Annotated in this window: 38 protein-coding genes and 4 pseudogenes; 16 read left to right on the plus strand and 26 right to left on the minus strand. The window is 62.0% G+C overall.

The window, feature by feature from the left end:
* From XAXN_RS01155 to XAXN_RS01215, 13 genes and pseudogenes are all read right to left on the minus strand, one after another.
* Positions 1–263, minus strand: a pseudogene (locus XAXN_RS01155) (transposase); the annotation flags it as partial.
* A 176-nt stretch (positions 264–439) separates the two neighbouring features.
* Positions 440–2,161 carry a hypothetical protein gene (locus tag XAXN_RS01160; protein WP_134980544.1) on the minus strand — a complete coding sequence of 574 codons (1,722 nt, stop codon included), beginning with the start codon at positions 2,159–2,161 and terminating at the stop codon, positions 440–442.
* A complete protein-coding gene (locus XAXN_RS01165) occupies positions 2,158–2,568 on the minus strand; it encodes a GtrA family protein (RefSeq protein WP_054318191.1) in 411 nt (136 codons plus the stop codon). Before XAXN_RS01165 ends, XAXN_RS01160 begins: the two co-directional genes overlap by 4 nt.
* A complete protein-coding gene (locus XAXN_RS01170; protein WP_134980543.1) occupies positions 2,565–4,460 on the minus strand; it encodes a hypothetical protein in 1,896 nt (631 codons plus the stop codon). Before XAXN_RS01170 ends, XAXN_RS01165 begins: the two co-directional genes overlap by 4 nt.
* A 25-nt stretch (positions 4,461–4,485) precedes the next feature.
* A complete protein-coding gene (locus XAXN_RS01175; RefSeq protein ID WP_054318193.1) occupies positions 4,486–5,778 on the minus strand; it encodes an NAD(P)/FAD-dependent oxidoreductase in 1,293 nt (430 codons plus the stop codon).
* Between the two features lie 40 nt (positions 5,779–5,818).
* Positions 5,819–6,763 carry an NAD-dependent epimerase/dehydratase family protein gene (locus XAXN_RS01180; RefSeq protein WP_054318194.1) on the minus strand — a complete coding sequence of 315 codons (945 nt, stop codon included), beginning with the start codon at positions 6,761–6,763 and terminating at the stop codon, positions 5,819–5,821.
* A 31-nt stretch (positions 6,764–6,794) separates the two neighbouring features.
* Positions 6,795–7,466 (minus strand): class I SAM-dependent methyltransferase, encoded by a 672-nt coding sequence (locus XAXN_RS01185; RefSeq protein WP_054318195.1) that lies wholly within the window; start codon positions 7,464–7,466, stop codon positions 6,795–6,797.
* A gap of 29 nt (positions 7,467–7,495) precedes the next feature.
* Entirely contained in the window at positions 7,496–8,224 is a 729-nt protein-coding gene (locus tag XAXN_RS01190; protein WP_054318196.1) for an SDR family oxidoreductase, read from the minus strand.
* A 2-nt stretch (positions 8,225–8,226) separates the two neighbouring features.
* Complete coding sequence (locus tag XAXN_RS01195) at positions 8,227–9,528, minus strand: FAD-binding oxidoreductase (protein ID WP_054318197.1); 1,302 nt, start codon at positions 9,526–9,528, stop codon at positions 8,227–8,229.
* The gene (locus XAXN_RS01200) at positions 9,528–10,916 is read right to left on the minus strand and encodes a UbiA family prenyltransferase (RefSeq protein WP_042824894.1); all 1,389 of its coding nucleotides are present in this window, start codon (positions 10,914–10,916) and stop codon (positions 9,528–9,530) included. Before XAXN_RS01200 ends, XAXN_RS01195 begins: the two co-directional genes overlap by 1 nt.
* Positions 10,917–11,018: 102 nt before the next feature.
* Positions 11,019–12,010: pseudogene (locus XAXN_RS01205) on the minus strand (lysylphosphatidylglycerol synthase transmembrane domain-containing protein).
* 15 nt (positions 12,011–12,025) lie between these two features.
* A complete protein-coding gene (locus XAXN_RS01210) occupies positions 12,026–12,973 on the minus strand; it encodes an electron transfer flavoprotein subunit alpha/FixB family protein (RefSeq protein WP_054318198.1) in 948 nt (315 codons plus the stop codon).
* Positions 12,973–13,719, minus strand: coding sequence for an electron transfer flavoprotein subunit beta/FixA family protein (locus XAXN_RS01215; RefSeq protein ID WP_042823732.1), 747 nt, complete (start codon positions 13,717–13,719; stop codon positions 12,973–12,975). Before XAXN_RS01215 ends, XAXN_RS01210 begins: the two co-directional genes overlap by 1 nt.
* 223 nt (positions 13,720–13,942) lie before the next feature.
* Here XAXN_RS01215 and rfbB point away from each other — a divergent pair, with 223 nt between their 5' ends.
* From rfbB to XAXN_RS01240, 5 genes are all read left to right on the plus strand, one after another.
* Positions 13,943–14,998: a dTDP-glucose 4,6-dehydratase gene (gene rfbB, locus XAXN_RS01220; RefSeq protein WP_042823731.1), complete on the plus strand. Its 1,056-nt coding sequence runs from the start codon at positions 13,943–13,945 to the stop codon at positions 14,996–14,998.
* 55 nt (positions 14,999–15,053) lie between these two features.
* Positions 15,054–15,941, plus strand: coding sequence for a glucose-1-phosphate thymidylyltransferase RfbA (rfbA, locus tag XAXN_RS01225; RefSeq protein WP_042823730.1), 888 nt, complete (start codon positions 15,054–15,056; stop codon positions 15,939–15,941).
* Complete coding sequence (gene rfbC / locus XAXN_RS01230; RefSeq protein ID WP_042823729.1) at positions 15,938–16,495, plus strand: dTDP-4-dehydrorhamnose 3,5-epimerase; 558 nt, start codon at positions 15,938–15,940, stop codon at positions 16,493–16,495. The genes rfbA and rfbC overlap by 4 nt, the downstream gene beginning before the upstream one ends.
* Positions 16,492–17,391: a dTDP-4-dehydrorhamnose reductase gene (gene rfbD / locus XAXN_RS01235; RefSeq protein ID WP_042823728.1), complete on the plus strand. Its 900-nt coding sequence runs from the start codon at positions 16,492–16,494 to the stop codon at positions 17,389–17,391. The genes rfbC and rfbD overlap by 4 nt, the downstream gene beginning before the upstream one ends.
* A 340-nt stretch (positions 17,392–17,731) precedes the next feature.
* The gene (locus XAXN_RS01240; RefSeq protein ID WP_042823727.1) at positions 17,732–18,898 is read left to right on the plus strand and encodes a nucleotide sugar dehydrogenase; all 1,167 of its coding nucleotides are present in this window, start codon (positions 17,732–17,734) and stop codon (positions 18,896–18,898) included.
* A 283-nt stretch (positions 18,899–19,181) separates the two neighbouring features.
* On the opposite strand, the gene XAXN_RS01245 is transcribed toward XAXN_RS01240, so the two are convergent.
* A complete protein-coding gene (locus XAXN_RS01245; protein ID WP_042823726.1) occupies positions 19,182–20,585 on the minus strand; it encodes a mannose-1-phosphate guanylyltransferase/mannose-6-phosphate isomerase in 1,404 nt (467 codons plus the stop codon).
* A 47-nt stretch (positions 20,586–20,632) separates the two neighbouring features.
* Entirely contained in the window at positions 20,633–21,979 is a 1,347-nt protein-coding gene (locus XAXN_RS01250; protein WP_042823725.1) for a phosphohexomutase domain-containing protein, read from the minus strand.
* 134 nt (positions 21,980–22,113) lie between these two features.
* Between XAXN_RS01250 and XAXN_RS01255 the strand changes: the two genes are divergently transcribed.
* Both XAXN_RS01255 and XAXN_RS01260 read left to right on the plus strand, forming a co-directional pair.
* Complete coding sequence (locus XAXN_RS01255) at positions 22,114–22,845, plus strand: CoA transferase subunit A (RefSeq protein ID WP_042823724.1); 732 nt, start codon at positions 22,114–22,116, stop codon at positions 22,843–22,845.
* Positions 22,845–23,474 (plus strand): CoA transferase subunit B, encoded by a 630-nt coding sequence (locus XAXN_RS01260; protein ID WP_042823723.1) that lies wholly within the window; start codon positions 22,845–22,847, stop codon positions 23,472–23,474. Before XAXN_RS01255 ends, XAXN_RS01260 begins: the two co-directional genes overlap by 1 nt.
* A 57-nt stretch (positions 23,475–23,531) precedes the next feature.
* On the opposite strand, the gene XAXN_RS01265 is transcribed toward XAXN_RS01260, so the two are convergent.
* Both XAXN_RS01265 and XAXN_RS01270 read right to left on the minus strand, forming a co-directional pair.
* Positions 23,532–25,619, minus strand: coding sequence for a glycoside hydrolase family 99-like domain-containing protein (locus XAXN_RS01265; RefSeq protein WP_054318199.1), 2,088 nt, complete (start codon positions 25,617–25,619; stop codon positions 23,532–23,534).
* On the minus strand, positions 25,616–27,265 hold the full coding sequence (locus XAXN_RS01270) for an electron transfer flavoprotein-ubiquinone oxidoreductase (protein WP_054318200.1): 1,650 nt from the start codon (positions 27,263–27,265) through the stop codon (positions 25,616–25,618). Before XAXN_RS01270 ends, XAXN_RS01265 begins: the two co-directional genes overlap by 4 nt.
* A gap of 115 nt (positions 27,266–27,380) precedes the next feature.
* Here XAXN_RS01270 and XAXN_RS01275 point away from each other — a divergent pair, with 115 nt between their 5' ends.
* Positions 27,381–27,977, plus strand: coding sequence for an alpha-ketoglutarate-dependent dioxygenase AlkB family protein (locus XAXN_RS01275; protein WP_042823720.1), 597 nt, complete (start codon positions 27,381–27,383; stop codon positions 27,975–27,977).
* A gap of 196 nt (positions 27,978–28,173) precedes the next feature.
* On the opposite strand, the gene XAXN_RS01280 is transcribed toward XAXN_RS01275, so the two are convergent.
* From XAXN_RS01280 to XAXN_RS01295, 4 genes are all read right to left on the minus strand, one after another.
* Positions 28,174–28,818, minus strand: coding sequence for an ABC-type transport auxiliary lipoprotein family protein (locus XAXN_RS01280; RefSeq protein ID WP_042823719.1), 645 nt, complete (start codon positions 28,816–28,818; stop codon positions 28,174–28,176).
* On the minus strand, positions 28,815–29,741 hold the full coding sequence (locus XAXN_RS01285; RefSeq protein ID WP_003484185.1) for an MlaD family protein: 927 nt from the start codon (positions 29,739–29,741) through the stop codon (positions 28,815–28,817). Before XAXN_RS01285 ends, XAXN_RS01280 begins: the two co-directional genes overlap by 4 nt.
* A gap of 2 nt (positions 29,742–29,743) precedes the next feature.
* Complete coding sequence (locus XAXN_RS01290) at positions 29,744–30,577, minus strand: ABC transporter ATP-binding protein (RefSeq protein WP_164514301.1); 834 nt, start codon at positions 30,575–30,577, stop codon at positions 29,744–29,746.
* 67 nt (positions 30,578–30,644) lie between these two features.
* A complete protein-coding gene (locus XAXN_RS01295) occupies positions 30,645–31,874 on the minus strand; it encodes an ABC transporter permease (protein ID WP_174515469.1) in 1,230 nt (409 codons plus the stop codon).
* A gap of 51 nt (positions 31,875–31,925) precedes the next feature.
* On the opposite strand from XAXN_RS01295, the gene XAXN_RS01300 reads away from it, so the two are divergent.
* On the plus strand, positions 31,926–33,185 hold the full coding sequence (locus tag XAXN_RS01300) for a threonine/serine exporter family protein (RefSeq protein WP_054318202.1): 1,260 nt from the start codon (positions 31,926–31,928) through the stop codon (positions 33,183–33,185).
* Between the two features lie 55 nt (positions 33,186–33,240).
* On the opposite strand, the gene XAXN_RS01305 is transcribed toward XAXN_RS01300, so the two are convergent.
* The 3 genes from XAXN_RS01305 to XAXN_RS01315 all read right to left on the minus strand — a co-directional run bounded on the left by XAXN_RS01305 (position 33,241) and on the right by XAXN_RS01315 (position 36,289).
* The gene (locus XAXN_RS01305; protein WP_054318203.1) at positions 33,241–33,702 is read right to left on the minus strand and encodes an H-NS histone family protein; all 462 of its coding nucleotides are present in this window, start codon (positions 33,700–33,702) and stop codon (positions 33,241–33,243) included.
* Between the two features lie 143 nt (positions 33,703–33,845).
* Positions 33,846–35,540, minus strand: coding sequence for a proline--tRNA ligase (locus tag XAXN_RS01310; protein ID WP_054318204.1), 1,695 nt, complete (start codon positions 35,538–35,540; stop codon positions 33,846–33,848).
* Between the two features lie 347 nt (positions 35,541–35,887).
* Positions 35,888–36,289 (minus strand): DUF4124 domain-containing protein, encoded by a 402-nt coding sequence (locus XAXN_RS01315; RefSeq protein ID WP_042823713.1) that lies wholly within the window; start codon positions 36,287–36,289, stop codon positions 35,888–35,890.
* A 131-nt stretch (positions 36,290–36,420) separates the two neighbouring features.
* On the opposite strand from XAXN_RS01315, the gene pssA reads away from it, so the two are divergent.
* The 4 genes and pseudogenes from pssA (at position 36,421) to XAXN_RS01335 (ending at position 39,488) form a co-directional block, all read left to right on the plus strand.
* Positions 36,421–37,194: a CDP-diacylglycerol--serine O-phosphatidyltransferase gene (gene pssA / locus XAXN_RS01320; RefSeq protein ID WP_054318205.1), complete on the plus strand. Its 774-nt coding sequence runs from the start codon at positions 36,421–36,423 to the stop codon at positions 37,192–37,194.
* Between the two features lie 22 nt (positions 37,195–37,216).
* On the plus strand, positions 37,217–37,672 hold the full coding sequence (locus tag XAXN_RS01325) for a hypothetical protein (protein WP_054318206.1): 456 nt from the start codon (positions 37,217–37,219) through the stop codon (positions 37,670–37,672).
* Positions 37,669–38,151 carry a ribosomal protein S18-alanine N-acetyltransferase gene (rimI, locus tag XAXN_RS01330; protein ID WP_042823709.1) on the plus strand — a complete coding sequence of 161 codons (483 nt, stop codon included), beginning with the start codon at positions 37,669–37,671 and terminating at the stop codon, positions 38,149–38,151. Before XAXN_RS01325 ends, rimI begins: the two co-directional genes overlap by 4 nt.
* Before the next feature lie 265 nt (positions 38,152–38,416).
* Positions 38,417–39,488 (plus strand): annotated as a pseudogene (locus XAXN_RS01335) (pectate lyase family protein).
* A gap of 304 nt (positions 39,489–39,792) precedes the next feature.
* On the opposite strand, the gene XAXN_RS01340 reads toward XAXN_RS01335, so the two are convergent.
* Complete coding sequence (locus tag XAXN_RS01340; protein WP_054318208.1) at positions 39,793–41,766, minus strand: lytic murein transglycosylase; 1,974 nt, start codon at positions 41,764–41,766, stop codon at positions 39,793–39,795.
* A 257-nt stretch (positions 41,767–42,023) separates the two neighbouring features.
* Between XAXN_RS01340 and XAXN_RS22850 the strand changes: the two genes are divergently transcribed.
* The 3 genes and pseudogenes from XAXN_RS22850 (at position 42,024) to XAXN_RS01345 (ending at position 44,920) form a co-directional block, all read left to right on the plus strand.
* Positions 42,024–42,230, plus strand: a complete 207-nt coding sequence (locus tag XAXN_RS22850; RefSeq protein ID WP_241148182.1) for a hypothetical protein — start codon at positions 42,024–42,026, stop codon at positions 42,228–42,230.
* Positions 42,231–42,260: 30 nt separating this feature from the next.
* Positions 42,261–42,503: pseudogene (locus XAXN_RS22855) on the plus strand (TonB-dependent receptor plug domain-containing protein); the annotation flags it as partial.
* A gap of 149 nt (positions 42,504–42,652) precedes the next feature.
* Positions 42,653–44,920, plus strand: a complete 2,268-nt coding sequence (locus XAXN_RS01345) for a TonB-dependent receptor domain-containing protein (protein ID WP_241148183.1) — start codon at positions 42,653–42,655, stop codon at positions 44,918–44,920.
* A gap of 135 nt (positions 44,921–45,055) precedes the next feature.
* Here the strand turns inward: XAXN_RS01345 and XAXN_RS01350 are convergent.
* A protein-coding gene (locus XAXN_RS01350; RefSeq protein WP_134984814.1) for an IS5 family transposase occupies positions 45,056–46,034 on the minus strand; the annotation gives its coding sequence in 2 pieces (ribosomal slippage) (positions 45,056–45,563 and positions 45,562–46,034; 981 coding nt in all).
* Positions 46,035–46,198 lie beyond the last annotated feature (164 nt).

Here is a 46,198-nt window from a genome sequence, read left to right on the forward strand (position 1 = left end):
GCAAAGTACGCGGCGGCCTTTTTTAGAATGTCGCGCTCCTCGGTCACTCGGCGCAACTCGGCCTTCAGCCGCCGAACCTCCGCGCTCTGGTCCACCTCGGCGCGCTGCACGACGCCGGGCTTGCCGAACTTGCGCAGCCAGGCGTACAGGCTGTGCGTGGTAACACCCAGGCGCTCGGCGACTTCTGCCACTTTAAACCCGCGATCGGTCACTTGGCGGACCGCCTCGACCTTGAACTCATCTGTATACCGCTTACTGCTCATGGACACCTCCGAATTAGCCATTTTCCATGGCCTTGAGATGTCTAGGAAAGCCTGGGCGTATCAAGCTCCACTTTTGGCGAACGCTAAAAGCGGGGGGATTACCCCACTAACGTGATGGCGGCGCTGAACTGGTGTGCATCACCCCCCAGGAGCCCTGGATGGGTGCAGGATGCAAATTAGTGTTGATAGTTGAAAGCGCCGCTGCAGATACCCGGCACGACGATCTTCATCGGGCTGGATTTCAATCGATCGCTGGGCGCGTACAGTTTGAACGGTGCGCCAACTTTGTCCGAACCTGCCTGGCGTTCTGGAATGGCGAGGATGCCTCGGCCGATGATCGTACCCTGTTCGTCCAAGAGGTACAGCGCGTTCAGGCCATCTCCAAGGTAGGTGTCGACTAGGCCGCCCTGCAGACGCGACCATCCGTCCGACTGCGGCAGCGCTATAGTTGCCGGTGGAACCACCCCGCATCCCTTGGCGGGCGTTGCCACATAGGCATGCCCGATGCTTTCCGATGCCCCCCTGAGCCAAGGACTAGCGAAAATGGAGAGGTTCTGCGCTGAGGCCTCACGGGCAATCTCAAGCGCACGAGTGCTGTCTGGGTAGATCCAGAGAATCTGTTCGTCATCCCGTGCGCCCATCTCCAGTGCCAGCGCTGCAGTGGTCTTCTCGAGATCGGTAAGTGGGTTGTGCTTCATCGCCTGCCATTGCAAGGGCAGGAACGCCAAAGGAATGAGCAGTAGCAGGCCTATGGCCTGGCCGCGTGCCCAGGTGAACCTGGATGACAAGCGGGCAACGCCCAGGATCATCACGCATGCGATGACCAGCAGCGCCGGTGTGGTGTAACGGCTGGCAACAGCGCTTTCCAAACCGAATCGAATGCGGCCAACTGCCACTGCAAGCGCAGAGGCAACGAGGTAGGCCACGAACAGCGCTAGCGCGAGTTCCAAGTCGACCGTTAAGCGTTTGCGCAGCAAGGCCGTACCTGCCAAATAGCTCGCCAGAATCGCAATCATCATGCCGCAAGCAACGGCCACGTAAAGATTGGGCGTAACCCCGCCAATGGCATGCGCAAATGGGCTACCAAGATAAGCAAATAAGAACCACATTACACCGCGTGGGGATTCGCGCAGCCCATAGAAAAACGAGTCATGACCGCCGGGCGAGGCATATCCACTAAAGTAAAGCGTAGTGACAACTATGGCAATCAGCAGTACCGAAACGATCCGTCTGATACTTTGGCGGCCGAGCACACAGCCGATTACCAGTAGCCACGTTGCGAGCACGCCATTGGCCATACTGCCTGCGGACACCACAGCCAATGCAACCGCAACAGCGAGCCAGGCGCGGTGATGCTTGCCATTTTGGTTGGACTGCCACAATGATAATAGGCTGGCCAACGGCAGCAGTTGCGCGAGGAAGAACTGGCTCTGAAAGCCCCAGGTAAGATTGTTTTCCTGGGTCCACAGCAGCGTCAGGCTAAGAACAACTAATGCTACTACTACCATGCATGGGGGGGCGTCTGGGATAATGCGCAGAGAACACCATGCTAGTAAGCTAAAGGTGAAGGCTGCCAGCGCATAATTCATAATGAGCAGGAATACCGCGTTTCCATCGAAATACCTGACATCGATAAAGAAGAGAATCCTGGCAAGGATAATGCGGTGCTCGTTGTGCTGTGCCCACCATGCCGAAATATCGGTCTGCTGGTGCATATAGAAGCCTAGTGTGCCATCCCACATATCCCAGAAGGGCACCGGGCTATAGCCACGCACCCCACCAACAATAGCCAGCAACGCATACAACAGTGTTAAAATTAACCCGATCAAAACAAAAGGTTGCTTTGTCAGGGGGCGCAGTCCCCCAGGCTGGCCACGGGTGGGCGAAACAGAGGTCATTTGTGATACTCCCCGGATTTACTGAATGTAAGATGCTTGTGTCCAAAGTAACTCGCAATAGCAGGCGCAATTATGCCGAGGGCGTGTGCGAATGTTTCGGGATAGAAAATCAGACCTATCCAGAGGAAAACGTAGTGGCTGAGAACAAGGCTAATAACAAGAGTCTGTAGTAAGGCCAGCGCGTTCACTGCAACGAACCAAAATATTTGCTTGGCAAGCTGCTTATTCGCATCTTTGAAAACATAGGAGCGGTTGAGAAGAAAAGCAGTGACCATGCCGACCAAATAAGCCAAGACAATCGCGGGTACATACCCAATGAATTGGTTGAAGGCGATGCGGGAACTGAAGTTCGCCACTGCGGCGACTCCGCTAGCTGCAACGAACAGGACGAAACGGCGCTCGATCATTGTTGATCACGCTCGTGATTGGGACTAGTCATCGAGGTGATTACCCTATGCTGGGGGGGCCTTTCTGAAGTGGAAGGAAGATCCTGGTAGGTCAACTTATTATCGAATAGGCTGTTACGTACAAGTTGGCGACACTGCTCAGCCGTAAGCGGTGCATGCCAGAGGTACGCCATCTGGCCGGTCCAATGCACTGCCGGGCCTTTATCGGTTTGGCCCGATGTGCAGCGCTTGACTTCTTCACGCCAGTCAAGTGGCGCATGTGTACGGTAACCATGCTGTAAAGTTTGCTGAAGCGGAAATAGCAACAGAAGCACGAAGATCAGTCGCGCGGGACCACGCGCCTCGCTGGCTATATGAATTAGAATCCAAGCGAGGAAGATATAGGGATAGAAAAAATAGCGCGGCCCTCCGGTGAATGGATCTAGTAGATCGATGGGGACGCGCGCAGCCGCCGCCGTAACAGAAAGGACGAAGCACGCAATCAGGGTAACCAGCACCCCATCGCTATTGCGTCGCTGAGCCCAGACGGCCACCAATATGACGAGTATCAATGCGAGTCCGAGACCGGCAGCAAGTGCGGGTTGTGCCGCATTGGGCTGCCGGAACAGGAAGTGACCAACGAATCGCTCCAGCAATGCCGAGACGCCCGGAGCAGAAAGACGCTCTTGTGAGGCGACCGGATTGAGAACAACCAGCTTGGCCTGGACAGCGCCGATCGCTCCGGCCGTTAGCAACATCCACCACTCTTCGCGCTGACGAAGAATGATTGCGCGCACGCAGTATAGCGGCGCCATCATCACGACCAATGGAGACGACAACCCCCCGAGCAGCAGCATCGGAAAACGCCACTGCAATCCTGGGGCGCGCCGCTCGTCCCAGAACACTGGAATCACCACTAAGAATGCGCCCCACCACAATGCATAAGCCGAGGTCGAAAAAACCTCTGCATCCGTCGGCACTGCCAGTACCGCAAGTGCGCATGCCCAAGGCGCTCGTAGGCGAGTAGGTAACAGCGCCAGCGCGACCATAACGGCCATAGTCATCAGTGCTGCTAGTGACAGGCTAATTTCAGGCAGCCATCGGAACGACAGCGTGACCGAAATTGAATTGATCAGCTTATTGGGAATCAGGATGTAGCCGGCGACGGGATGCACTAGCGTGCCCCATCCGTACTGTAGAAAATCCGGGAGAAGCTCCTTTCCGTCTTCCACCCAGACGTAAGGGTTAGTCCACTGCGAGGGACGGCGCAGCACCAGCGCAAGCAGTGTTGCGGCAGCAATGCTCAGGCCGATCCAGATCTGCTGGTGGGCTTCGCGCTTAGCCTCGACCGGTACGGTTGTCCCGATCTCCTGTCTCAGCCAGGGGTACAGGACTGCCAAGAGGACTAAGCCGATGCTGACCGGAATCCATCCACCATGGTCAGACACAATGCCCAGCCCGATCCAGCCGAAACCTTCCTGGGTCTGATCACGTACGATAAGGCGGCTATCCTGCGTTTGCAGCGCTGGTGGAATGTCGACGAGCCAGCGCACCCAGCGGTCACCCGCACGGGGTAGCGGCACTACGGCTTGTGTGCCATCTGCACCGACCAGTTTTGCACTGATACCGGGTGCGTCTCCATAACCTGCAACCTCCACGGTCACGGATGAATTTCCGGCGGGAATTGGTTGCAACACCAGATCGGCAATGTCGGCGTTCTGGAAGTTGCAGAAAGTAATTACATGCGAGCCTGACGGCGTAGCTTGTCTCAGGAACGGCGAAAGAGTCTGGGAGCATCCACCGCTTATCCGTCCCTGGTATTGGCGACTGGTCAAACCTAATACAGCAACAATAATAGCGGCCAGCAACAGCATTATGCGAAGCACCAGTGCTCGTTGCAGGATCCAACTCATTGGGGGGCGTTGCACGGTCGCGCGATTATCGGGTGGCAAGATCAGCCAGCGACGCGCCCAAGGCAACACTCTCGTTGATTGAACGATCCTCTGGATAGTAATACGCTGTATCAGCCATAAAGAAGCCTTCCAGCGGCGTCTTCATCGCCGGCAGCATGTCCTGAAACCCTGGGGGGCAGATAGTCTGCGCAAATTCATAACGGTGGCAGTGCGTTGCCAAGACCCACTCTGATTTGAATGCGGGGTTGATTCTAGGTAGATAGCTGATTACTTCATCGATCAGTTGCTGATTGCTCCATTGCCACTTCGGGTGGGTTTTGGGCATGTAGTAGGGCGCGTACAAGATCTTTTGCGTTGGATCCTTGCCCGGGTTGAGATTGCTGTATTCGATGACGCCAGGAATAGCAATCCCGTCATCGCTGATATTCACCCAGAAGTTTTCGCTGATCGGCTGACTAAGCTTGAGAATGACGCATGCGACCGGAATGTTCTCAATTCGGCGTATGGAATCAGCGAATGCCTTAGGCAATTCCGGAACCATCGCCGGCACGTACTGAATCGGTGCGGTTGAGATCACCGCATCGTATGAATGGAATTGATTGCCCGCGCGAATGCCCGTGACCTTGCCGGCTTCTGAAACCACTTCATCGATCGGCTGGCTGAGCAAAATCCGGCCGCCGCGACGCTGGATCTCGGCCACCATCGCATCGAGCAGAATCGCCGAGCCGCCCTCCAGATAACCCAGGCTCTCGTTGAACAGATTGCGCCGGGAAAGTGCGATGCGTTTGATGCGCGTGCCAATCCACGATGCCGACAAATCGTTGGCGTACTCGAAGAACTTCAGTCCGAACGCCTTCTCCCACATGACTTTATAGGCTTTCTTGCCGATCCAGCCTGTGATCCAGTCGCGTGCGTTCTCTTTGTCAAGCGCGGACCAGTCGGAAATGCCTTTGGTGTGCATCACGTGCAGCGCATAGCGCAGCTTGCTGATCGGGCCCAAATGAGGAAAGCTGAGCAGGGCGAATGGCGAGCCCCATTTGTACAGTCGGCCATCGTGGAAATAGCCCATTTTGGTGTCGGTCCACTTCAGTTTGTCGGCCATGCCAAGGCGGTCGAGCAATTTGAACAGTGGATCATCGGTCTTGCAGATGAAATGGTAATAGCGTTCGATGGAAAGGCCTTCGAAGTCGAAAGCTGCTGACATGCCGCCGATACGGTCGTCGCGCTCATAGATATCGACCGCGTGACCACGGTCCAGAAGTTCGAGGGCGGCCATCAGGCCCATAGGGCCACTACCGATGATTGAATAATTGCTCATGTCTACCTTGGATATGATGGATGACAGCCTGGGTGGGGCGTCAACGCTTGAGGACGATGTGACTGTAGCGCGGGTCGCAGTAGCTTTCGCGGATGGCTTCTTCGAACGGAGTCTGGGTCACGCCGAAAATCGCCTGTGTATCTACGCCTTTGAAGTCATCGCCTGCTGAGAGTGCCTTGAGTTGATCGGCGGTGAAGGGCGGCTTGCTGCTGAACAGGCTGTACACCCGGAGCAAGAAGGCAAAGAAGCCAATCGGGATATGCACGATCACAGTGCGCAGTTGTTTTGCGCGCTTGATGGTGCGAATGATATCAACGTAATCCACGCGCGTAGCGCCGACGATATCGTAGATGTCGCCCGCAGGTTCGCGCTCTATGCACTGCACGATGCAGCGACAAAAATCGCGCTCGTACAACGGTTGGCGCATGAACTTGCCGTCGCCGGGAATCGGGAATACCGGAGTGCGAGCCATGAAGCGCGACAACCATCCCAGGTGCTTGGGGTCGAACCAGCCGAACATCAACGTCGGGCGCAACACGCAGTGAGGAATCCCGCTGTTGCGGACTAGCGCCTCCTGTAGCTTCTTGGTCTCCGTGTAGTCATCGGTTGCAACTGAATTCACGACCGAAGAACTGATGTGCACCATGTAGGGGATCTGATGATCCATGCAAGCGTTCAGTACGTTTTCGGTGGCCTGCAGGTTGTTGCGGTCGAACAACGTGCGGAACTTACCGGTGATCTGTGCATGCAGTTGTACTACCAGGCGAGCGCCTGCGAACGCTTCGCTCCAAGCACCAGGTTCCGCGAGGTCGGCCAATATCGTCTTTACGTCCGGGTGCAGTTTGCGCAAGATCTCGAGGTTGTGCTCGTGCTTGTCGATGGCGATCAGCTGCGTATATCCCTGCTGCTTCATCTCGACGATGAGGTTCTGTCCCACCAGGCCTGCGGCACCGGTCAACACGATCTTGTCACTTTTCTGTGCCATGGATGGACTCTGAAACGTATGGATGAATGGATCAGTCGCGCTTGTAGGCAACGACCAGCGCTTGCTTGCCCAAGAGGTGCCAGGCGAGCGGAATGCGCAGGTACAGCGATACCAGCCACGGCGCCTGCGGTAATCGGCTCTTGGTGGTATAGGGCAGGAATTTGGGGATCACCACCTGCGGCTCCAATCCCGCCATCAGTACTCCCTCGACGAGGCTACGGTCGCTTAGCGACGTGTGGTGGTCGAAGTAATCCCAATACTCGTCATATAGGAAGCGAATGTTGGGTTGCAGGATGATGACCCTTCCGCCCGGCTTAAGCATGCGCGCGCTTTCCCGCAGCGTTTGCAATACGAGATCTTTGGTTGGCAGGTGCTCAAGAAAGTTACTCATGAATACCGCATCTACGCTGGCGCTAGGAATCGAGCTGACCGCAATGCATGACTCATTGATCACGCGAATACCGTCGGCGGCGAACTTGCGCACGTCGGGGTTGAGGTCGACGGCAATCTTGTGCGCGGCTGGAATGTTGTTGATGAACTCGCAATATCCCGCTCCGATGTCGACCACAGTCTCATTGGGTTCAACGAACCGACTGAAATACTGCGTGCACAGTACCTGCCAGATCCGGTTCTTGTTGGCGAGTTCTTCCTTCGGGAAACGGTGTTGATAGAGCACGTCGAGATCGTGATCGATATCTGGCATCTCAGCACTTCCTCTGTGGATGGGGTGGTTTATAGCGAGATGCGACGAAAAATGAATTCCGGGATGTTCTTGATCACCAGCATGATTGCCCACCAGAAACTGGGCAGGTAGGCCACAGCGCGACGCTTGTCCACTGCGCTGAGGATCCCCTTGGCAATCTGGTCCGGCTTTGCCCACAGTGCGCCCTTCTTGAAGGCTGCGGTCATGGGGGTGTCGACGAAGCCCGGCTTGATCGTGAGCACGTTGATGCCTTGCGGGCGCAGGCGCTGTCCCAGGCCGCTCAAGTAGGCGGTCACAGCGGCCTTGGCACTGCCATAGAGGTAGTTGCTGGCTCGGCCGCGATCTCCAGCCACTGAAGAAATGACTGCCAGCGTGGCGCCGGACGTCAGTCGCGGCACAATCGCTGCGCACAGCGCAATTGTGGAGGTGCCGTTGGTGGCGAATTCGCGCAGCGACAGTTCGACCGATGCGTCACATGCAGCCTGATCCGGCAGCGTGCCATGTGCGATCAATACGACATCGACACCGCCCAAGGCAGCCCAGGCTGCATCCAGAACTTCGCCATGATGCGCATTGTCGTTGACATCCAGCACGCCGATGCTGCTTCGCGCGCCGCGGGTGGTGAGGTCGGCCGCAATTGTTTCCAGGCGCGCGGCCTGGCGGCCGAGCAGGTGGATGGCCGCACCGCGGGCGGCGTAGCGTCGGGCGGTTGCTTCGGCAATGGCCGAGGTGGCCCCGATAATAAGGACGCGTTGCATGTCTACTCCGTGACCCGGCGCCAGAAGCCGGAAGAAAAACGTGGATCGAGATAGTTGCCGAACTCGCGCCAGCGGCCATAGGCACGCTGAAACGACTGTGCTGTCATACGTGCGTCCTTGGCAGGGTACAGAGCGCCGCCTGCCTCGTCGACGATGCGGTCCAGTCGCTCAAGCAGGCGGAAGACGCCAGGACCGGTATTGGGAAAATCCAATGCCAAGGTCGTGCCTGGCCTTGGGAAAGACAGCATGCCAATGGAAGGTGTGTTGCCGAATTCCTTCAACACCGCCAGGAACGAGCCGCTGCCGCTGCGCGCGATCTCTGCAAGCAGCGCGTCCACTGCGTCCCGCGCGGTTGCGGGCGGCATCACACATTGATACTGGAGAAAGCCGGAGGGGCCGTACATGCGGTTCCAGTCACGGATGCCGTCAAGCGGGTAAAAGAACGGCAAGAGATGGCTGACGAAGCGTTTGCGCGGAGCGGGCTGGCGCCAGTAGTAGAGCGCGTTGAAAGGCCGCAGGGAGAACGTGTTCACCAACGAAATCGGTGGAGTGACAGGCATGGATAAACCTGCGCCTGGCGGTTTCGGTCGCTCTTGCGCAAGCCCGGTGCAGTGATCTGCGCGGGTAAAGTGCCCGCGCCCGCGCGCCTTGCCGCTTGCCAGACAGTCGATCCACGCCACACTGTACTCGTGGCTTTCGGCCGCGGCCGCCGACAACGCAAAGAACTCGTCAAGCGAGCCGAAGCGAATGTTTTCTGCTTCCAGCGTGGAGCTGCCGACCCGACGCAGCTGAATTTCCGCCCAGGTGATCAGGCCGGTCAGCCCGAGTCCACCCACTGTGGCTGCGAACCAGCGATCGGCGTGATCCGGAGTGCACACTCGCCGCTCGCCGTCGCTACGCAGCAGCTCGAATGCGCGCACATGGTGGCCAAAATTGCCGGTCCGATGGTGGTTCTTGCCATGCACGTCGTTGGCAATGGCGCCGGCAACGGTGACGTAGCGCGTGCCGGGCGTCACCGGCAGAAACCAGCCTTGCGGCAATACCAGCTCGATGATCTCGTTAAGAGTGACACCTGCCTCGCAGCGCAGCACGCCACTGGCAGGATCAAAGGCGATGAATCGATCAAGCCCGCGTGCGCACAGCAGTGCGCCATCCGGATTCAGGCAACTATCGCCATAGCTGCGCCCGTTACCACGCGGCAGCGCGAGGCCGTCGAATGCGGGCAGATCCGTTGCACGATCGTTGATCGGTAGCAGCGTCTGCTGCGCGCTGGGATACCGCCCCCAGGATTGCCCCGCGGCCATCAGATGGCGCTCAGGGCGAATAACCCGCACAGCACGACAACGATCTGACTCACACGGTCGGTTGCAGCGAATACGATCGGGTCGTCATGCATCTCTCCGCGATGCGCAATGATCCAGACCCTGCTCACCCAATACAGCAACACTGGGCACACCAGCCAGAGCAGCTTGGGATTGCGGTACAGCTCCACACTCTCGGGGCTGTTGATGTACAGCGCCATCACCATTACCGCGATGTAGCCGGCCGCTGCGCCCATGGATTGCAGCAGCGAGAGATCCTCCACCGAATAGGCTCGGCCACTGGCCCTGGTCTTGCCGCTGCTCAACATGGCATGTAGTTCCGTGTAGCGCTTGAGCAGCGCGAGCGACAGGAACATGAACATCGAAAATGCCAACAGCCAGAACGACAACTCGATGCCGATCGCCACGGCGCCGCCGATGATGCGTACGGTGTAGAGCGCTGCGAGCAGCACCACGTCGATCATCACAATGCGCTTCAAGCGTAGCGAATACGCCAAGGTCATGATGTAGTAGGCAAGCAAGACCAGGGTGAATTCAATATTGCATGCCAGCGACAGCAGGAGCCCGGCAATGGTCAGCGCGGGGGCGACCAGCAGCCCATGCAAAAGCGGGAGCCGACCTGCCGCGAACGGGCGCTTGCGTTTGCGTGGATGCTGACGGTCAGGCGTCAAATCCAGCAGATCGTTGAGCACATAGACGCCGGAAGCGCATAACCCAAATGCGACCAGCGCAATCGTGGATTGCAGGACCGATTCCAGATCCAGGAATCGGTGCGCGGTCAGCAGCGGAACGAACACGAGCAGATTCTTCAGCCATTGGTGCAGGCGCAACGCTTTCAGCCATGCACGGGCGCGCGACGGGGCAGGCCAATGCGCATGCACGGTCGTCCGTTGCGCCGCTGCCTTTGCCAGTGCGGTGCCGTTGTTGACGACCCAGGCGCCACCGGCCTTGTCCCAGACGTGCAAATCCACGCTGCCGTTGCCGGCGTAATCGAAGTTGCCCTGACCAAACGCGTCGACCAGGACATCTGCCTTGTTGCGACCAGACAGATTGCGCTTGCCATCGCTGGCAATGACCTGCTCGAAGAGGCCTAGATGCTCTGCAATAGGCTGCACCAGGAGGGCGTCGGAGGCGGTGCACAACACGCGCGGGCGTTGCGTTGTGGTGCGCAACAGCTCTAGCACCTGGTGGTTGTAGGGCAGGGTCTCTGCAGGCATGACGACGCGGGAGGCAAGTTCGCGCTTCAGTGCGGCCTTCCCACGCAACAGCCACAGTGGCAGCAAGAACACGTACAGCGGGTTACGCGCCAGCAACGCCAGCACCGACTCATAGAGAATGTCCGAATTCAAAAGCGTGCCATCCAGATCCACGCACAAGGCGCGTCCCGACACAACTGGACGAATAGAGTGGATAGGGGGGGCGGACATCGATTGCCTGGCGATCCATTGCGGGGCGCCGATTATACCTGTCGTTCACCGCGCGCTCTTGCGGATAGCGAATTCTGCAGCGAGCATGGACGCCGCCCCGACGAGGATGGCGTACCAAAGCGTCACCAGGCGCGCCGCGACAGCGACCGCAATGGCGTCTGCAGTAGAAATTCCAAGCCGATCGAGCATCAGGACGATGGCCAGTTCGGTCGAGCCGACGCCACCGGGCACAAACGACAGTGCGCCGATCAGCATCGCAAGCGGGTAAATACCGAGCGCGACAATGGGGTCCAGTTGCAGGCCCATGCCGACGCAAAGGCTCACGAACACCGCTGATGTCAGTCCCCAGGCGATGAACCCGGCAAGCATGCTTTGCGCGAACGCAGGCAGATCCAGGCAGATACGCAATTCCAGCGCTGCCGCAAGGAAGAAATGCGTCAATCGCCGCAGCCAGCGGCCGGGAAGGTGCGCGGTCATGCCTTTCAGGTTGTCCAACAACGCGTGCCAGGCGGCTGCGCCGAACAGCACACAGACAAATCCCAGCACGATTGCAGCTAGCGCACCCAAGGTGGGGAATATCGACGCGGCCAGCAGGGACGGCGACAGGATGACCAGCAGGTCGGATGCGCGCTCGAAGACGAAGACACCCAATGTGCGCTGGGCCGGAATGCCGATCCGCGCGAAGTAGCGAATCCGCATCAGTTCGCCTGCCTTGCCAGGCGTAGCGGTCAGTGCGAAGCCCGCCAAATAGCCAGCCAGGCCAGGTAGTAACTGGTACGTGATGCCCCTTGCGGCGGAGGAGCCAGTGCCACCGCCAGTACCGAAACAGATACGTGATGGTGACGGGCACGATGGCGAGCGCCATCTGCTGCCAGACCTCGCTCGCCCAGCCGTGAGAAGGTCCCGTTTCCGTGGTCCAGCCAGACCAAGACGGCGATGTATCCGGCGCACAGCAGGAAAACGAAGCCGACCAGATAATCCAGACGGTGCCGCGATGTCGCGGCACCGTTGATGCGAGAAGACGAAGGCGAATCCATTGCAGCAGACGGGCCTCAGCCCAACGCAGCCTCCAACTCCGGCAGCAGCGTAAACAGATCCCCCACCAGCCCGATATCGGCAATCTCGAAGATCGGCGATTCCGGGTCCTTGTTGATCGCCACGATCGTACCGGCGTCCTTGATGCCGGTCAGATGCTGGATGGCGCCGCTGATGCCGATGGCCACGTACAACTCCGGGGCGATGATCTTGCCGGTCTGACCGACCTGCAGCTCGTTGGGCACATAGCCTGCGTCCACTGCCGCGCGTGAAGCACCGACCGCGGCGCCGAGTTTGTCGGCCAGCCTATAGATGTGCTTGAAGTTCTCCGCCGAGCCGACGCCGCGGCCGCCGGAGACCACACGCTTGGCGCTCTGCAGGTCTGGGCGGTCGGAGTTGCCTGCAGCCAGGTCGATGAAGCGGGTGTGGGTCGGCAGTGCGACTTTGATGCTGACGGACTCGACAGCTGCGCTTCCACCGCTAGCCGCCTCCGGCCACGAGGCACTGCGCACTGTAGCAACCACGATCTGGTCGGCCGGGGCTTTCACAGTAATGATGGCGTTGCCGGCGTAGATCGGGCGCTTGAAGGTGTAGGCATCTTCGACCGCCATCAGGTCGGAGATCTGATTGACGCCGAGCAGTGCAGCCACCACTGGCATCAGATCCTTGCCGAAGGTGGTGGAGGGGCCGAGCACATGGGTATAACTCTGGCCGGCCAGCTGGGCGATCTGCGGCCCCAGCACCTGGGCGATGGCGTGTTCGTTGGCGGCGTTGGCCACGGTCAGCACGCGGGCGACGCCGGCCAGCTGTGCGGCCTGCGCTGCAACGGCTGCAGGATCGGCCGCCGCCAGCACGACCACGTCGATCGACTCGGCCGAGACGGCCAGCGCAGCGCTCAGGGTCTTGGCGGTGGCCGCATTGAGCTGGCCGTTGAGGTGTTCGGCGACGACAAGAATTTTGGCCATTACAGCAACCCCTTCTGCTTGAGTGCGGCCACCAGCCCGGCGGCGTCCTTGACCATCACCCCGCGGCTGCGTTTGGCCGGCGCCGCGTAGTGGGTAGTGGTGAGACTGTCGTGCGATTCAACGCCCAGGTCGGCGAAGGCCAGCGTTTCCATCGGCTTGCTCTTGGCCTTCATGATGTCCGGCAGCTTGATGAAGCGCGGCTCGTTCAGGCGTAGGTCGGTGGTGATCACCGCCGGCAGCTCCACCTCCAGCGTTTCCAGGCCGGCATCGACCTCGCGGGTCACCGTGGCCTTGCCGTCGGCAACAACGAGCTTGCCGGCGAAGGTCGCCTGCGGCCGGCCCCACAACGTGGCCAGCATCTGGCCGGTCTGATTGGCATCGTCGTCGATCGCCTGTTTGCCGAGGATGACCAGATCCGGCTGTTCCTTCTCGACCAATTTGAGCAGCGCGCGTGCGGCGGTCAGCGGCTGAACGGCCGCATCGGTCACCACATGGATTGCGCGATTGGCGCCCATGGCCAAGCCGTTGCGCAGGTGCGCAGCCGTATCGGCCGGCGCCAGGGTGGCGACCACGACGTCCGTGGCGATGCCGGCATCGCGCAGGCGCAATGCTTCTTCCAGGGCGATTTCGTCGAACGGATTAGGCGAGAGCTTGACGCCCTCGGTCACCACGCCGGAGCCATCCGGCTTGACCTGAATGCGGACGTTGTAGTCCACCACGCGCTTGTAGGCGACGAGGATTTTCATCGTGTACGAGATCCTTCAGCTATTGCGGGAAGGCCCGGCCGCGGCGGCAGGCTCGGGAGTGGGGGCATTCTAACCGGGCGTAGCCAACCATGCGATGGCGTATGGATGCTGCGATGCAGCATCTTGTTGTCCTGAATGGGCAATGCTTAGGCCCGGTATTGCTCCAACCGTATATCCTGTGGGGTTGACGCAGCGCGGTCCGCGCGCGACCAGGAGATCAGCAGTGGCAACTTGGCTAGTAACCGGTGGTGCCGGCTTCATCGGTGGCAACTTTGTTCTTGAAGCAGTGGCTCGCGGAGTGCGCGTGGTCAATCTCGACGCGCTGACCTATGCGGGAAATCTGAACACATTGGCTCCTCTAGAGGGCAACCCGGACCATGTTTTCGTCAAGGGCGACATTGGGGACGGCGCGTTGGTATCCAGTCTGCTGCACAAACACCAGCCCGATGCGGTGCTGAATTTCGCGGCCGAGAGCCATGTGGATCGCTCGATCGAGGGCCCGGGCGCATTCATCCAGACCAATGTGGTTGGCACTCTGGCCCTGCTTGAAGCGGTCCGTGACCACTGGAAGGCGCTTTCGAAGGAGCGCCAGGATGCGTTGCGGTTTCTGCACGTGTCCACCGATGAGGTCTACGGCACGTTGGGTGAGACCGGCAAGTTCACCGAAACCACGCCGTATGCGCCCAACTCGCCGTACTCCGCGTCGAAAGCCGCTTCCGATCACCTGGTACGCGCGTTTCACCACACCTACGGTCTGCCGGTGCTGACCACCAATTGTTCGAACAATTATGGTCCTTACCACTTTCCAGAAAAGCTCATTCCGCTGGTAATCGCCAAGGCGCTGGCTGGCGAGCCACTGCCGGTCTACGGCGATGGCAAGCAGGTGCGCGACTGGCTGTTCGTCAGCGATCACTGCGAAGCGATTCGTACCGTGCTGGCGAAGGGCAAGGTCGGCGAGACGTACAATGTTGGCGGCAATTCCGAGCGGCAAAACATCGAGGTCGTACAGGCGATCTGCGCACTGTTGGATCAGCACCGTCCGCGCGACGATGGCAAGCCACGTGCGAGCCAGATCACTTATGTGACGGATCGCCCGGGCCATGATCGCCGTTACGCGATCGACGCCTCCAAGCTGAAGAACGAACTGGGCTGGGAGCCCGCCTACACCTTCGAGCAAGGCATCGCGCAGACGGTGCAGTGGTATTTGACCAACCAGGCGTGGGTGCAGGGTGTGCTGGACGGCAGTTACCGCTTGGAACGGATCGGCGCCTCGGCGTAACGCGCCCCCGCAAGAGCCCGCGCGGTCGTGCGCAGGCCTCACAAGGAACTATCTCATGACACAACGTAAAGGCATCATTTTGGCGGGTGGATCGGGAACGCGCCTGTATCCGATCACCAAGGGCGTCAGCAAGCAGCTGCTGCCGGTGTATGACAAGCCGATGATTTACTACCCGCTGAGCGTCCTGATGCTGGCAGGTATTCGCGATATTTTGATCATCAACACGCCGCATGAGCAGGCGCTGTTTCAGTCTTTGCTCGGCGACGGCGCGCAATGGGGAATCAATATTCAGTACGCCATGCAGCCCAGCCCGGATGGGCTGGCGCAGGCGTATCTGATCGGCCGCGACTTCGTCGATGGCAAGCCGAGTTGCCTGGTGTTGGGCGACAATATTTTTCATGGTCACGGTTTGACCGAAACGCTACGTCGCGCAGACGCGCGCGAGCAGGGTGCGACGGTGTTTGGTTATTGGGTCAACGATCCTGAGCGCTATGGCGTGGCCGAATTCGATCAGCAGGGCAAGGTCATCGATATTGCCGAAAAGCCTGCCAAGCCCCGCTCCAACTATGCGGTCACCGGCCTGTATTTCTACGATGGAAAAGCCAGCGATTATGCGGCTGCCTTGAAACCCTCCCCGCGTGGCGAGCTGGAGATTACCGATCTCAATCGCTGCTATCTCGATGCTGGTGACCTGCATCTTGAGCCGCTGGGACGCGGGTATGCATGGCTGGACACCGGAACGCACCAGTCGCTGCATGAAGCGGCCAATTTCATCGAGACCATCCAGATGCGTCAGGGTCTGCAGGTGTGCTGCCCCGAAGAAATTGCATTCGGTCAGGGCTGGATCGATGCGGAACAACTGGAGCGGCTGGCCGCCCCATTGCTGAAAAACGACTATGGCAAGTATCTGCACGAATTGGCTGTGCGAGGAGTAGTACCGTGAAAATCGTCGAAACCCGTTTACCAGGTTGTGTGGTCATCGAGCCGGCAGTGTTCGGCGATGAACGCGGATATTTTTTTGAAACGTGGAATGCGGAGCGCTTCGGTCAGCATGGTCTGCCGACGAAATTCGTGCAAAGCAATGTGTCCACGTCGGCCAAAGGCGTGCTGCGCGGGCTGCATTACCAGTGGCCGCGTCCCCAGGGCAAGCTGGTCAGCGTGCTTGAGGGTGAGGTCTACGATGTGGCGGTCGATGTCCGTCATGGCTCGCCCAACTTCGGGCGGTGGGCAGCAGTGATGTTGAGCGCGGAAAACAAAAAGCAGTTCTGGATTCCAGAAGGGTTTGCGCACGGCTTTGCAGTGCTGTCGGAGCGAGCGGTGTTCAGCTATCTGTGCACCGACGTCTACGTGAAGGAGGCCGATGCCGGCGTGCGCTGGGATGATGCGGCCATTGGCATCGATTGGCCGATCAGCAATCCCGTGCTTTCGGCCAAGGATGCCGCAGCGCCCTTCCTGGCGGATGTGCCGGGCGAGCGTCTGCCGGTCTTTGCGCCATGACGACGTTGGTATTGGGAGCCAATGGACAGGTCGGCACGGAATTGCTGCGGGCATTGGCAGGCGATGGCCCGATTCTGGCCACGACCCGCAGCGGTCGATTGCCGGATGGTACCGCGTGTGAAGTAGCCGACTTCGACGCACCGCACCGCCTGAGCGAATTGCTGGACCGCTTGCAGCCAAGTTGCGTCGTCAACGCAGCCGCGTACACTGCCGTCGATCGTGCCGAGCAGGAGCGCGATGCGACCTTCCGTGCCAATGCCGAGGCGCCGGCGGTCATTGCCCAATGGTGCGCGCGCGCCGCTGTGCCCCTGGTCCATTATTCGACCGACTATGTCTTCGATGGGCAGGGCACGCGCCCCTATCGGCCCGATGATGCTACCGCGCCGCTCGGCGTGTACGGACAAAGTAAACTGGCCGGCGAGCAGGCAGTGCAGGCGGCCGGCGGCCGTCATCTAATCTTTCGCACTGCCTGGGTCTACGCGGCGCACGGGCACAATTTCCTGCGCACGATGCTGCGCGTGGGAGCCGAGCGCGATGTACTGCGCGTGGTCGCCGACCAGATCGGCACGCCTACGCCAGCGGCGTTAATTGCCGACATCACGGCGCATGCGCTACGCCAGCCGGGCGAACCCTCCGGGTTGTGGCATCTGACCGCCGCCGGGCAGACCACCTGGCACGGTTTCGCCGAAGCCATCTTCGCCCAGGCGCGCGCGCGCAGTCTGCTCGCCCGCACGCCGCGCGTGGAGGCGATCAGCACCGCCGACTATCCCACGCCGGCGACGCGCCCGGCCTATTCGCGACTGGATACCCATAGCCTGCAGGACACCTTCGGCGTCCGCCTGCCGGACTGGCAGGATGGACTGAGCCAGGTGCTGGACACGCTCGCCCAACCGTAAGCGTCGTCAGTGGTGTCATTGATCGGTGCAGCTTCAGCACCGACTCATAGCTTGCACTTCGCTTCGGCTACCATCGAAGGCTGATCCGCGCCGTACCGGCGAGCTGCTCCGCGCAGGTCGCGGCCGACGTGGATGTGCCGCTGAAGCGATGCCACGCAGGATGCATACGCTGGACGTATGCAGTTGTGCGCTGTATCGCATCAGTCGGCATCGTGCAGGTTCTCGCGTATCCCCCAGCGGGCGCGCCAGCCCCATTGCGGGCTCGGCCGCACCGTCATTACGCCATGACCTGCATGCAGCGCGCTGCATCCTCTCCCATCCAAAATCGCAAGGAATTCCAATGAAGATCGCTGTCGCGGGTACCGGCTATGTCGGTCTGTCCAATGGCGTGTTGCTCGCCAAGCACCATGAAGTTGTGGCGCTGGACATCGTCGAGTCCAAGGTCAAGCTGCTCAACGAAGGCCGCTCGCCGATCGTCGACAAGGAACTCGAGGCCGCGCTGGCCGAAGGTGGTTTGAACTTCAAGGCCACCCTCGACGCCAACGAGGCGTTTGCCGGCGCCGAATTCGTGATCATTGCCACACCCACCGACTACGATCCGGACACCAATTACTTCAACACCCGCTCGATCGAGGTAGTGATCGCCAAGGTACTGGAGATCAACCCGCAGGCGACGATGGTGATCAAGTCGACCATTCCGGTCGGTTACGTCGCCAAGCTGCGTGCACAGTTCGGCACCGACAACATCATTTTCTCGCCCGAATTCCTGCGCGAAGGCCGGGCGTTGTACGACAACCTGTACCCGTCCCGGATCATTGTCGGCGAGCGCTCAGCGCGTGCGGAGACCTTCGCGCGGCTGCTGCAGGAAGGCGCGCTCAAGCCCGACGTGCCGGTGCTGTTCACCGAGCCGACCGAGGCGGAGGCGATCAAGCTGTTTGCCAACACCTACCTGGCGATGCGGGTGTCCTATTTCAACGAACTGGACACCTACGCGCTCACCCATGGGTTGGACAGCCGCCAGATCATCGAGGGCATCTGCCTGGACCCGCGTATCGGCAGCCACTACAACAACCCTTCCTTCGGCTATGGCGGTTACTGCCTGCCGAAGGACACCAAGCAGTTGCTGGCCAACTACCAGAGCGTGCCGCAGACCATCATTCGGGCGATCGTCGATTCCAATACCACCCGCAAGGACTTCATTGCCGCCGACGTGCTGCGGCGCAATCCCCAGGTGGTTGGGATCTATCGGCTGATCATGAAGGCCGGGTCGGACAACTTCCGTTCGTCCAGCATCCAGGGGGTGATGAAGCGCCTCAAGGCAAAAGGCGTGGACGTCATCGTGTACGAACCGACGCTGAGCGAACCGGAATTCTTCCGCTCGCGCGTGGTCAACGACCTGGAGACCTTCAAGCGCGAGGCCGATGTCATCATTAGCAACCGCATGGCCGACGCGCTGCAGGACGTGCAGGACAAGGTGTATACGCGCGACCTGTTTGGCGACAACTGAGCCAGAAAGGCGCTGAGTCCTGGTGGGTGGCGATGCCACCCGTCCAGGCCGTCCATGAGGTTCACGGCGATGCGGCGTTATTTGCCGCCTCGCAGGCGGGCGCCAACGGTATCGGCGTGCAGTCGCGTCGCCCGCACGTACAAATATGCGATGGAGCCACGGCAAGCAGGCGACCGCTGAGTTGCCCAGGTGTGGCGTGTCGCACTCGAAAGTGAGTCGCTGATAACGCACGACGGCGGCCAAAGGCCGCCGTCGATATTGCAGTCTACGTTGAGATAGGCGATTAAGCCCGGCCGTAGGTGTCTTCGAAGCGCACGATATCGTCTTCGCCCAGATAGCTGCCGGACTGTACTTCGATCAGTTCCAGCGGCAGCTTGCCCGGATTGCGCAAGCGATGGGTGACGCCCAGCGGGATGTAGGTGCTCTGGTTTTCGGTCAACAGCAGCACTTCTTCGCCACGCGTCACTTCGGCCGTGCCACTCACCACGATCCAGTGTTCGGCGCGGTGATGATGCATCTGCAGGCTCAGCACCGCACCCGGTTTGACGGTGATGCGCTTGACCTGGTGGCGCTGGCCCATGTCGATGGAATCGTAAGCGCCCCATGGACGGTAGACCTTGCGATGCCACGTCGCCTCGGAACGGCCAGCCGTCTTAATCTGGCTGACGACGTCCTTGACCTCCTGAATGCGGTCGCGGTGACCGACCAGTACGGCGTCCGGCGTTTCAACCACCACCACATCCTCGAGCCCCACCATGGCGATCAGGCGCGAGCCGTACGCATAGGTGTTCTGGCAATCGAGCTGGATCACATCGCCGTGGTGCGCATTGCCTTGCGCATCCTGCTTGGAAACATCCAGCAGCGAAGACCACGAACCGACGTCGTTCCAACCCGCATCCAGCGGCACCACGACCGCATCTGCGGTCTTTTCCATCACTGCATAGTCGATTGAATCCGACGGGCTGGCGGCGAAGGCGTCCTTGTCCAGACGGGTGAAATCGGCGTCGCGCTTGCTGTTTTCCCACGCCTTCTGGCACGCATCGGCGATGGCCGGATGGAACTTGCGCAGTTCTTCCAGATAACGCGACGCACGGAACAGGAACATGCCGCTGTTCCAGTAGTACTCGCCGCTTGCCAGGTAGCCCTGTGCGGTGGCCAGGTCAGGTTTTTCGACGAAGCGCTCGACAGCGCTGGCACCGGAGCCGGCGCTAGCCTTGATATAGCCATAGCCGGTTTCGGGCGCGGTGGGCTTGATGCCGAAGGTCACCAACTTGCCCTGCGCCGCCGCTTCTGCGGCAACCTTCACTGCTGCCTGAAATGCAGCTTCGTTGCCGATAACGTGATCGGAAGGCAGCACCAGCAAAAGCGGATCGGCGCCATCGCGGGTTGCTTCCAGCGCGGCAACGGCAATTGCCGGCGCCGTATTGCGTCCCTTCGGCTCCAGCAGGATGGCCGAAGGCTTCACGCCCAACTGTTGCAGCTGCTCGGCGGCCATGAAGCGGTGTTCTTCATTGGCGACCACGATGGGGGCGTGGCCTGCGACGGGAGCCGCGCGCAGCCAGGTGGACTGCAGCATGCTCTTGTCGCCGACCAGCGGCAGGAACTGCTTGGGATAGGACTCGCGCGACAGCGGCCACAGGCGCGTGCCGGAGCCGCCGGACAAGATAATGGGTAGGACGTCGCTCATGGGCGGGGGAAACTCCAAAGTGCGTCTATGGGTGGGAGAGGGGCCAATCAGCCGCGCAGCAGGTTGGAAATTTCCTGCGTACGCGTTTCCAGCAATGCGGCATCGCCGCGCGTTTCCACGTTCAGGCGCAGCAGCGGCTCGGTATTGGAGCTACGCAGGTTGAAACGCCATTGGCCAAAATCGGCACTGATGCCGTCGGTGTAATCCAACTCCGGCGACAACGACGCGTAGTGCTCCATCACGCGGGCAACCGAGGCCTTGGCATCGGCCACCTTGAAGTTGATTTCACCGCTGCAGGGAAATTTCTGCATGCGTGCTTCGACCAGATCGGCCAGCGATCGGCCCGACTGCGACACCAGTTCGGCGATCAGCAGCCACGGAATCATGCCGGAGTCTGCGTAGGCGAACTCGCGGAAATAGTGGTGTGCGCTCATCTCGCCGCCGTAGACGGCATTTTCGCTGCGCATCTTCTCCTTGATGAAGGCGTGGCCGCTCTTGCACAGCACCGGAATGCCGCCGGCTTCTTCCACCTGCTCGACCGTATTCCAGGTTAGGCGCGGGTCGTGCACGACCTTGCCGCCCGGCTGCTTGGCCAGGATGGCTTGTGCCAGCAGTCCGACCAGGTAATAGCCTTCGATGAAGCGGCCGGTGTGGTCGAAGAAGAAACAACGATCGAAGTCGCCATCCCACGCGATGCCGAAATCGGCCCCATTATCCTTGACTGCTTTAGCGGTGGCGTCGCGGTTTTCCGGCAGCAGCGGGTTGGGAATGCCGTTGGGGAAGTTGCCATCGGGCTCATGGAATACGCGCACGAACTCGAACGGCAGGTGCGGTGCAAGCAGATCGACGATCACACCGGCACCACCGTTGCCGGCGTTGACCACCAGCTTGAGCGGCTTGAGCGTGTTGCGGTCCACGTAGCTAAGCAGGTGCTCCAGGTAGGCGGTCTTGTCGGTGCGGCTCTGCTCACTGGCGGTGGGCTCGCCGGGCGCTGCGGTATCGGCCGCGACCGTGTCGCGGATGGCGAACAGGCCGGTGTCCGAGCTGATCGGTCGCGCTTGCTCGCGGACCAGCTTCATCCCGTTGTAGTCCATCGGGTTGTGACTGGCGGTTACCATCACGCCGCCGGCCGCCTTGAGGTAATCGGTCTGGAAATAGACTTCCTCGGTGCCGCACAGGCCGATGTCGATCACTTCACGGCCGCTGGCGCGCAGGCCGGCCGAAAGCGCTTCCTGCAGCGCCGGGCTGGCCAGGCGCACGTCGTGGCCCAGGACCACCGGCCCTTGATCCAGCTGCGCCGCCAGCGCCACGCCGATGCGGCGGGCCAAGTCCTCGTTGAGTTCATCCGGCACACGGCCGCGAATGTCGTAGGCCTTGAAGGCGGGTAGCGTCATGGACAAATCCTGAAGTGGGGGACGCCCGAGTTTAGCGGCTGCGCCGTGTCTTGGGTGTGGCGAAATTGCGACCGGGGACAGGGAACAGTCAGCGGATAGAATGGGCGCTTCACATCAGCGAGGTGAGGGCGGTGATGCGCAGTGAAGGACGTGGTGCGGCAAGCGGCAAACGCTATGCCGATGCCAAGGCAGCACTGGATGGGGTACTGGCCAATGGTCAGACCCTGGCGGTGGGCGGCTTTGGATTGTGTGGAATCCCGGAAGCGTTGATTGCAGCCGTGCGTGACAGTGGGATCGGTGGGTTGACCGTGATCTCGAACAACGCTGGCGTCGACGGATTCGGGCTTGGTCAATTATTGGCCACCCGGCAGATCCGCAAGATGATTTCGTCCTACGTGGGCGAAAACAAGGAATTCGAACGCCAATACCTGGCGGGCGAGCTCGAGCTGGAGTTCAATCCGCAAGGCACCCTGGCCGAGCGTTTGCGCGCCGGTGGCGCGGGCATTCCTGCGTTTTACACCGCCACCGGCTACGGCACGATCGTGGCAGAGAGCAAGGAAACGCGCGAATTCGACGGCAAGCATTACGTGCTGGAAACCGCGTTGCAGGCCGACGTGGCGCTGGTCAAGGCATGGCGCGCCGATACCGCTGGCAACCTGGTATTCCGCAAGACCGCGCGCAATTTCAATCCGGCCTGCGCCATGGCCGGGCGTTTGTGCATCGCCGAGGTCGAGGAAATCGCGGAGCTGGGCGTTATCGATCCGGATCAGGTGCATCTTCCCGGCATTTACGTGGACCGCCTGGTGCTCAACGCCACGCCGGAAAAACGCATCGAACAGCGCACCGTGCGCGAAGGACAGCAGTGATGGCCTGGACCAGAGACCAGATGGCCGCACGCGCGGCACGCGAACTGACCGATGGCGCCTACATCAACCTGGGCATCGGCTTGCCGACGCTCGTCGCCAACCACATCCCCGACGGTGTCGATGTGTGGCTGCAGTCGGAGAACGGCCTGCTCGGGATCGGCCCGTTCCCGACCGAAGACGAAGTGGATGCAGACCTGATCAATGCAGGCAAGCAGACCGTGACCGCCCGCGCCGGTGCCAGCTATTTCGGTAGCCATGATTCGTTCGCGATGATCCGCGGTGGCCACATCGACCTGGCGATTCTCGGCGCAATGCAGGTGACCGACCGTGGCGATCTGGCCAACTGGATGGTGCCCGGCAAGATGGTCAAGGGCATGGGCGGTGCAATGGATCTGGTGGCCGGCGTCAAGCGCGTGGTGGTGTTGATGGAGCACGTCGCCAAGGACGGAAGCCACAAGATCTTGCGCGAATGCGACCTGCCACTGACCGGCCTCGGCGTGGTGGACCGCATCATTACCGATCTGGCGGTGTTCGATGTCACTGCAGATGGATTGGTGCTGGTGGAGGCTGCAGAAGGCGTGGCGCTGGACGAGTTGCGCGACAAGACGGGTGTTGAATTCGCGACCTGACCGAAGGCGATCTACGCAACGGCGAGCTCATGAGCAACTAGCGACACGCAAGGCGCCTCAAGGCGCCTTGCGTGCGTAGCGGTAAGGTCCGGTTGCGGTAGGTTGAGGGATTCCCAACAAATGTTCGATTGTTGCGACATGATGTCCACAGTGGCTCACCGCAACAGCCAGAAAGCGCTCGATCGCATGGGCCAATGTTCCATCGATCTGACCTTGCTCGTTTTCAAATTCACTGGGATGCAGGTGCGCATCCAATAACGGACGTAGCGCTTCCAGCTTGACCCAGAACATACTGCCGGAGGCGAACACGCTGTGTTCGTTTATTGCGTCCGTGCCTGTGCGGACAGCAAGGTAATCGAGTGCATCGGCATTGCCGCCGATAAAGTCGGTCACCGGTAACACGTGCTGCGCGGGCGCCGCCAGGCCGAGCAGCGGGTCCTCGGCGAATCTGCGGACGATTGCATCGGCTTGCTGTGGCGCGAGCAATGCAGAGAACATGTCGCGCCGCCACGTGTCTCCGTCCTGGCGGTGGGTCGATTTTTTCGTATGCAGCTTCAAAACCACCTGCTCGCCTTCGTCGAGCAATCGATTGGCAATCCGCAGGAAAGGAAGAATATCGCGGCCGCGATTTTCGAAGCCTTCCACCTGCGCCTGGATGCCGCGCTGCTGCAGGCGCTGGCGAACCTGCTCGACCATCGCGATATCGGTAGTGACGATAAGCCGCAGCGACAGTCCGCAGTGAGCAATCGTATCTAGCGCTTCGTCCAGTACATCGAGATACCAGGCGTGCAAGACCACGCAGGCATCGCGTTGATCAGATCCGGTGACGGCTCCTGTGGTGTGCAACAGCGCTTGCCTTGTCGCATGCAGCCATGCGTACCCAAGGCGGGTATCGGGTTCGAGTACAGCGCCCTCGGCCCACTCGTTCCAGGCGTTGATGAACACCAAGCGATGTGCGGGCGGTGTACTCGTTAGGCGATCCCGTACGGTACGCATCAGCCAATCGCGATAGCGGCGAGGTGATGCATGCAGATAAATGCGCCCCTTGCCGGAGCGCCGCGGCTCGTTGTCCCAGCCAGGGTTTACGCCCGGGTACAGGGTGTAGTCGCGCAGCGGTCGCTGCTCCATGTCGCGGGCAAGTTCCCGCCAGTCGAGTACATCGCCATTGAAGTCCGGATTGATCAAGCGCTGCCGGGCAGCCACCGAGGGCGGCGTGCTCATGTTCGGCGGGAATTCGACGGCAGCATCGAATCCGATATCGCGCGGATCGGGGCGTTCGAAACCCTGCACATACGCAAGGTGAATCTCGCCGATTCCGTGATCGCGACACCAGCCCCGCCAGCGATCGGCTGTTTGTGCAGGCTCAGGCAGCAAATGTGGTCGATACACCAACAGCACCGGCCGACCCTCGACGCGCAGGTACTTGGGATTTCGCATGTAAGTTGCGACATGCGCGATAAAAGCCAGATCGTCCTCCGCATCATGCGCCTGATCGATCAGGATATCGTCGCCGCGGCCATCCCAGCGGCGTGCCCATTTTTCATTGGCCCAGCAAAGACAGAACGGCAGGGAGATCGTGCCATCCTGATGCCATTGGGTGATCGGCATTTCCAGCAAGGTCTTGCCGGCAAACCAATAGAAATAAAAACAAAAGGCGCCAAGGCCATACTCTTGCGCAAGACGCGCTTGCTCGCGCATGACATGGGGATTGCGAAGGTCGTAGAAGCCCAGATCTGCAGGAAGTCTGGGTTGTTGGTGGCCTTCGAACTGGGGAAGCCCACGGCTGACATTGCGCCATTCGGTGAATCCCTTGCCCCACCATGCATCGTTTTCAGGGATCGGATGAAATTGTGGCAGATAAAACGCGATCAGCTTCGCAGGAAGCGCTTCAGGCAGCGTGGTCTTGCTGTATGGAACATATCCAATCGCTGCTTCGTCGCTGCGGACCGCTGGACGTCGCGAGCTGCCATGGCGTACCCGGCCGCGTGCGGGTTCCGGGACCCAGTCTGCATGTCGATCCAGAAACCAGCCGCGCCAGCGGTCGCGCGTTGCGTCACTCAGCGGTATCGCACGAAATCCTGCGCGCAACAGGCCGAACACCGCTGTGCGCAGGCGCGACTGCAGCGAGCGACCGGGCGCACTCACAGATTCTGGTAGTTCGGACCCGAACCACCCTCCGGTGTGACCCAGGTGATGATTTCGTACGGGTCCTTGATGTCGCAGGTCTTGCAATGCACGCAGTTGGCCGCGTTGATCTGCAGGCGCTTGCCGGAGGGGCTGGCGGTGTCTGCGACCATTTCGTAGACGTTGGCCGGGCAAAAGCGCGTGCAGGGGTTGTCGTATTCCGTCACGCAGCGAGTGGCGCACACATCGGTGTCCAGTACCTTCAGATGCACCGGCTGGTCTTCATCATGCTCGGTGGCGGCGAAGTACACCGCTTGCAGGCGATCGCGCGGGGCCAGGTCGCGGGTGACATAGTCGCGCTTGGGTTGCTCGTACTCGCCGAGCTTGTGCAGCGCCGACCAGTCGGGTTTGTTCTTCAGCGTCCACGGTGAGGCGCCCTTGAGCGCGGTTTCCCAGGCCGCGTTGAGCAGGCCGAACCACAGGCCCTTCTTGAAACCGGGTTTGATGTTGCGGACTTGCTTCAGCTCGGCCATGACGTCGGAGGCGCGCAATTTGGCGTCGAAGCCTTGCGGCGCCAGCTGCGATTGCACCAGATGTTCGGCGGCCAGCATGCCGCTACGAATCGCCTGGTGGGTACCCTTGATCTTGGGAACGTTGAGCAGGCCAGCGGTGTCGCCAATCAGTAAGGCGCCAGGCATGTCCACCTTCGGCAGCGATTGCCAACCGCCACTGACCAGTGCGCGGGCGCCTGCAGACAAAATGCTGCCACCTTCCAGCAGCGGTTTGATCATGGGATGGTTCTTCCATTGCTGGAAGGCTTCCCAGGGCTGGTAAGTCGGGTCGCTGTAGTCCAGCCCGCTCACATAACCGAGCGCGATCTGGTTGTTGTCCAGGTGATAGGCAAAGCTGCCGCCGTATGTGCGGTTGTCGGCTGGCCAGCCAATGGTATGCACGATCTTGCCGGGCGTGACGCGGCCTTCCGGGACCTGCCACAGCTCCTTGATGCCGATCGAATAACCCTGCGGGTCGCTGTCGGCGGTGAGGTCGAAGCGTTTGAGCAGCAGCTTGGTCAGGTGACCACGCGCTCCTTCGGCAAGCACGGTGACCTTGGCGCGGATGTCGATGCCAGCGGTGTAGCCGGGCTTGTGCGTGCCGTCTTTTGCAATGCCCATGTCGCCAATGCGCACGCCCACCACCTGGCCGCTGTCGTCGTGCAGCGTTTCGGCGGCGGCGAAGCCGGGGTAGATCTCCACGCCCAGCGCTTCGGCCTGCGGCGCCAGCCAGGCGCACATCGCGCCCAGGCTGACGATGAAGTTGCCATGGTTACGCATGCCCGGTGGAACCACCGGAAACTTGCGTGCGCTGTCCTTGCCGAGGAACCAGAATTCGTCGTCGGTGGCCGCCACGCAGATCGGCGGCGGATTGTCGCGCCAGCCAGGCAGCAAGGCATCCAGCGGGCCGGGCTCGATCACCGCACCGGACAGGATATGCGCGCCGATGGTGCTGGATTTTTCGATCACGCAGACGCTGATGTTCGGATCGAGCTGCTTGAGCCGGATCGCAAACGACAGCCCGGCCGGACCGGCACCGACGGTGACTACGTCGTATTCCATGACGTCACGCTCGACCGCCTCTGACGCGTGTGCGCCCACTCCCGCTTCCGACATTGTTCCGTTCCCGTTGGCTCGATGGCTGTTGGCCATTTTCCGGGATTGCATGTGACGGCGGCAAATCGCGTCGATTCATCCGCAGTGTGCAGGCCTGCGTGCTAGCGTTTCCGGCATGAGGATTCGGGTGGCATTACCGGGAGCGCAGATCAGTTGGTGGCGGGGCTGGCTGCAGCCCGCGCAGGCCGATGCGCTGATGCAGGCGCTGCTGGCGCAGGCGCACTGGGAGGTGCATCGCATTTGGATGTTCGGGCGCATGGTGGATTCGCCGCGCCTGAGCAGCTGGATCGGCGACGCGCAGGCGAGCTATCGCTACTCGGGCACCCGATTCTCGCCACAGCCTTGGCTGGAGGTGCTGCAGCCAGTGCGCATGCGGCTGGAGGAGGAGACCGGTCACCGGTTCAACAGCGTGCTGATCAATCGCTACCGAAGTGGCAGTGACGCGATGGGCTGGCACAGCGACGACGAGCCTGAGCTGGGCGCGCAGCCGTTGATTGCCTCGGTGAGCCTGGGCGCGACGCGGCGCCTTGCATTCAAGCACCGCCACGATGCGGCGCTGAAGCAGACGCTGGAATTGGGGCACGGCGATTTGCTAGTGATGAGCGGCGATACCCAGCGCTGCTACAAGCATGCCCTGCCACGCACGGCGCGGCCGGTGGGAGAGCGGATCAATCTGACTTTTCGGCAGATTGCGTCGGCTGCGGCAGGTTGAGGCTGGTGCCGCTGCCGGGTGACCGGTCGACGTGCGTTGCGGCAAGCTTGCCGAGGGCGGTGTGTGCCCTTATCCGGCGCTGCGTGCCACCTTCTCTCGCGTGCGGAAGAAGGGAGGTGGGCGGATCGCGTCGATTGCAGGGTGCCGGACCTTGTGCCGGGTGAGATGAGTCCCGGCTGCAGGTCGACATGTCGGCTTACGGTGTGTGCGGCAGCGCCGAACTGTCCTGCTGCCCGGTGCTCAGCGTCCAGCCGACCAGCTCGGTGGTGACCTGGGTCAGCGCCTGCTCGAAAGCCACAGCCACTGCGGCGGTGTCGGTGCCGGTGGACGGGCGTGCGACCAGGAAGGTGCGCGAGGCGACCACGCGTTGATCGGTCGAATGCAGCAGTTTGGCGTTGAGCTCGATCGTGGCCGAGGGCAGCGACTGGCCGGCGTAATCGGACTCGAAGCGGCGCAGGTCGATCGCCAGCTTGTAGTCCGAGCGGATGCCGGTGCCGATATGCGCCACTGCGGCGATCTTGCCGGAGTCTTCGAACGCGCGCACCACGCTGTCTTCCAGCATGTCGGTGGCGGGCTGTGCCCAACCAGCGCCGTGGTAGACCTGCAGTTCGCCAGGGGTCGGGCGCACATTGATGCGCGGGCTGTCGATGACGCGCGCGGCGCTGGGCTTGGCCACCACCAGCTGCCAGTTCACCTGCGGCCACGCAGGATTCGGGGTCACCCGCACCGTGGGCGCGTAGATGGTGGCCGGCTTCTGGTCGCCGCCGGTCAGCACCGAGCAGCCGCCCAGCGCCAGCAACGAGACGCACAGCAAGGGACGCAACAGGCGCATGGCAGTCATTTCGGTTCGAACTCCTTGGGTGCGTCGCGGCCGAGCAGGTAGCGCGCAGGGTTGTTGTCCAGCTTGTCGCTGACCCGGCGCAGGTCGCGGATCAGGCCACGCAATTCGGTCAGGGTGGGGCCGAGCTGGCCCAGCCCATCATTGGCAAAACTATTGATGGCCGCGCGGTTCTCGCCAAGGATGTTGTCGGCGTTGCCGGCCGCCGAATCCAGCTTGACCAGGGTGGCATCGAGCTTTTCCAGGATGCCCGGCAGCTGCTGCACCAGGTTCTGGTCCAGCCGCTTGATGGTGCCGTTGGTGGTGGTCAGGGTGGTGTCCAGATTGCGCGCGGCATCGCGCGCGCTGACGATCAGCGCCTGCATGCCTTCGTCGCGATCGGCAATGCCGCCGCTGATCTTTTCCAGGTTCTGCAGCGTGGCTGAAATGCTGGCCACATTCTTGTCCGAGAGCATCTGGTCCATGCGCTCGACGATGCGGTTGGCAGTGTCGGTGATGTTCTGCAAAGCCGACGGGGTGGTCTGGATGATCGGCGCATCGCTCTTGTCGATGGTGGTCAGCGCCGGCGCTTCGGGCGTGCCGCCGGAGAGCTGAATGATCGACGGGCCGGTGAGGCTGGTGATCGCCAGCTTGGCGCGGGTGTCGCTCTTGATCGGCGTGGTGGAGTTGACGCGCACGTGTGCGACCACCTGGCGGGGATCGTTCGGCGCCAGGGTCAGCTCGGTGATCGAGCCGACCGCGATGCCGTTGTACTGCACCGGGCTGCCGACCGACAGGCCGGTCACCGCCTCGCGGAACACCACCCGGTACTGCTGCCAGGTGCGGTCGGAGGAGTACTTGGCGGCCCACAGCCCGAACAGCAGCAGGGCCAGGCCGGCCACGATGGTGAAGGCGCCGATCAGGACGTAATTGGCTTTGGTTTCCATGCTCAGGCGGTCTCGGTGGAGTCGGTCTTGGCCGCGCGCGCGGCGCGGGCGCGCGGACCGTGAAAATAGTTCTGGATCCAGGGGTGATCGATCTGCTCGACCTCGGCCAGCGGCGCGTTGGCGATCACCTTGCGATCGGCCAGCACCGCGATGCGGTCGCAGATGGCATACAGCGTATCCAGGTCGTGGGTGATCAGGAACACGGTCAGGCCCAGGGCTTGCTGCAAGGTGCGGATCAAACGGTCGAACGCGGCTGCGCCGATCGGGTCCAGCCCGGCGGTGGGTTCGTCCAGGAACAGCAACGGTGGGTCCAGCGCCAGCGCACGTGCCAGGCCGGCACGCTTGCGCATGCCGCCGGACAATTGCGAGGGCAGCTTGTCCAGCGCATCGGCGGGCAGGCCGGCCAGCTTGATCTTCAGCAGCGCCAGTTCGAAATACCAGCGCTCCGGAAACTCGCCATGGTGTTCCTTCAGCGGCACCTGCACGTTTTCGCCCACGGTCATCGACGAAAACAGCGCCCCGTCCTGAAACAGCACGCCGGTGTTGCGGGTGATGTGCTGGCGGTCGGCGAACCGGCCCGAGCGTGCGTCCGCGCCCAGCACCTGGATGCTGCCGGCGTCGGGCTCGCGCAGGCCCAGGATGCTGCGCATCAGCACCGACTTGCCGGTGCCCGAACCGCCGACCACGCCGAGAATTTCACCGCGGCGCACGTCCAGATCCAGGTCTTCGTGCACGGTCTGGCTACCGAAACGGTTGGTGAGCCCGCGCACGGAAATCGCCAGCTGGTCGTCGTCGGCCTCTGGGCCGGGATTGGTCACAGCACCTTCCTCTTGAATACCAGTGCAAGCGCCGCGCTGCGGCTTTGCACGAATCCCCAATCCCGAATGTCGAATCCCGGCTTCATCACCACCCCATCTTCATGAACCACAACGCCGCAATCGCGTCGAGGATGATGACCAAGGAAATCGTCTGCACCACCGAGGACGTGGTGCGTTCGCCCACCGATTGCGCGGTGCCGCTGACCTTGAGCCCTTCCAGGCAGCCGATCAGGCCGATTACCAGCGCAAACAGCGGCGCCTTCGACAGGCCGACCAGGAAATGCCGCAACTGGATGGTCTCGTGCATGCGCGCCAGATACATCTGCGGCGGAATATCCAGGTCGAACGCGCCCACGGTGACGCCGCCGGCCAGGCCGGCGATCATCGCGATGAAGGTCAGCAGCGGCAGGGTGAAGATCAGTGCGAGCAGGCGCGGGATCACCAGCAGGTCGATCGGGTCCAGGCCCAAGGTGCGGATGGCATCGACTTCCTCGCGCGATTTCATCGCACCGATCTGCGCGGTGAAGGCGCTGGCGGTGCGGCCTGCCAACACAATTGCCGTCAGCAGCACCGCGAATTCGCGCAAGAAGGCGATGGACACCAGCTCCACCACATAAATTTCCGCACCGAAGTCGCGCAGGATGGTCGAGCCCAGGAAGGCGATCACCGCGCCCACCAGATACGACAGCAGCACCACCAGCGGCACCGCGTCCAGGCCCACCTGCTCCATGTGATGCACGGTGGAGGTCAGCCGGAAGCGTCGCGGCTCGTGGATCAGCCGCATGATCTTGACCAGGTTTTCGCCCAGAAAACTGTTCAACTCCAGGATGTCCCGGCCGACGCGATGCGTGGCCCGGCCCAGGCGGTCGAGCGCGGCGACGAAGCCGTAATCGCGTTTGGGCTTGGGGCGCTCGTCGTTGAGTTCCTCGATGGTGCACACCAGTGCCTGGTGCTCATCGCGGAAATCGATCGCGTCTTCCTTCAGGCCCATGCGGCCGGCAAAGCGCAGCAGCTGCAGGACGCCGGCCGAATCCAGCTGCTGGATGCCGCGCGCGTCGATACGGCGCACCCCGTCGGGCACGGCCTGCAGCAGTTCTGCCTGGGGCAGGGCGGTCGCCAGGATCCAACTGCCAGCGAGGCGGACCTGTGCCTGATCCTGCGAGTCTTGTTCGATGCGTGGAGGTTGCGGTTTGATCATGGGTGGCCTGTCCGTGCCGCCAGCATACAGTGCCAATGTGAGCGACGGATGGGGACGCCACCGCGGCGGTGTGCCGATGGCCGTCAGTGAGGGCGCCGGCCACGCGCGCTGCGGCATACACTGGCGGCCTCGCCGGACACGGCGTTTCTCCGATCCGACCCGCCACGCATGTCCGCTGCCACCGTTGTCCTCCCGTCCGCCAGCGCCACCTACGCCCAGCGCGTCGCCTTCGTGTCCGAAATCGCCGGGCGCCTGCATTCCTATGGCACCACCGCGCAACGGCTGGAAGCAGCGGTGGTGGGGTTGTCTCAGAAGCTGGGCCTGGACTGCGAGCCTTGGTCCAACCCCACCGGCATCATCCTGAGCTTCAGCGACCCTACCAAGGCGATCGGCTCCAGCGATATCACGCGGGTGATTCGCCTGGCCCCGGGCGAAAACGATCTCTACAAGCTCGGCGTGGCCGATTATGTGGCCGACAGCGTGGCCAACGGCCGCATGAGCATCGCGCAAGGACACACCGCATTGCGCCGGCTGGACCGCGAGGTGGACCGGCGCGGCAAGACCCTGCAGGTGCTGGCGTTCGGGCTGGCCGCCGCCGGGGTGGCCGGGCTGTGGAAGCTGCCGTGGCTGGATATCGCCACGGCCGGGGCGATCGGCATGTCGATCGGCCTGCTCACCCAGTACACCGACAAGCGCGCTGCCACCAAGGAAGCCGGCGAGGCGCTGGCCGGCCTGCTGGCCGGGGTGGTGGCGGCGCTGGTGGCTTCCCTGCTGGGGCCGTTGAACCTCAATACGGTGATCATCGCCTCGCTGGTGGTGCTGCTGCCTGGCATGTCATTGACCAATGCGTTCAACGAGCTGGCCAGCCAGCACTGGGTCTCCGGCACGGCGCGTCTGGCCGGTGCGGTCACCACAGTGCTCAAGCTGACCGTAGGTGCGGTCATTGCGGTCACGCTGACCCAGCTGGTTGGCCTGCATCCCCATGTGGCCGCGTTGCGGCCGCAGGCCGGCTGGGTGGAATGGGCCTCGTTGGTGGTGGCCGCTTATGCGTTTGCGGTGTTGTTCAAAGCCAATCGACGCGATTATTTATGGATCATGGCGGCAGCCATGTCCGGTTATGTCATTGCGCGTCATGCAGGACATGCCTGGGGCGGGCCGGCCGGGGTATTCGCCTCGGCGATGGCATTGACCGCTGCGGGAAATTTATTCGGGCGCGTGGTGCACAAGCCCGGTGCGCTGATCCGGTTGCCCGGCATCATCATGCTGGTTCCGGGAAGCGTCAGTTTGCGGGGCTTTTTGACCTTGGTGCAGCAACAGGATGTCAGTGTCGGACAAGCCGCACTCTTGGCAGTAACAAATATCGTCATGGCATTGATGGCCGGATTGCTGTTTGGCAATCTGCTCATTCCTGCCCGCAAGAATTTATAGGGAGAACACCCCGCAATAAAAACGCCGGCATGGCCGGCGTTTTTATTGGTTTGAATCAAGCGGCTTTGGACTTCTTGGCGGCGCGCTTGGTGACGGCCTTGCGCGGCGAGGCCTTCTTTGCGGTTGCCTTTTTCGCACCGCCGACCTTGCTGATCAGGAAGTCTTCCACCTTCTTGCCGGCGGCAGTCAATTCGGCCAGCCAGCGCGGCTGCTTGCCACGGCCGGTCCAGGTTTCCTGGGCGTTGGCGGGGTTGCGATACTTCGGCGGCACCTTGCCCAGCTTGCGGCCGGCACGCGGACCTGGCTTGCCGGCACCCGCCGGACGGCCCGGGCCGGCACTGGCAGAAGCGCCAAACAATTCTTCGATGGAATAACCCTGGGCTTTTGCAGCGCGGGTCAGCTGCGTGCGGACCTTGGCGATCGGCGCGCGCTTGGCAACCACGGTCTGCTGCTTCTTTGCATTTTTGATCAGGGCGCTCAACTGCTTGGCCGACAGGCCACTAAGATCGATCGACATCACTGCTCCGGAAGATGAGAGAAAAAGAATGCCGGTCCATGGCAGCGGTCGCCATCATAAAGTGAGAAAACCGGTGTGACAAATGCGCCGAAATAATTCGGCGCTTTGTGTTCATCTATTTGAAGCCGATACCCGGGCTTTGATCAATGCCCCAGGCGGGAAAATAACCCGGCTTTATCCAGGTTTTCCGCTGCATCGGCGGTACGGGCGCGATATTCAAATGTGCCAGCCGCCAATCCGCGTTCCGAGACCACCACCCGATGCGGAATGCCCAGCAGTTCCATATCGGCGAACATCGCGCCCGGGCGCAGTCCGCGGTCGTCCAGTGCGGCATCCAGGCCGGCGGCAAGCAATTCGTCCAGCAAGGCCTGGGCGGCAGCGAGCACCTGCGGGTCCTGCTTGGGATTGATCACGCAGACCACCACCTGCCACGGCGCCATCGGCGCGGGCCAGATGATGCCGGCATCGTCATGGTTCTGTTCGATCGCCGCGGCCACAATGCGCGAAATGCCGATGCCGTAGCAGCCCATCTTCATCACTGCCGCCTTGCCGCCTTCGTCGATGACAGTGGCTTGCAGCGCCTGCGCGTACTGGCTGCCGAGCTGGAACACATGGCCCACCTCGATGCCGCGAGCCAGGCGCAGTTCCCCGCCATCGGCCGCGCGTTCGCCCTCGACCACGTTACGCACATCGGCCACGGTCCCCGGTTCGGGCAGATCGCGGCCCCAGTTGACGCCGACCAGGTGCGCGCCGGACACATTCGCGCCGATCACAAAATCGGCCAGTGCGGCGACATCGCGGTCGGCCACCACGCGCACCGGGCGCGCGGTGTTGACCGGGCCCAGGAAGCCCGGCTCGCAGCCGAGGTGCTCGCGGATTTCGCTTTCGTTGGCCAGGCGGTAATCGGCCAGCCCGGGTACCTTGGCCAGCTTGATCTCGTTGACCGCGTGATCGCCACGCACCAGTACCAGCACGAAGCCGGCCTGGGTCATCACCGCCACCGACTTGACCGTGCGCTGCAGCGCGATGCCGAGCAATTGGGCCACGTCCTCGCAGGTCTTCTGGGTGGGCGTTGCCACCTGCTGCATCGCTTCGCTGGCCGCGGCGCGCGGGGCAGGCGGTGCCGTACTGGCGGTTTCCACGTTGGCGGCGTAATCGGAGCCAGTGGAGAACGCCAGCGAGTCTTCGCCGGAGTCGGCGATGACGTGGAATTCCTGCGATGCGTCGCCGCCGATGGCGCCCGAATCGGCCTGCACGGCGCGGAAATCCAGTCCCAGGCGGGTGAAGATGCGCGTGTAGGCGGCGCGCATGTTGTCGTATTCGCGCGCCATGTCCTCGTCGGTGAGATGGAAGGAGTAGGCGTCCTTCATCAGGAACTCGCGCGCACGCATCACCCCGAAGCGCGGGCGGATCTCATCGCGGAATTTGGTCTGGATCTGATAGAAATTCAGCGGCAGCTGCTTGTAGCTGTTGATTTCCTGGCGCGCGAATTCGGCCGCGGCCTCTTCGGCGGTGGGGCTGTAGCAGAACTCCTGTTCCTTGCGGTCCTTGATCTTGAGCAGCTGCCCGCCGAACTTTTCCCAACGCCCGGTGGCGTCCCACAGCTCGCGCGGCTGGATGGTGGGAAACAGCACTTCCACTGCGCCGGCGCTGTTCATCTCTTCGCGCACGATGGCTTCGACCTTGCGCAACACGCGCAGGCCCAGCGGCGACCAGGTGTACAGCCCGGAGGCCAGCTTGCGAATCATGCCCGCGCGCAGCATCAGACGGTGGCTGACCAGCTCGGCGTCGGCCGGGGTTTCCTTGGTGGTGTGCAGGTGGAACTGGGAAAGACGCATCGGGCTTCGCTTGGGCGGAAAGCCGCTAGTTTGCCAGTCTCGCGCCCTGCCGGTCATCGCCGGGCGCGCTTTGCCGGTTGTCGCTGGCCAGGGCGGGCCCGCGTGGGACGGCGCAAGTGGCTGGCTTGCCGGCGCACGTGCGCCGCAGGCTGCGTGGTGGTCCGCATACATCCCTCACCGATACCCGGCGATCGTGCAGCTGTTGGGGCCGCGCTTCTTTTACGACCTACGCACGTGCTGCCATCAGGTTGGTCGCGCTGGCTCGCCCGGTGCTCGCTGCACCAAGGTGCTGTGGCCCTAGCCCGGCGGCGGGACGGCAACTTCCGCCCCTGGCGGCGCTTCCCGGTTCAGGTGGCCGGGCCGCCCGGGGCTGCCGGCTTGCAATAGGCCTTGACGGCGGCGTCGGCCAGGTTCCTCTGGGTTGCACGGGCCTCCTGGTCCAAGACGGCGCCAGGCTTGCCATCGGCGCCGGCCGCCATGGAGACCTCTCCCTTGCCGCTGAGCAGTTCCAGATTGCGGCGCGCGTTGAGACAGTCCGCCGATTCAGGCGCGGCCGTCTCTGCTGCAGCGATCGCCGCGGTGCCGTTGCGCGCATCGATGCGGCGCGCTTCATAGCGCTGGCCGGTCGGTGGCGGGGTTTCGGTGTAGTGGGTCACGCCCTTGGCGTCCTTCCACTTATAAAGATCGGTCGCGCCTGCGGCGGTGCTGACCAGCATCAACAGGGCGCAAAGCCCGGACGACAGCTGCATGTGGCTTCCCCTGGATGATTCCCGCCGCGATTGCAGCATCCGCAGCGGGCGCTGGCAAGTGATGGGCGCGCAGGGTGCTGAACCAGCAAGCGCGCTACCGCCGGACAGACCTCAGGCCCTACACTTGGCGGATGGATGAGATGAGACCGCCCCCGCGCTCGCGCACGATTTACCTGCTGCCGAACCTGTTCACCACCGCCGGGCTGTTTTCCGGTTTCTACGCCATCATCGCCGCCGCCAATGGGCAGTTCGTCCAGGCCGCCATGGCGGTGTTCGTGGCTGCGGTGATGGACGGGCTGGATGGCAGGGTGGCGCGTCTGACCAACACCAGCAGCGAATTCGGGGTGCAGTACGACTCGCTGGCCGATCTGGTCAGCTTCGGCATGGCGCCCGCGCTGGTGATGTACCACTGGTCGCTGTCGGCGCTGAAGTGCGACAGTAGCGTGATGGGCCGGGTGGGTTGGTCGGCTGCCTTTTTGTATGCGGCCTGCGCGGCGTTGCGGCTGGCGCGCTTCAACACCCAGGTCGGGGTGGTAGACAAACGCTGGTTCATCGGCTTGGCCAGCCCGGCGGCGGCTGGCCTGATGATGTCTTTTGTGTGGGCCTTCGCCGACGACAGCCTGGGCTTCGATGGCGAGCAGCTGCGCTACGTGGCGCTGGCGATCACGGTGGTGTCGGCGTTGCTGATGGTCAGCCGGATCCGCTTCTGGAGCTTCAAGGGCGGCGCGCGCGGGCCGCGTGCCGACCGCGTGCCGTTCCTGGCGCTGGCGATTGCCACGGTGGTGATTGCGCTGCTGGTGATCGATCTGGCGCGCTCGTTGCTGGTGATCGGGGTCCTGTACGCCTTGTCCGGCCCGTTGATGTGGCTGTTGCGACGCTGGCGGCGCGTGCCCGAGCTGCCATGAGCCAGTTTTCGTGAGCGACTCGATGAGCGAGCCGATGTGGTCCGATCTGCAGGTGTCGTATCTGCAGGCGTTGGGGCACACCGTGTATCTGGACCGCGATGCGGTCGATGCGTTGCCCGCGCCTGTGGAGGTCGCCGAGCGCGCACCCATCGCCGCACCGGCGCGTGTGGAGCGTGCGCCGCAACCTGTAACGGCCAATGCGCCAGTTGCGCGGCGGAATGCACCGGCGGCACCTGCCGAAGCGCCCCGCGCGCCCAGTACTGCGCCAGCGTCGGCGCCGCAACGGCGGAGCCGGGTCGGCATGCCGGATCGCCTGCAGATGGCCTTGCTGCGCGCGTCCGGCTGCAATCCGGGCGATCCTGCGACCCAGGCCTTGATGGCCTCCTGGCCGCTGGCGGAACTGCGCGGCAATCCGGCCGCCAAGCGTGCGCTGTGGCCGCAGTTGCGCGCGCTGCGTCGGCGCCGGTACCCGGCGTGAGCGCATTGAACGCGCCGCAACCCACCTCGCTGCGCGCAATGCGCGAGAGCGACCTGGATGCGGTGATGGAGATCGAGTTGCGCGCCTATCCGTTTCCGTGGACGCGCAACATCTTCCGCGATTGCCTGCAGGCCGGGTATCCGGGCTGGGTGATGGAACAAACCGGGCAGGTGATCGGCTATGGCGTCATCAGCATCGCCGCCGACGAGGCGCATGTGCTCAACGTCTGCATCGCACCGGAGGCGCAATCGCAAGGCCACGGTCGCGTGTTGTTGCGCGCGCTGATCAAGGGCGCCTCCGATCGCGGTGCGCGGCGCGCGTTTTTGGAAGTGCGCCCCTCTAATCCATCGGCGATTGCGCTGTACCACTCCGAAGGCTTCAACGAAATCGGCCGGCGTCCGCGCTACTACCCATCCCACGCCGGGCGCGAAGACGCGTTGGTGATGGCGATTGAGTTGTTCTTCGAAGGGTTTTCGTAAGTGCACGCACTTGCTGCGTTGCAGTGTCCCTGTGCTGTCTCCGCGTGTCCTGATCGCAGCGTTTTGTCTCTTCTTTTGTGTCTCGCAGGCGTTTGCGTGATTACGCATGCATATCCGAAAAGCAGCTAGATACAAGCATTTGCAATGCTCCTGGTATCGGTTCCGCGGAATGGAATATTCCATAGATGAATAATTCATCCGATTCTGCTGGACCAGGGGTGCGCCGCGGCTCGGCGCATCGAACCCATTTGAGGGAGAGATCAAGATGAAGCCGAAATTTTCGACGGCGGCCGCCGCGTCGCTGTTCGTTGGGTCGTTGCTGCTCACCGACCCAGAACGGCGGCACCAAGGGCGGCTCCAAAGATATCTACACCGTCAAGAACGCCGCCGAGTTGAAAGCTGCATTGAGCGCAAGCGTCGGTAGCAACGGACGCATCATCAAGGTCAGCGGCATCATCGATATCAGCGAAGGCAAGCCGTACACCAAGACCTCGGACATGAAGACGCGCGCGCGTCTGAACGTGCCCACCAAGACCACGCTGATCGGCATCACCAGCAACGCGGAAATTCGCGAGGGCTATCTGTACGTCAAGGCCAACGACGTCATTATTCGCAATATCACGATCGAAGATCCCTGGGACCCGGAGCCGGTCTGGGATCCGGATGATGGCAGTGCCGGCAACTGGAATGCGGAGTACGACGGCCTGACCGTGGAAGGCGCCAGCAACGTGTGGGTGGACCATGTCACCTTCACCGATGGCCGCCGTACCGACGATCAGAACGGCACCGCAAATGGCCGTCCCAAACAGCACCACGACGACGCAATAGACATCAAGAAAGGCGCAAATTTCGTCACCGTCTCGTATTCGGCCTTCAAATCGCACGAGAAGAACAACCTGATCGGCTCCAGCGACAGCGCGTCCAGTACCGACAGCAGCAAGCTCAAGGTCACCATTCACAACACCCTGTTCGAAAACATTTCTGCGCGCGCCCCGCGCGTGCGCTTCGGTCAGGTGCATCTGTACAACAACTATCACGTTGGCAGCACCAGCAATAAGGTCTATCCGTTCTCCTACGCACATGGCGTGGGCAAGGAGTCGAAGATCTTCTCCGAGCGCAACGTGTTCGAGATCAGCGGCGTGAGTAGCTGCGACAAGATCGCTGCCGACTACGGTGGCAGCGTGTATCGCGATCAGGGTTCGCTGCTCAATGGCAAGGCGCTGTCGTGCTCGTGGAATACCAACATCGGCTGGACACCGCCGTATACCTACAATCTGCTATCGGCCGACAAGGTCGCTGCAGACGTCAAGGCGAAAGCAGGCGCAGGCAAGCTGTAACTGCCACTGGTTGTGGCTGTAAAGGCAATGCTGCACGCAGTCGCACAACGCCCGCAGTGATGCGGGCGTTGTGCGTTTCGCGTGGCGATGAATCGGGTCTGGTAGAGGTGGCGGCGCTGCATCATGCAGTTGGGAGCTGCTTGCAGCACCGTTACCTATCCAATGTCTATCCATCACCGCTGCACACGCTGCAGGTCATCCTTGCCGGTACCTGTGCGGCATCTACGCTGCGTCGGATGACGTGCGCAATGACGGCCCCGCGCACTCGCCAAGGCCTGCATCAGTGCAGGCCACCCGACGTCGCTCAATCCTGCGCGGCGTTATTGGCAGCCTGGCCGGGAGTGCAGACCGGCTTCAAACGATTGTCCACCAGCTTGCCCATGAGCCGGTCGCTCAGCGGCAGCATGTCGCCGTTGAGGCGCCAGTCGTAGATCACGCTGAAGGCCAACACGCGCGCGACATAGTCTCGGGTTTCCTTGTAGCTGATGGTTTCGATCCAGAAATCCGGCTCGAAATTCGGCCGCTGCGACTGCCAGCGTCCGGTGGGGCCGGGGCCTGCGTTATAGGCGGCAATGGTGAGGTAGGGCAGCCCGTAGGTGTTGAGCAGCTGGCGCAGATACGCCGTGCCGATGGCGATGTTGGTGCCTGGCTCATAGAGGCTGCTGGCGCCTGCATAGCCGGGTAGAGCGATCCCCTTGGCGACGGCCGCGCCAGTACTAGGCAGGACCTGCATCAGGCCCATTGCGTTGGCCGGCGAGCGCGCGCGCGGATTGAAGATGCTTTCGGCACGAATTTCCGCAGCCACCCAGGCTGGGTCGATCGCATTCTTGGCGGCCTCGCGACGAATGCTGTCGTCGTGGTGCAGCGGGAAACGCAACGAGTAGAGCCGTTGTTCGTCCGGCTGCTTGCCGAGCGCGAATACCGCACGGTCGAACCAGCCGTTATCGCTGGCAACTTCCACTGCCAGACGGCGCTGGGTGTCGTCGAAGCGGGTGGCGGCATCGTTCCATTCGGCCACGGCCCAGCCGGGGCGGTCGATCTGAAATAACGCGATTGCGCGGACCAGGGCCGGGTCGCGCGCAACAGCGGCCTTTGCCTGTGCGCTGTCGTTGGGCTCCCAGGGGCACAGCCGGTAAGGCTGCTGCAGGCGGTCGGCAGCCAGGAATCCGTGGAAGGTCGGCGATTGCGCGGCGGCGCGATACAGCGGCTGGGCGGCTGCAGTAGCGCCGGTCTTTTCGGCCAGGCGGGCTTCGAAGTACTGCCACCGCGAGTCGCTGCGCTGGCTCGTCGGCATCTTGCGAATTGCGGCCAACGCCGCCGGCCAGTCGCCGCGCGACATCGCCTCGCGTGCACGCCATTCGTGCAGGCGTTCGTCGTAGGACGCATCCGGTACGGCATTGAGCCGTCGCGCCGAATCCGGCAGATACGAGGCGACGGTCCACAATGCGATCTGATACAGCACCTGCCCACGCTGCGCTTCGCTGAAGCCGAGCGCACTGGCAAGTTGCGGTAGTTGCTGTTCGGCAGCGTCGGGATCGCTCTTGGCCAGCTTGGCCAGTCCGTCGACCGCGATGCGGCGGCTGCGCTCGGTCTTGGGCCAACCTAGTGCACGCGGATGGACCTTGTCGAGAAAGGCAGCGTAATCGATGGCCAGCGTCAGATCGGCCGCCGGCAGGCCACGCGCGGCGGTGCGCATCACCGCAGGCAGCTGTGCATCGGCAGCGGCCTCCACGCGTTCCCAGCGCAGCGCCGGCGTAAGTTCGCCGCGCGATTCCAGTCCGCCAACCACTGCATCGCAGGCGTCGGGCAGCGCCTTGCCGTTGCGCCACAGCGTCAGCGCATCGCGGCTCCATTGTGCATCGGCCTTGCCGGTGGCCAGGCGCGCGGTCAGTTGTGCGCAGCGCAGGCCGAGGTTGTCGGTGGACTTCCAGTTGGCCAGCAGCGTGTTCCAGTCCTGCCGACGCGCCACCGCCGGCAACCACGTGCTGCGGAAGCTTTCAGCCACGGGCTGACCGGCGTAACGCTGCAAAAATGCTTGCGCCTGGGCATTGGAGACGGTGTCGATCGTGCGCTTGAGCGCAGCAAATTCCAGCCATCCATATAGCGGATGGCGGCTCAATGCGGCGAGCTGGCCGGCATCGGTCTGGCCGCGCTCTGCAGCCGCGATGGCATCGCGCATGGCAGTCAGCTGCGGGTCGAGGGTTTGCGCGTGCAATGCGGTGCTGCCAAGGCACAGCAGGCCGATGAAAACAGTGGCAAGGCGGGGGGCGTAAGTCATGGCGTGATGATACCCAAGCACGCCTGAGCGCCTGAGTGAATACGTGTCGCTGGTGTGATGGAGATGCCGTCTTGGCTTGCATGCGCAATGGATCGGGCACGCACATGCGAGCAGATGACACCTCGTCACGACCGCTGCCGCACCGTGCGCTGCTGCACCGCCAGTTGCGGCGCGTTAATGTTTCGTTTAAGGATTGGGAAGGGCCGCAGGGCACGGGGGCGTGCGGACACTCAAGAATCCTTCTGGGGAGAGAAAGGATGAAGTGTCTGATTGACCCCCGTCGGTCATGCCTGGCCGTGCAGTTGTCGTTGTGTCTGATTCCCACGCTCGCCTGGGCGCAACAGCCCGAGGCCGCACCGAGTACGCGCACGCTCGACAGCGTGCAGGTCACCGGCACGCGCATCAAAACCGCTGAATTGCAGGGTCAGGTACCGATCCAGACGCTCAATCGCGCCGATATCTAACGCACCGGCCTGACCTCCATCGGCGAAGTACTGCAGGAGCTCACCGCGTCCGGTTCGGCGCTCAATGCCAAGTTCAATTCCTCCGATAACTTCGGCTTTCCGCCCGATGGCAGCGGCGTGGGCGCCGGCTCGGCGCAGGTGGATCTGCGCCATCTCGGTTCCAAGCGTGTGCTGGTGCTGGTGGATGGCATTCGCTGGGTCAACGAATCCTCCGCGTCCGGCGTGGGTTCGTCGACCGATCTCAACACCATTCCGCTGGCGATCGTCGAGCGCATCGAAGTGCTCGAAGACGGCGCCTCGTCGCTGTACGGCTCGGATGCCATTGCCGGTGTGGTCAACATCATCACCCGTGCAGTTTCGACGGTGCGCAGGTCACGCTCAACTACGGGCAGTACGGCAAGGGCGATGGCGCCAACCAGGGCATGGACCTGGCGTGGGGCACCAGCGGAGAGAATTTCAGCCTGTTTCTCGGCGCCAGCTATGTCAAGCAGGATCCGATCTACGCGCGCGATCGTGCACAGGCGCGCTTTCCGATTCCTGGCACGGGGCTGACCTTCGCCAGCTCGGCAACGCCCGATGGCCGCTTCCAGTTCGTCGATCCCAACACCGGCGTGCGCCAGAACCTCACGCCCAACGCCGGCGTCGGTACACCGCAATACGATGGCAGCGGCGGTTGCACGCGCAGCGACGACTATCACTGCTTCGGCACCGCAGACCGCTACAACTTCGCCGAGCAAAATCTGTTGCTGACCCAGTCCGAGCGCAAGGGCGTGTTTGCGCAGTTCCGCTATTACTTCAACGACGACGTGCAGTGGTACGTCAAGGCGTTGGGCAACCGGCGCGAATCGACCAACCAGGACGCACCGGAGCCCATCTTCCTCGGGCCCGATGCCGGTACCGGCAACCCGCTGGCCGACAACATCGTGATCTCCGCGCTCAACCCGTTCAACCCGTTCGGATTCGATCTGGATTCGGCCACCAATCTGATCCAGATCGGTCGCAGGCCGGTGGAAGGCGGGCCGCGGCGTTACGAGCAACAGGTCGACACCCAATATTTCGGCACCGGCGTGGTCGGCACGTTCGAAGGTGCAGGGCGGACCTGGTTCTGGGACGTCAACGGCATGTACAGCAAGAACAAGGCCGAGCAGACCAACTACGGCAGCTACAACCTCTACAACATCTACAACATCAATCTGGCGCTGGGCGACCCGGCTGCCTGCGCTGCCGTGGCCGGCTGCGTGCCGCTGGATATCTTCAGCGGTGCCGGCAGCATCACGCCGGAGATGTTGCGCTGGATCCAGTCGGTGGTGCGCGATCGCAGCCAGAACGAATTGAGCCTGTTCACGGCCAACCTCAGCAGCGAGTTGTTCCAGTTGCCCGGCGGTGCGGTGTCGTTCGCCAGCGGTTACGAATACCGCAAGTACGAAGGCGCTTATCAGCCCGATCCGCTCACCGTGGCCGGGCGTTACAACGGCGTGCCCTCGTTGCCCACCTCGGGCAGCTACGACGTCAACGAAGCCTATCTCGAACTCAATATCCCGATCTTCGCCAACTCCGCATTGGGCGACAAATTCGATCTGAATATCGCCGGGCGCTATTCGGACTATTCGACATTCGGTGGAGAGTTCACGCCGAAGTACGGTCTGCGTTGGCAGGTCACCGATGAGTTCGTGTTGCGCACCAGCTATGCGGAAGGCTTCCGTGCGCCCACCATCGGCGAGTTGTTCGGGTCGGCGGCGCGTGCGGACCTGCAGTTGTCGGACCCGTGCTCGGTCGGACTGGGCGGCACCGCACCGCGTGGCAGTGCGGCCAATTGCGCAGCGCTCGGCGTGCCTGCCGGCTATCAGCAGGCCAACCAGCAGATCTCGGTCACCACCGGCGGTAACGAGCAACTGGATCCGGAGCGTTCGCGCAGTTTCAGTGCGGGCTTCGTCTTCAGCCCGGGATTTGCGAGCGATGCCAGCTGGTCCGACCGCCTCGATCTGGAGGTGACCTTCTATCGCCATCATGTGGATGGTGCGATCCAGGCGATCCAGGCGATCAATGCGCAGACGCAGCTGGATTTGTGCGTGGATACGCTGGATGCGTTGTACTGCAATGGCATTGGGCGGGCGTCCACCGGCGGCATCAATGCCTTCAATAACCGGTTGACCAACCTGGGCTCGATCAAGACCGACGGCTGGGATGTGGATATGTTCTGGACTTTGCCGCAAACCGCATTCGGGCGCTTCAAGCTATCGTGGCAGAACACCTTGGTAGAGGCCGTTACGAGGCGCTGGGTGCAGCGGGTCAGCGGCAGCCGCGGGCCGGGCATCGAGGTGGTGGACAGCGCCATTCCGGAGTGGACCAGCAACGCGGTACTGGATTGGTCGCTGGGCAACTGGACGGCTTCGTGGACCGCGCGGCATATCTGCAAGCGCACCGAGCAATGCGGTGACGCGGTGGAGTTTGCGGTGTGTTCGGATCCGTCGGTGGGAACCAACCGGTTGGATGCAATCACCTATCACGATGCGCAAGTGGGTTATCGCGTCGATTGGCTCAAGGGCCTGCAACTCACGGCCGGCTTGAACAACGTGTTCGACAAGGATCCGCCGATCTGCCTGTCGTGCTCCCTCAATGGGTACGATCCATCTACCTACGATATCCCCGGCGGACGGTTCTGGTATGCGCGTGTGGATTTGAAGTTTTAGTTCAACCGCACTTGATCTAGGGAAGGTCTGAACAACGAGACCTGACAGGGCGGAAGGTGGCATCGTTCCGGAGAGTCGCGTTTGGATCTTCGGGTTTCTCGCCATTTCTGGCGTTTTCCGTGGGAATTTCCCGGGTTACAGGCGCACGCTCCCCATCGCAGGCAGTAACTGTTTTCGCTTCATCCACAGGTTCGACAGCGCAAACAAGGTCAGCACTTGTGCGGTGTTCTTGGCCAGACCGCGATAGCGGACCTTGGTGTCGCCAAACTGGCGCTTGATCACCCGGAACGGATGTTCCACCTTCGCGCGCACGCTGGCCTTGACGTGTTCCCAACGCTGTTCCCGAGCATGCTCGCGTTTGTTGCCGATGGCTTGCATCGTCGAGGGCTTGGCGGCGATGAAAAATGCAGCCTCGCAGGTCTGCCGTTCTTGGCGTTTGTCCGCGCCGGTATAGCCACTGTCGCCGAACACGCTGTCTTCCTTGCCGTGCAGCAATGCGTGCGTCACCGTGACATCGGCCACGTTGGCTGCGGTGCACTGCACGTGGTGTACCAGCCCGGAAAATTCATCCACACCGATGTGCGCCTTCATCCCGAAATACCACTGATTGCCCTTCTTGGTCTGATGCATCTCAGGGTCGCGCGCGCTCGGCGTTCTTGGTCGAACTGGGCGCAGCGATCAGCGTTGCATCGACGATCGTGCCCGACCGCAGGCTCTGGCCCTTGCGCGCCAGATGCGCGTTGACGGCTTCCAGCATCCGCGCGGCAAGGTCATGGGTTTCCAGCAGACGGCGAAAGTTGAGAATCGTGGTCTCGTCAGGAACATTGTCCAAGCCACCGAGCTGGGCAAACCGCCGCAGGGTCGGGATCTCGTGCAGCGCTTCTTCCATCGCCGGATCGCTCAACGCATACCACTGCTGCAACAGATGAATCCGCAACATCGTCGCCAGTGCGTACGGCTGCCGACCGGGCCGCCCCGACACTGGATAGTGCGGCGCGATCAGGGCAAGCAATTGCTGCCACGGAACGACCTGCTCCATCTCGGCCAGGAATATCTCCCGGCGGGTTTGCTTGCGCTTCCTCAGGCCCTCAGCGTCACCGAACGTCAGTTGCATGGATGTCTCCTCACTCCGAAACGATAGTGTCGCGCTTTTTTGGAGCGTTGTTCAGAGGTTCCTTAGAGGGTGTTTACATAATCAAACAGTCAGTCGCCGGAGTAGCACCCTTGCTTCAGCCAGCCATCCCCAAGCCTCGGAAACCTGGGTCAGCCGATCATGGG

Source organism: Xanthomonas axonopodis (genome assembly GCF_001304695.1).
GTDB lineage: Bacteria > Pseudomonadota > Gammaproteobacteria > Xanthomonadales > Xanthomonadaceae > Xanthomonas > Xanthomonas axonopodis.

Coding starts and splice junctions, on each gene's coding strand:
- pssA (WP_054318205.1), top strand. CDS start 36,421: ATGGATGAGATGAGACCGCCCCCGCGCTCGCGCACGATTTACCTGCTG.
- XAXN_RS01195 (WP_054318197.1), bottom strand. CDS start 9,528: ATGGCCGCGGGGCAATCCTGGGGGCGGTATCCCAGCGCGCAGCAGACG.
- XAXN_RS01185 (WP_054318195.1), bottom strand. CDS start 7,466: ATGCCAGATATCGATCACGATCTCGACGTGCTCTATCAACACCGTTTC.
- XAXN_RS01165 (WP_054318191.1), bottom strand. CDS start 2,568: ATGATCGAGCGCCGTTTCGTCCTGTTCGTTGCAGCTAGCGGAGTCGCC.
- XAXN_RS01240 (WP_042823727.1), top strand. CDS start 17,732: ATGAAGATCGCTGTCGCGGGTACCGGCTATGTCGGTCTGTCCAATGGC.
- XAXN_RS01285 (WP_003484185.1), bottom strand. CDS start 29,741: ATGGAAACCAAAGCCAATTACGTCCTGATCGGCGCCTTCACCATCGTG.
- XAXN_RS01255 (WP_042823724.1), top strand. CDS start 22,114: ATGCGCAGTGAAGGACGTGGTGCGGCAAGCGGCAAACGCTATGCCGAT.
- XAXN_RS01160 (WP_134980544.1), bottom strand. CDS start 2,161: ATGACCTCTGTTTCGCCCACCCGTGGCCAGCCTGGGGGACTGCGCCCC.
- XAXN_RS01260 (WP_042823723.1), top strand. CDS start 22,845: ATGGCCTGGACCAGAGACCAGATGGCCGCACGCGCGGCACGCGAACTG.
- XAXN_RS01315 (WP_042823713.1), bottom strand. CDS start 36,289: ATGCAGCTGTCGTCCGGGCTTTGCGCCCTGTTGATGCTGGTCAGCACC.
- XAXN_RS01170 (WP_134980543.1), bottom strand. CDS start 4,460: ATGAGTTGGATCCTGCAACGAGCACTGGTGCTTCGCATAATGCTGTTG.
- XAXN_RS01295 (WP_174515469.1), bottom strand. CDS start 31,874: ATGCCGCAGCGCGCGTGGCCGGCGCCCTCACTGACGGCCATCGGCACA.
- XAXN_RS01175 (WP_054318193.1), bottom strand. CDS start 5,778: ATGAGCAATTATTCAATCATCGGTAGTGGCCCTATGGGCCTGATGGCC.
- XAXN_RS01345 (WP_241148183.1), top strand. CDS start 42,653: ATGGACCTGGCGTGGGGCACCAGCGGAGAGAATTTCAGCCTGTTTCTC.
- rfbA (WP_042823730.1), top strand. CDS start 15,054: ATGACACAACGTAAAGGCATCATTTTGGCGGGTGGATCGGGAACGCGC.
- rfbD (WP_042823728.1), top strand. CDS start 16,492: ATGACGACGTTGGTATTGGGAGCCAATGGACAGGTCGGCACGGAATTG.
- XAXN_RS01280 (WP_042823719.1), bottom strand. CDS start 28,818: ATGACTGCCATGCGCCTGTTGCGTCCCTTGCTGTGCGTCTCGTTGCTG.
- XAXN_RS01340 (WP_054318208.1), bottom strand. CDS start 41,766: ATGACTTACGCCCCCCGCCTTGCCACTGTTTTCATCGGCCTGCTGTGC.
- XAXN_RS22850 (WP_241148182.1), top strand. CDS start 42,024: ATGAAGTGTCTGATTGACCCCCGTCGGTCATGCCTGGCCGTGCAGTTG.
- XAXN_RS01210 (WP_054318198.1), bottom strand. CDS start 12,973: ATGGCCAAAATTCTTGTCGTCGCCGAACACCTCAACGGCCAGCTCAAT.
- XAXN_RS01190 (WP_054318196.1), bottom strand. CDS start 8,224: ATGCAACGCGTCCTTATTATCGGGGCCACCTCGGCCATTGCCGAAGCA.
- XAXN_RS01270 (WP_054318200.1), bottom strand. CDS start 27,265: ATGTCGGAAGCGGGAGTGGGCGCACACGCGTCAGAGGCGGTCGAGCGT.
- XAXN_RS01275 (WP_042823720.1), top strand. CDS start 27,381: ATGAGGATTCGGGTGGCATTACCGGGAGCGCAGATCAGTTGGTGGCGG.
- XAXN_RS01215 (WP_042823732.1), bottom strand. CDS start 13,719: ATGAAAATCCTCGTCGCCTACAAGCGCGTGGTGGACTACAACGTCCGC.
- XAXN_RS01310 (WP_054318204.1), bottom strand. CDS start 35,540: ATGCGTCTTTCCCAGTTCCACCTGCACACCACCAAGGAAACCCCGGCC.
- XAXN_RS01325 (WP_054318206.1), top strand. CDS start 37,217: ATGAGCGAGCCGATGTGGTCCGATCTGCAGGTGTCGTATCTGCAGGCG.
- XAXN_RS01245 (WP_042823726.1), bottom strand. CDS start 20,585: ATGAGCGACGTCCTACCCATTATCTTGTCCGGCGGCTCCGGCACGCGC.
- XAXN_RS01300 (WP_054318202.1), top strand. CDS start 31,926: ATGTCCGCTGCCACCGTTGTCCTCCCGTCCGCCAGCGCCACCTACGCC.
- XAXN_RS01305 (WP_054318203.1), bottom strand. CDS start 33,702: ATGTCGATCGATCTTAGTGGCCTGTCGGCCAAGCAGTTGAGCGCCCTG.
- XAXN_RS01250 (WP_042823725.1), bottom strand. CDS start 21,979: ATGACGCTACCCGCCTTCAAGGCCTACGACATTCGCGGCCGTGTGCCG.
- XAXN_RS01180 (WP_054318194.1), bottom strand. CDS start 6,763: ATGGCACAGAAAAGTGACAAGATCGTGTTGACCGGTGCCGCAGGCCTG.